At 51.5% G+C, this 57671-nt stretch carries 50 protein-coding genes (2 of these 50 cut by a window edge); 2 read left to right on the forward strand and 48 right to left on the reverse strand.

Annotated elements, in window-relative coordinates; genetic code table 11:
• Together ACJO5Y_RS14865 and ACJO5Y_RS14870 are read left to right on the forward strand one after the other, a co-directional pair.
• Positions 1 to 573, forward strand: partial view of a flagellin gene (locus tag ACJO5Y_RS14865; protein WP_406988264.1) — the final stretch only. The gene continues 594 nt to the left of window position 1, outside the view; only the last 573 of its 1167 coding nucleotides appear in the window; its start codon lies beyond the left edge, outside the window; its stop codon occupies positions 571 to 573.
• 112 nt (positions 574 to 685) lie between these two features.
• Positions 686 to 2686 carry a tetratricopeptide repeat protein gene (locus tag ACJO5Y_RS14870; protein ID WP_406988266.1) on the forward strand — a complete coding sequence of 667 codons (2001 nt, stop codon included), beginning with the start codon at positions 686 to 688 and terminating at the stop codon, positions 2684 to 2686.
• 184 nt (positions 2687 to 2870) lie between these two features.
• Here ACJO5Y_RS14870 and ACJO5Y_RS14875 read toward each other — a convergent pair whose 3' ends face one another.
• From ACJO5Y_RS14875 to ACJO5Y_RS15110, 48 genes are all read right to left on the reverse strand, one after another.
• Complete coding sequence (locus ACJO5Y_RS14875) at positions 2871 to 3215, reverse strand: type II toxin-antitoxin system PemK/MazF family toxin (protein WP_406988268.1); 345 nt, start codon at positions 3213 to 3215, stop codon at positions 2871 to 2873.
• On the reverse strand, positions 3188 to 3445 hold the full coding sequence (locus tag ACJO5Y_RS14880; protein WP_406988270.1) for a hypothetical protein: 258 nt from the start codon (positions 3443 to 3445) through the stop codon (positions 3188 to 3190). Before ACJO5Y_RS14880 ends, ACJO5Y_RS14875 begins: the two co-directional genes overlap by 28 nt.
• Before the next feature lie 6 nt (positions 3446 to 3451).
• Positions 3452 to 3805: an endonuclease domain-containing protein gene (locus ACJO5Y_RS14885; protein ID WP_406988272.1), complete on the reverse strand. Its 354-nt coding sequence runs from the start codon at positions 3803 to 3805 to the stop codon at positions 3452 to 3454.
• A gap of 206 nt (positions 3806 to 4011) precedes the next feature.
• The gene (gene sbcB, locus ACJO5Y_RS14890) at positions 4012 to 5460 is read right to left on the reverse strand and encodes an exodeoxyribonuclease I (protein WP_406988273.1); all 1449 of its coding nucleotides are present in this window, start codon (positions 5458 to 5460) and stop codon (positions 4012 to 4014) included.
• Positions 5461 to 5517: 57 nt separating this feature from the next.
• A complete protein-coding gene (locus ACJO5Y_RS14895) occupies positions 5518 to 6387 on the reverse strand; it encodes a hypothetical protein (protein WP_406988275.1) in 870 nt (289 codons plus the stop codon).
• Between the two features lie 372 nt (positions 6388 to 6759).
• On the reverse strand, positions 6760 to 7128 hold the full coding sequence (locus ACJO5Y_RS14900) for a histone-like nucleoid-structuring protein, MvaT/MvaU family (RefSeq protein ID WP_406988276.1): 369 nt from the start codon (positions 7126 to 7128) through the stop codon (positions 6760 to 6762).
• 145 nt (positions 7129 to 7273) lie between these two features.
• Positions 7274 to 8536 carry a Vi polysaccharide biosynthesis UDP-N-acetylglucosamine C-6 dehydrogenase TviB gene (gene tviB / locus ACJO5Y_RS14905; RefSeq protein WP_406988446.1) on the reverse strand — a complete coding sequence of 421 codons (1263 nt, stop codon included), beginning with the start codon at positions 8534 to 8536 and terminating at the stop codon, positions 7274 to 7276.
• A 37-nt stretch (positions 8537 to 8573) separates the two neighbouring features.
• Positions 8574 to 10022 carry an MBL fold metallo-hydrolase RNA specificity domain-containing protein gene (locus tag ACJO5Y_RS14910; protein WP_406988277.1) on the reverse strand — a complete coding sequence of 483 codons (1449 nt, stop codon included), beginning with the start codon at positions 10020 to 10022 and terminating at the stop codon, positions 8574 to 8576.
• 129 nt (positions 10023 to 10151) lie between these two features.
• On the reverse strand, positions 10152 to 12089 hold the full coding sequence (locus ACJO5Y_RS14915) for a polysaccharide biosynthesis protein (protein WP_406988279.1): 1938 nt from the start codon (positions 12087 to 12089) through the stop codon (positions 10152 to 10154).
• Positions 12090 to 12091: 2 nt separating this feature from the next.
• The gene (locus ACJO5Y_RS14920; RefSeq protein ID WP_406988281.1) at positions 12092 to 13264 is read right to left on the reverse strand and encodes a DegT/DnrJ/EryC1/StrS family aminotransferase; all 1173 of its coding nucleotides are present in this window, start codon (positions 13262 to 13264) and stop codon (positions 12092 to 12094) included.
• A gap of 52 nt (positions 13265 to 13316) precedes the next feature.
• Entirely contained in the window at positions 13317 to 13940 is a 624-nt protein-coding gene (locus ACJO5Y_RS14925) for an acetyltransferase (RefSeq protein WP_406988283.1), read from the reverse strand.
• The gene (locus ACJO5Y_RS14930) at positions 13940 to 14533 is read right to left on the reverse strand and encodes a sugar transferase (protein ID WP_406988284.1); all 594 of its coding nucleotides are present in this window, start codon (positions 14531 to 14533) and stop codon (positions 13940 to 13942) included. The genes ACJO5Y_RS14925 and ACJO5Y_RS14930 overlap by 1 nt, the downstream gene beginning before the upstream one ends.
• A gap of 14 nt (positions 14534 to 14547) precedes the next feature.
• Positions 14548 to 15783 (reverse strand): glycosyltransferase family 4 protein, encoded by a 1236-nt coding sequence (locus ACJO5Y_RS14935; RefSeq protein WP_406988285.1) that lies wholly within the window; start codon positions 15781 to 15783, stop codon positions 14548 to 14550.
• A 45-nt stretch (positions 15784 to 15828) separates the two neighbouring features.
• Positions 15829 to 16962, reverse strand: a complete 1134-nt coding sequence (locus ACJO5Y_RS14940; RefSeq protein WP_406988286.1) for a glycosyltransferase family 4 protein — start codon at positions 16960 to 16962, stop codon at positions 15829 to 15831.
• Positions 16940 to 18061 (reverse strand): glycosyltransferase, encoded by a 1122-nt coding sequence (locus tag ACJO5Y_RS14945; RefSeq protein WP_406988287.1) that lies wholly within the window; start codon positions 18059 to 18061, stop codon positions 16940 to 16942. Before ACJO5Y_RS14945 ends, ACJO5Y_RS14940 begins: the two co-directional genes overlap by 23 nt.
• Complete coding sequence (asnB, locus tag ACJO5Y_RS14950; protein ID WP_406988288.1) at positions 18058 to 19941, reverse strand: asparagine synthase (glutamine-hydrolyzing); 1884 nt, start codon at positions 19939 to 19941, stop codon at positions 18058 to 18060. Before asnB ends, ACJO5Y_RS14945 begins: the two co-directional genes overlap by 4 nt.
• A gap of 159 nt (positions 19942 to 20100) precedes the next feature.
• Entirely contained in the window at positions 20101 to 21417 is a 1317-nt protein-coding gene (locus ACJO5Y_RS14955) for an O-antigen polymerase (RefSeq protein WP_406988290.1), read from the reverse strand.
• Between the two features lie 6 nt (positions 21418 to 21423).
• Complete coding sequence (locus tag ACJO5Y_RS14960) at positions 21424 to 22776, reverse strand: polysaccharide deacetylase family protein (protein WP_406988292.1); 1353 nt, start codon at positions 22774 to 22776, stop codon at positions 21424 to 21426.
• A 3-nt stretch (positions 22777 to 22779) separates the two neighbouring features.
• Entirely contained in the window at positions 22780 to 23730 is a 951-nt protein-coding gene (locus ACJO5Y_RS14965; RefSeq protein WP_406988294.1) for a GNAT family N-acetyltransferase, read from the reverse strand.
• Positions 23727 to 24683, reverse strand: coding sequence for a sulfotransferase (locus tag ACJO5Y_RS14970; RefSeq protein WP_406988295.1), 957 nt, complete (start codon positions 24681 to 24683; stop codon positions 23727 to 23729). Before ACJO5Y_RS14970 ends, ACJO5Y_RS14965 begins: the two co-directional genes overlap by 4 nt.
• Complete coding sequence (locus ACJO5Y_RS14975) at positions 24683 to 25684, reverse strand: sulfotransferase family protein (RefSeq protein WP_406988296.1); 1002 nt, start codon at positions 25682 to 25684, stop codon at positions 24683 to 24685. The genes ACJO5Y_RS14970 and ACJO5Y_RS14975 overlap by 1 nt, the downstream gene beginning before the upstream one ends.
• 1 nt (position 25685) lies before the next feature.
• Positions 25686 to 27149: a lipopolysaccharide biosynthesis protein gene (locus ACJO5Y_RS14980; protein ID WP_406988298.1), complete on the reverse strand. Its 1464-nt coding sequence runs from the start codon at positions 27147 to 27149 to the stop codon at positions 25686 to 25688.
• Positions 27150 to 27151: 2 nt separating this feature from the next.
• Complete coding sequence (locus tag ACJO5Y_RS14985) at positions 27152 to 28072, reverse strand: SGNH hydrolase domain-containing protein (protein ID WP_406988300.1); 921 nt, start codon at positions 28070 to 28072, stop codon at positions 27152 to 27154.
• Complete coding sequence (locus tag ACJO5Y_RS14990; RefSeq protein WP_406988302.1) at positions 28069 to 29148, reverse strand: DegT/DnrJ/EryC1/StrS family aminotransferase; 1080 nt, start codon at positions 29146 to 29148, stop codon at positions 28069 to 28071. The genes ACJO5Y_RS14985 and ACJO5Y_RS14990 overlap by 4 nt, the downstream gene beginning before the upstream one ends.
• Before the next feature lie 50 nt (positions 29149 to 29198).
• Complete coding sequence (gene wbpD / locus ACJO5Y_RS14995) at positions 29199 to 29774, reverse strand: UDP-2-acetamido-3-amino-2,3-dideoxy-D-glucuronate N-acetyltransferase (RefSeq protein WP_406988304.1); 576 nt, start codon at positions 29772 to 29774, stop codon at positions 29199 to 29201.
• A gap of 82 nt (positions 29775 to 29856) precedes the next feature.
• Complete coding sequence (locus ACJO5Y_RS15000) at positions 29857 to 30807, reverse strand: Gfo/Idh/MocA family protein (RefSeq protein WP_406988305.1); 951 nt, start codon at positions 30805 to 30807, stop codon at positions 29857 to 29859.
• A 57-nt stretch (positions 30808 to 30864) separates the two neighbouring features.
• Complete coding sequence (locus ACJO5Y_RS15005) at positions 30865 to 31641, reverse strand: hypothetical protein (RefSeq protein WP_406988307.1); 777 nt, start codon at positions 31639 to 31641, stop codon at positions 30865 to 30867.
• A gap of 298 nt (positions 31642 to 31939) precedes the next feature.
• Positions 31940 to 33007, reverse strand: a complete 1068-nt coding sequence (gene wecA, locus ACJO5Y_RS15010; protein ID WP_406988308.1) for a UDP-N-acetylglucosamine--undecaprenyl-phosphate N-acetylglucosaminephosphotransferase — start codon at positions 33005 to 33007, stop codon at positions 31940 to 31942.
• A 74-nt stretch (positions 33008 to 33081) separates the two neighbouring features.
• Positions 33082 to 34848, reverse strand: a complete 1767-nt coding sequence (locus ACJO5Y_RS15015) for an SLC13 family permease (protein ID WP_406988309.1) — start codon at positions 34846 to 34848, stop codon at positions 33082 to 33084.
• Between the two features lie 44 nt (positions 34849 to 34892).
• The gene (gene cysC / locus ACJO5Y_RS15020) at positions 34893 to 35498 is read right to left on the reverse strand and encodes an adenylyl-sulfate kinase (protein ID WP_406988310.1); all 606 of its coding nucleotides are present in this window, start codon (positions 35496 to 35498) and stop codon (positions 34893 to 34895) included.
• A 123-nt stretch (positions 35499 to 35621) separates the two neighbouring features.
• The gene (cysN, locus tag ACJO5Y_RS15025) at positions 35622 to 37034 is read right to left on the reverse strand and encodes a sulfate adenylyltransferase subunit CysN (RefSeq protein WP_406988312.1); all 1413 of its coding nucleotides are present in this window, start codon (positions 37032 to 37034) and stop codon (positions 35622 to 35624) included.
• A gap of 131 nt (positions 37035 to 37165) precedes the next feature.
• A complete protein-coding gene (cysD, locus tag ACJO5Y_RS15030) occupies positions 37166 to 38080 on the reverse strand; it encodes a sulfate adenylyltransferase subunit CysD (protein WP_406988314.1) in 915 nt (304 codons plus the stop codon).
• Between the two features lie 205 nt (positions 38081 to 38285).
• Positions 38286 to 39248 (reverse strand): DHH family phosphoesterase, encoded by a 963-nt coding sequence (locus tag ACJO5Y_RS15035; RefSeq protein ID WP_406988316.1) that lies wholly within the window; start codon positions 39246 to 39248, stop codon positions 38286 to 38288.
• A gap of 238 nt (positions 39249 to 39486) precedes the next feature.
• The gene (locus tag ACJO5Y_RS15040; RefSeq protein WP_406988317.1) at positions 39487 to 41454 is read right to left on the reverse strand and encodes a capsule polysaccharide biogenesis protein; all 1968 of its coding nucleotides are present in this window, start codon (positions 41452 to 41454) and stop codon (positions 39487 to 39489) included.
• Positions 41430 to 42386 carry a glycosyltransferase gene (locus tag ACJO5Y_RS15045; protein ID WP_406988319.1) on the reverse strand — a complete coding sequence of 319 codons (957 nt, stop codon included), beginning with the start codon at positions 42384 to 42386 and terminating at the stop codon, positions 41430 to 41432. The genes ACJO5Y_RS15040 and ACJO5Y_RS15045 overlap by 25 nt, the downstream gene beginning before the upstream one ends.
• A gap of 20 nt (positions 42387 to 42406) precedes the next feature.
• A complete protein-coding gene (rfbC, locus tag ACJO5Y_RS15050) occupies positions 42407 to 42952 on the reverse strand; it encodes a dTDP-4-dehydrorhamnose 3,5-epimerase (RefSeq protein ID WP_406988321.1) in 546 nt (181 codons plus the stop codon).
• A gap of 51 nt (positions 42953 to 43003) precedes the next feature.
• A complete protein-coding gene (locus tag ACJO5Y_RS15055; RefSeq protein ID WP_406988322.1) occupies positions 43004 to 45271 on the reverse strand; it encodes a glycosyltransferase family 2 protein in 2268 nt (755 codons plus the stop codon).
• 23 nt (positions 45272 to 45294) lie between these two features.
• A complete protein-coding gene (locus tag ACJO5Y_RS15060) occupies positions 45295 to 46608 on the reverse strand; it encodes a tetratricopeptide repeat protein (protein ID WP_406988324.1) in 1314 nt (437 codons plus the stop codon).
• A gap of 304 nt (positions 46609 to 46912) precedes the next feature.
• Positions 46913 to 47704: an AAA family ATPase gene (locus tag ACJO5Y_RS15065; RefSeq protein WP_406988326.1), complete on the reverse strand. Its 792-nt coding sequence runs from the start codon at positions 47702 to 47704 to the stop codon at positions 46913 to 46915.
• Between the two features lie 245 nt (positions 47705 to 47949).
• Positions 47950 to 49683, reverse strand: coding sequence for a hypothetical protein (locus ACJO5Y_RS15070; RefSeq protein ID WP_406988328.1), 1734 nt, complete (start codon positions 49681 to 49683; stop codon positions 47950 to 47952).
• Positions 49684 to 50072: 389 nt separating this feature from the next.
• Positions 50073 to 50375: a helix-turn-helix domain-containing protein gene (locus ACJO5Y_RS15075; protein WP_406988329.1), complete on the reverse strand. Its 303-nt coding sequence runs from the start codon at positions 50373 to 50375 to the stop codon at positions 50073 to 50075.
• Between the two features lie 10 nt (positions 50376 to 50385).
• The gene (locus tag ACJO5Y_RS15080) at positions 50386 to 50727 is read right to left on the reverse strand and encodes a type II toxin-antitoxin system RelE/ParE family toxin (RefSeq protein ID WP_406988330.1); all 342 of its coding nucleotides are present in this window, start codon (positions 50725 to 50727) and stop codon (positions 50386 to 50388) included.
• Positions 50728 to 50783: 56 nt separating this feature from the next.
• Positions 50784 to 51041: a hypothetical protein gene (locus ACJO5Y_RS15085; protein WP_406988332.1), complete on the reverse strand. Its 258-nt coding sequence runs from the start codon at positions 51039 to 51041 to the stop codon at positions 50784 to 50786.
• 108 nt (positions 51042 to 51149) lie between these two features.
• Positions 51150 to 52553: a mannose-1-phosphate guanylyltransferase/mannose-6-phosphate isomerase gene (locus ACJO5Y_RS15090; RefSeq protein WP_406988333.1), complete on the reverse strand. Its 1404-nt coding sequence runs from the start codon at positions 52551 to 52553 to the stop codon at positions 51150 to 51152.
• Positions 52554 to 52582: 29 nt separating this feature from the next.
• On the reverse strand, positions 52583 to 54100 hold the full coding sequence (locus tag ACJO5Y_RS15095; RefSeq protein WP_406988335.1) for a tetratricopeptide repeat protein: 1518 nt from the start codon (positions 54098 to 54100) through the stop codon (positions 52583 to 52585).
• An 88-nt stretch (positions 54101 to 54188) separates the two neighbouring features.
• Complete coding sequence (gene rffA, locus ACJO5Y_RS15100; RefSeq protein WP_406988337.1) at positions 54189 to 55319, reverse strand: dTDP-4-amino-4,6-dideoxygalactose transaminase; 1131 nt, start codon at positions 55317 to 55319, stop codon at positions 54189 to 54191.
• A complete protein-coding gene (locus tag ACJO5Y_RS15105) occupies positions 55312 to 57597 on the reverse strand; it encodes a hypothetical protein (RefSeq protein ID WP_406988338.1) in 2286 nt (761 codons plus the stop codon). The genes rffA and ACJO5Y_RS15105 overlap by 8 nt, the downstream gene beginning before the upstream one ends.
• A protein-coding gene (locus ACJO5Y_RS15110; protein WP_406988339.1) for a sulfotransferase family protein crosses the window boundary here: on the reverse strand, positions 57590 to 57671 show its final stretch. It continues 629 nt past the right edge of the window; the window shows 82 of its 711 coding nt (coding positions 630-711); the start codon falls outside the window, past its right edge; the stop codon is at positions 57590 to 57592. Before ACJO5Y_RS15110 ends, ACJO5Y_RS15105 begins: the two co-directional genes overlap by 8 nt.

Here is a 57671-nt window from a genome sequence, read left to right on the forward strand (position 1 = left end):
ACTGCAGACTTCACCGTGACGCTGACCGACGCGGATGGCAATGATACCCCCGTGAACATTACCGAAGCACGCTCATTGCAGGATGTACTGGGTCAGATCAACGCCCAGACCCCAACCACTGGTATCTCCGTCAACATGAACCGCACCAATGACGAGCTGATATTTTCGTCACAGTTTGGCGTGGATTACGCGGTTGATTTCGCCGTCGACGGTGGCGACAACCAGTTGATTGATCCAGACCCCGCAGCAGATACGGTCACACTCAACGATACCGACATCTCTACACAAGATGGTGCGGATATGGCCATGGTGCTGACTGACTATGCCATCGACAGTATCAACGGTATTCGCGCCGAACTGGGCGCCGTACAAAACCGGTTCGAGTCGACCATCGCCAACCTGAGTACGACTTCAGAAAACCTGTCAGCCTCCAACAGCCGGATCCGTGATGCCGATTTCGCAGCGGAATCCGCCGAACTGGCCCGCACCCAGGTACTGCAACAGGCCGGCCTCTCGGTTCTGTCCCAGGCCAACGCACGGCCGCAGCAGGTATTGCAGTTGCTGCAGGGCTAACGGGGTAGCAACACGGTTGTCGGATTACGCCTTTGGCTAATCCGACCTACGGCCAATCGAGCCCACGATAGATATAGAAACGACTGCCGCGGCAGGTTTTACGAGGTGTCCCATGCACGCACAGCATCACATTCAGGTTTCCGATTCCCGCCAGGCGCAGGTTGCCCGGCTGGTGTTACAGGCAAACCTTGCCTACGGTGAATCCAACAGCGCGGCAGGATCGTTTGTTCAGCGCCTGAAAGCGCGCCAGGAATGCCGGGAATACCTGGCGGAGGCGCTTGATCTGGAGCCTGAGAATGCCGGGGCACTGGGCCTGCTGGGACGGGTAGAACTGGACGATGGCCAGCTCGAAAAAGCCCACGCCCTGTTCAACGCCAGCCTGAACCACCAACCGGAGCAGGCGCAGCAGTACACCAACCTGGGCTACTGGGCCATGAAGAGTGAACGCCCGGCCCTGGCGGAGCAGTATTTCCTGCAAGCTCTGGACATTGACCGGCAATCCGCCGCCGCTTTCTGTGGCGTTGCCCATGCCAAACGGCTGCAGGGCCAGTTTGATGTGGCCTACCTGCATTACCGCAAACTGCTGGAAACCGGCGCCCGGTGGGATTCGGTCTACAGCGGCATGCTCACCTGCGCAGAACACCTGGACGTACAGAAGGCAGACACCGCCCTGGCGCAGGACGCCATCGCCCTGCTCAGCAAGGACGGCCTGCCCCACCAGGAAATCGGCCGCTTTGTCAGCGCCATCATCCACCAGCAATACGACCTGGATAACCCCCAGGCAGAGATATTCCTAGATGCCGCCAGCGAAGACGAACTGCTGATCCTGGCCCTGGAAAAAACCCTGATGCCGAATCCTGCGGTGGAAGAGCTGGTTACCCTGCTCCGCCGCGCGATCACCGCCGAAGTGGCGCAAACCGTACAACTGCGGGACGAACTTCAGCCTCTTACCCTGGCCATTGCCCGCTACGTGGACCGCACCGGCTACGCACTGACCGCCGAAGAGGACGAAGAACGCCTGATCAGCGCCATCAACGACAGCATCAACGCCCAACTGGTCATGGGCGAACCCCAGGACGCCATGACGGCCTCACTGATGCTCAGCGCCATGTACGGCGCGCTGTTCCACCAGGACTTTGCCGTGCACCTGGGCCAGTGGAACCTGGTGGACTGGCCGCTGGCAGTGCAGCCGGTTCTGGCCGCCAGCTACTACGACCGCGCCACGGAAGAAGCCATCAAGCAGAACTTCGAGGAAAAAGCCGAAGAGCTGTGCCTGGCCAAAGCCGACGCACCCCAGGCGTGGCCGAGCTGGTCCACACTGGCCTACCGCTCCGAAAGCAGCCTGAAAGCGCTGATGGCGGAAGACCTGAAACTGCCGGTGGAGCATTTGCCCGCCACCATGCGCATCATGGTCTGCGGCGCCCAGTCCGGCCAGCGCGCCATGGAACTGGCCCATTACCTGGATGATGTGGAAGTCATCGCCGTGGACGAATCCCTGGCCAACATCGCCAAGGCCACCCGCATGGCCGACGACATGGGCATCAACAACATCGTCTTCTGGCCCTGGTCCATCGCCCAGCGCTTTGTGGCAGACGGTCACAAAGTCCACTGGCTGGAAGTCGGCCGCCTGCCCTCCTCCGCACTGACCGTGGTCTCACTGGCGGCTCTGGTCAGCTCCGCGACAGAGAATGGCGCGGTGGTACACATGCACACCGCCGTGGAAGAACACAGCGAAGGCGATCACCACATTCGCAGCCTGATCAGCCACCACAAACTGGCGCCCACCCGCACCACCCTGCGCCAGCTCCGCCGCATGGTACTGACCAACAAGCAGGATGCCATCTGGCAGTCACTGCTGAAGGAAGACGACTTCTACTCCCTCGGCGGCTGCCGCGACCGCTGGTTCCAGCCACAGGACGTACACCAGCTCAAAGAACTCATGGGCATGGTCAGCAATGAGGTGGAGTGGAAACTGGTGAAGGCCAGGGACACCGACGGGCACAGCCTTGCCACTGGTCCGGTACAGCAGCAGATCCAGGCCGAGGCGCTGGGGAGTGAAGTGCAGAGTTTGATGGGGCAGGGTTTGAGTGTTTATTTTGTGAGGCGGCGGTGAGTTTTGGGGTGCCGTGGGCGATTATTCTGCCCCCTCTCCCCTGGCCCCTCTCCCCAGGCCCCTCTCCCGCAAGGGGAGAGGGGAATGTACGTCGACGCAGTTGGTGTGTCACTCGCATAACTTAACCCATAAGCTCCCCTCTCCCCTAGCGGGAGAGGGGCCGGGGGAGAGGGGGAAGTCAGCCTCACCGATGCGCCGGTCCGCCCCGAACAATCTCAACAATCCTCGCAACCAAGCTATCGACTGCTCGCGGTTCCAATTGCCCCACCTCTTTAAGCAAAATGGAATCATTGGCAGTAAACAACTTCCCTGGTCTCGCATAACTAATCCGTTGCAAAGATCCGGCCTCAAACTCCTTCTCTGTTAATTCAATAGACTCTGCATCGTAAGGCTTGCTGGTGACCTGGCACAGTATATGATCTCCCCGCCCCACATTCGCGACAATCACCGCGGGGCGAAGCTTGCGACTGGTCAGGTCTGAAAATGGAAACCGGATAAGTACTACACTTCCTTTTTTAAATGATCCCACGCCTCATCTTCCTCTTCCTTGAGCCAATCTTCTGCCAGAGCAGATTCCGCAGCTTCCAGAATCTCTTCCTGAGATTCATCATCCTCCAGCAGAGTAATAAGAACCCGCCGCGATCCTTTCAAAGATACTTTTTCAAGCCAGTGTATATGGCCGGACTCATCGATAACTGCTTCTATTGTCTGCAACACCATCGGCACCCGTTTTTGCTGACGTTTATTTGATTCTCGCACTCCACTCTATCCCGGGCAAACACTTACCTCACGTTCTTTCACAGCGTCGTATATCACTGACAAGACCACCTCTGTCTGCTGCAAAATCTCGTGATTCCAAAATCTAAGAACCTTGTATCCCTGCGAATGCAGCCAGTCGTCACGTTTTCTGTCACCGTCTGAACCATTGTGCTGCCCACCATCAGCTTCCACGACTACCCGCGAACCGAAGTGCACGAAATCAGCGATATAGGGCCCAAGAGGCTGCTGGCGCCTAAAACGCTTTCCATTTAACCGGTAGGCTCTGAGGTGGTACCAGAGGTGATTTTCCGCATGCGTCATGTTGCGGCGGAGGTGTTTGGCGAACGTCCTTTGTTCCATGAGTCTTCCTTGGTTTGTAGAGGGCTTCTTGCCCTTCCTCCCGTCTTTCCCCCTCTTCCCAACCCCTCTCCCGCCAGGGGAGAGGGGCTTTAACGGTGCTACCCGCTTATTCCTGACCCATAAGCTCCCCTCCCCCCTGGCGGGGGAGGGGCCGGGGGAGAGGGGGCATGTTAAAAGCGGCAGCTACGCCAGAGCTGCCACCCTTATCAAACATAAGGAATCAACGACTCCCCATACAAATGCAAATCCTCCAGAATCTGCTGCTTCTGCGGCGTTAACCCGGGATCCGCCGCCAAACGCTGTAATTCATTCCCATAAGCCTCCAATGACCGCCAGCCCTTCTTGGGCTGCATCAGCCGCTGGCTGCGAAACACTTCCCAGCGCTCCATTTCTTCCCCGATCAGAGTGCTGGGGTAGTTCCTGGCGCGGTAGCGGAACAGCATTTCCTGGAGCCGTTCGTCCTCAAAGCGAACATCCAGTTCCTCCAGATTCTCCACCGGTTGCTCCAGCACCCAGTTCAGTTTTTCGCGGTCGGTTTTGCTGATAAAGCCGCCGGCGTAGAGCTGTTCGTCCGGGTCGGTCAGGTCGCTGCCTTCGAAATCCCGGTCAAAGGCTTCAGCAATGCGGGCGGGCAGGTCCGGGGCCTGGCGCAGCAGGGCCAGGTTGGCGCGCAGCTGCTCGCCATCCAGCGCCAGTTCTTCCAACCTCTCCGGCGAGAGCGTCGACAGCATATTGGCCGGCGCCAGCACCGGGCACTTGTTCAGCTGCACCCCTTTGAGCGCAAACCGGCTTACCCCCTCCCCCAGTTCCGACTGGGAAGTAAATACCCGCTCACGAATCTGGTCAGCGGTGGCGTTGATGAGTTCGCTGGGATCTTCCCGCAGGTCGTAGACAATCACCAGGTTCTTGTTGGTGGGGTGATCCGCCACCGGGGCCACCATGGCGCAGCAGCCCCGTGACGCCGGATACTTCGCGGAAATGTGAAACACCGGCTTTATGGAAGCGGTATCCAGCATGGCGCGGGCGGAATGCTTGTCCTTGTTGTTCAACACGAAATCGAACAGCTTGGGCTGCTTTTCCTTGACCAGCTTCGCCACCGCAATGGTCGCTTCCACATCGGACATGGCATCGTGAGCCGCTTCGTGGGCAATGCCGTTCGCAGCCGTCAGCTCCTCCAGCCGGAAACTGGGGCTGCCGTCTTCCTTGCGGGGCCAGTTGATGCCTTCCGGGCGCAAGGCGTAGGTCAGCCGCACCATGTCGATGATGTCCCAGCGGGAATTACCGTTCTGCCATTCCCGGGCGTAGGGATCGCGCAGGTTGCGGTACAGGGTGTGGCGGGTGACCTCATCGTCAAAACGCAGGCTGTTATAGCCCACCACGCAGGTACCCGGCTGGCTGAAGGCTTCATTGATCTGCGCAATGAACTCCGCTTCCGGGAAACCGTCCTGCAGGGCTTTCTGGGGCGTAATTCCGGTGATCAGACAGGCTTCCGGCGAAGGCAGGTAATCGTCCGTCGGCTTGCAGTAAATCACCAACGGGTCTTCGATGATGTTCAAATCCGCATCCGTGCGCACACCGGCAAACTGCGATGGCCGGTCATGAACCGGGTCCACACCGAAGGTTTCATAATCGTGCCAGTAGAAAGAACGGATCACCGAAAGGACTCCTGCGTCAGGTTAATAGACCAAGCGCAGTGTAGTGTAATCCGACAATCAAAACATCCCGGTACCGCGATCAATATAATGCGTCTGCTCCCGGGGCACGCCATTCTCAAACACCTGCTGATCCAGCGTCATACTGGTGGGCAGATTAAGAAACACCCCCTTGGCCGCTTCAATCACATTCCCCCCATCGGGACTTTGCCAATTCACCCCCTCGCGCTGAAATGACAGGAAGAAATCATTGGTAAAGCCGGGAGCCTCCTCACCGTTATCCGTACCAATATCCATGGAACGCAGGTAACTTAACGGCGCACACTGCACACCCGCGCTGCAGTCGGTGGAATCACCGGCAATACCAAAATGGCTGGCTCGGTATTGGGTGGCATTGGTATTGGCATCAAACAAAGTCGCGGCGGTGGGGTTGCCGTCGGCATCTTCAATCTGAAGGCCGATGTTGCCGCTGAAGGATTCCATATCCGCCGAAATCGTGCCCCGGGCCTGTTTGAAGCCCATGCGGAAACCGGCCAACTGGTCATCCACCTCCGCCAGTTCGATATACGGCTTCAGACCCTCAAACGGAACCGTGTCGCCAGCGGCATAGGTTTTACCATTCACCCGCTGAACGCCATCCTCACGGGCGATATGACCCAGCGCCACATTCGTGGCCTGGAAATCGGCGCCACCATCAATGCCGCCCAGCGTCACGCTGTCTGCGTTCACACGGGTCTCCGCATCAATCGTCAGCGACATGCGGGTAAACTGGTGAGCTCCGTCATCCAGGTTCTCGATTGTCATCAAGCCCTGCCCCTGCACCTCACTCATTTCCTGATCGGAAATGGGCTCAAGCTCCGCCTGGGCAACGGGCGCAATACCCAGGCAAACCAGTGCGAGGACAGCGTATCCGTACGCATCCTGTTTCATTGTTGTGTCTCTGATTAGTGTCTATGAGCCTGCTACTGCAATTTCGACGCCCAGCTCACCACTGCCCGCGGTGTTATTGGAATGTTCCCCGCTTTGGACAGACGGCACTTTCTAATGCTTCGTATTTGTAATGTTATGTATCTTATTGGCCGTGAAAGCACTATAGCCCAGGCGTTCAGGCCAATAGAGTGAGCGGGTTCACATTGGGGGATGACGGAAGGTTAAAGAGGGAGGAGTTTGATGTGGGTCACAGATCCCCTCTCCCCAACCCCTCTCCCTCGAGGGGAGAGGGGCTAAGGCACTTACGCTACTTCGGCGTACATTCCCCTCTCCCCTCGCGGGAGAGGGGTCAGGGGAGAGGGGGCAAGTACGTCAGTCCTGCTGCCAGCTCTGCACAGCTTCCTTACCATGCTTCTCACGCCACTCGTTCAGAGTCTTGTGATTGCCGCCACGGGTCTTGACCACTTCACCGGTGTGCGGGTTCTTGTAGGTCTTCATCGGACGCTTGGGACGGGAACCGCCAGCCGTGTCTGCCTTGGCGCCGGCAACGGACGGGTCAATCGCGCCCAGAATCTGCAGAACGTCTTTCGGGGACTTGTCATAAGACTTCATCAGATCACGAACCTTGTTTTCAAACTCCAGTTCGCGCTTCAGAGCCTGATCCTGCTCCAGCTGAGCAAGTTCAGCGGAGAGCTTTTCCATAAGCTGTTTTTTCTGGTAGTAATCGTTAATCTTTGCCATGAATAAAAACCCTTATGTTTAATGACGAAAAGTCACCGCAAATAATAATTTAATTATTCATTCAAGGCAAAGTTATTTATTTACCAGTCATTAATAAAAAACCAGCCGAATGGCTGGTTTCAAATCACACTGATCCAAACATGACTTAAAGCCGTAGATCCGCCTCACCCAATGGCAACACCCCTTTCAGGTCAAACAGAACGCCATTATCTTTCAGGTAAGCACGAAGTTCCGAAGATGAAAGCGATGCATATTCACGGTGAGGAACTGCCAGCAATACCGCATCATAATCGCCGGCATTGGGTTTATCGACCAGCGAAATACCGTATTCATGGCGGGCTTCATCGTTGTCAGCCCAGCAATCGGTAATATCCACGTTACAACCGAACTCTCGCAACTCTTTTACCACATCAATAACGCGGGTATTGCGCAAGTCCGGGCAGTTTTCCTTGAAAGTGAAACCCATTACCAGTACCCGCGCATGAGCAATCGTATGGCCTGCCTTGATCATGGCTTTGACCAGCTCAGATGCGGCATAGGGGCCCATATTATCGTTCACACGGCGGCCCGCTAGAATGATTTCCGGGTGATAGCCAATAGCCTCAGCTTTGTGGGTCAGGTAGTACGGATCCACACCAATGCAGTGGCCGCCTACCAAACCGGGTTTAAAGGGCAGGAAGTTCCATTTGGTTCCCGCTGCAGCCAACACTTCATGGGTATCAATCTTCAGGCGGGAGAAAATCATCGAAAGCTCATTCATCAACGCGATATTCAAATCACGCTGGGTGTTTTCAATCACCTTGGCAGCTTCCGCTACTTTGATTGAGCTCGCCTTATGGGTCCCGGCGGTAATAATACTCGCATAAAGGGCATCTACTTCATCGGCAATTTCAGGCGTAGAACCGGAAGTAACCTTCATAATAGTGGTTACACGGTGCTCTTTATCGCCAGGGTTAATTCGTTCAGGGCTGTAGCCGGCGTAAAAGTCCTGGTTAAACTTCAAACCGGAGACTTTCTCCAGAACCGGAACACAGACCTCTTCTGTCGCCCCCGGGTACACCGTCGACTCATAAATAACAATATCGCCCTGCTTAAGCACCTTGCCCACACTTTCACTGGCTTTAACCAGTGGCGTCAAATCAGGCGATTTATATTCATCAATGGGCGTTGGAACGGTCACAACATAAACCTGACAATCGCGGATTTCATCCACAGAATCGGTGAATGACAAACCACTGGAAGCGGCCAACTCATCAGAAGACACCTCCCGGGTAAAATCCACGCCGTCTTTCAGTTCTGCGATGCGCCTTGCGTTGATATCAAAACCAACCACTTCGCGCTTTTCTCCAAACGCAGCAGCCAGCGGCAAACCGACGTATCCCAAGCCAACAACGGCGATCTTCTTCATCATTAAATGAATCCTGTTAAAACGAAATCTTTCGAGCCTATTGGGGGATCATTATCCCTGTTACGCCCAAACCTTGAAACCTGTTTTTCAACGCCACCTTCGCGCCCCTGTCTCCATGCACAATCCGAATCTCCGCAGGCGGTTGCGGAATACCCTCAACAAACCGAACCAGATCCGATTGCCCCGCATGGGCCGAATAACCGCCCACCTGATGCACACGAGCGCGGATATCATAACGTTCCCCATCCAGCGCCACCCAGCCACCACGGGGCCCGTAGGTCAGAATATCCCGACCTGGCGTGCCCGCAGCCTGATATCCCACAAACAACACATCGTTGCGCTCATCCCCCAGCAACGCCTTCAGGTAATTCACCACCCTACCCCCGGCACACATCCCGGAGCCCGCCAGCACCACACAGGGGCGGTGGGTACTGGCGAGGTATTCCACGGCCTCCAGGTGATCCTTGTGGTCGTTGATGACCGTCAGTTGCTCGAAGGACAGCGGATGGCGGCCCTGTTGAACCAGTTCCGAAGCTTCCGCATCCCAGAAGGGTTTCAGTTGGTCGTAAATGCGGGTGAATTCTGCGGCCAAGGGGGAGTCGACGACGATTTCGAGGTTGTTCCAGGTTAGCTGGTTTGTCGGATTACGGCTGCGCCTATTCCGACCTACGGGGGCGTGCTCCGACACCCCGGCGTTGATCGGAGCCTCCCCAAATTCGGCAATCAAACTCTCAATTTCATACAACAACTCTTGCGTCCGCCCGATACTGAACGCAGGCACCAACACCGTACCGCCATCTTCAAGGGCATGTTCCAACACCGCCTTCAGCCGATAACGCCGCGTTTCCCGATCTTCGTGGTCCTTGTCGCCGTAGGTACTCTCAATCACCAACCGGTCGGCACGCTCCGGCGAAGCTGGCTCCGGCAACAACGGCGCATGGGGTGCGCCCAGATCACCGCTGAATACAATGCGCTCCTGCACATCACCGTCACGGGTATCGCACTCCACATAGGCCGAACCCAGAATATGCCCGGCCCGCTGCAACCTCACCTTCAGGGCATACTCTCCCTCATCAAACACCGAATGCCACTGGCCATAAGGCACCGCCACAATCCGCGAACGAATCAGGCCCAGCACTCGTTCGATCAGTGCCCGGTCCCGGGTGAAGCCAATCTTCAGGGCATCTTCCAGAATTTTCGGCAGCATGATGGCCGAAGGCTCCGAGCAAATAATCGGCCCTTCAAAACCGGCAGCAAGCAAATAGGGAATGCGACCAACATGGTCGATATGGACGTGGGTAACAATCAGCGCACGAATGTGGTCAATGGAGAAATCAATGGCGAGACTTGTGGCATTCGCGCCCTTGCTCGCTTCTTCGCCCTGGAACAAGCCGCAGTCAATCAGGACGCCGGCAGGGCCAATGTCGAGTTCGTGGCAGGAGCCGGTGACGCCAGTGGTGGCGCCGTGGTGTTGAATATCGATCATCTAAACATCCTTGTTTAAACATTTGGTGGCCGCTTGGCGGTTTTGTTGGATTACGGCTTCGCCTAATCCGACCTACGGTGTGGGGCGTTGAATCGTAGGTCGGATTAGCGAAGCGTAATCCGACACAAATCAAACAGGCAACCGCCGAACATTCCCTTCGGCCGAAATGTCCTCCACAACTTCGAAGCCACTACACCAAACCAAATCCGCCACATCACTATTAGGCGCATACCCGGTCGGCGCAGTGCGAAGAACCTCAACCATACCTTCGCAATCAAAACTCTGGCTGGCGCGCATCAGCTTATCCAGCGTCGCTTCCATGTCCTCCCAGGACATGGACACTTCCCGGGCCATCATAATCCGGGGGTTGGCAGTTCCCTGCGGATCGTCCCCGATCAGCAGCTCTTCATACAGCTTCTCACCCGGGCGAAGACCAGAGAACACCACCTCAATATCCCCATCGGGGTTATCCTCGGTTTTCTCATCAAGCCCCATCAGGTGAATCATCTTCCTGGCGAGATCGGCAATCTTGACGGGCTCCCCCATATCCAGAACGAACACCTCACCACCCTGGCCCATACTACCGGCCTGAAGCACCAGTTGGCTGGCCTCTGGGATGGTCATGAAATAACGGATAATATCCGGGTGCGTTACCGTGACAGGCCCACCATCGCGGATCTGATCCCGGAACAACGGCACCACAGAACCGGACGACCCCAGCACGTTCCCAAAACGCACCATGGAAAACACTGTATCATTCTGCCGCTGCGCCAACCCCTGCAGCACCAGTTCAGCCAAGCGCTTGCTGGCCCCCATGACATTGGTTGGTCGCACCGCCTTATCCGTGGAAATCAAAACGAATCGCTCAACCCCCGTGGCAATCGCTGCCTCGGCTGCATGCCAGGTGCCGAACACATTGTTCTGAACGCCCTCAATCACATTATGCTCAACCAGCGGCACATGCTTATAAGCCGCTGCGTGGTACACCGTCTGGATACCGAACGCCCTCATGATCACGTCACAGCGGCGACGGTGGGTCACACTGCCCAACAGCGGGTGGAGTTCAACATTCAGCCCTTCAACCCGGTTGATGGATTGTAGTTCGCGCTCAATTGCGTAAAGGGAAAACTCGGACTGCTCAAACAACACCAGCACCCGGGGCTTATGCCGAAGAATCTGGCGGCACAATTCGGAGCCAATAGAACCGCCTGCTCCAGTTACCATTACAGCCTTCTGATAGAGACTGTCCGCCACCAGAGCGGTGTCTGGTCGCACGGGATCACGCCCCAGAAGATCTTCGATTTCCAGGTCCCGGATATCATTAATCCGGGCCTGACCGGCCACCAATTCGGACATGGAGGGTACGGTCTGAACAGGTATGGTCAACGGTTCCAGACGCTTGAGCAAATCCTTACGATTTACCTTCGAATCCGCATCCAGCGCCAGCAAAATTCGGCGCACGCCGTGCTTTTGGGCGTGCTTGGCAATATGCTCAATACTCACCACTGGCAGGCCGTTAATCATGGCCTTGTGGTTTGCACGCTGGAACGACACGAACATTACCGGGCGATATTCTGTGCCTTGGCTCAATGCAGATGCGAGCTGCATGCCGGTTTCACCGGCACCGACAATGGCGACGGCCTCTTTATCACGCTGACGGGGATGATTCACGATCATGCGAACGCCCAAACGTGTACCGCTAACAAACAAAAACGCCAGCGCACCGTAAATTATCGGCACAGATCGGGGAATGAAAACCTGGAGCAGATACCCCAGAACAATGAGTGAAAGACTAGAGAGAACAACCCCATAGATGATCGTGAGGAATGCCTTGTCTCCGAGGAAACGAATAACAGCCCTGTAAAGGCCCAAGCGGATAAATACGCCGATGGTGAAAACGACAGTTATGGCCGCAACGATGGCCTGATCCCAATTTGGCACCCACAAATGCTGCTCCAGGCGCAGCGCAAAGGCCGCCCAGATGGCAAAAAATAAAACAACCATATCAGACGCAACCGATATGATCCGTTTTTGAAAGCGTGGCAAATTCAGAAACGCTTTGACCATTCTCAATCCTTTAAATGATCACGCTCGTTATCAAGCATCACTTGCGTTAACACTTCACAGGTTTTATCGATCTCTGCCTGCGTGAGCGTAGGATGAACCAGGAACATCAAGCTAGTCTCGCCCAACTCCCGGGCTACGGCCAGACGTTTCTCTGGTCGCCAGCCGGTACCGTCAAAGGCCTTCTCAAGATACACTTCAGAGCATGAGCCAGAAAAGCAAGGCACGCCCTGTTCATTAAGTGCCTTCATTACAGCGTCTCGGTTTCCGGTCTCGACGAACACATAACACTTATAAGCGGCGTGCTCGATGCTCTCAGGAATATCAGGAACCCGCAAACCCGGTAGTTGCCTCGCGGTATTCCAGATCTGCCGAGCATTCCTATTCCGTGCTTTATGCCATTCGGGCATTCTCTTAAGCTGGATACGACCGATCGCGGCCTGTATTTCCATCATTCGCCAGTTCGTACCGAAAGAATCATGCAGCCATCGGAACCCCGGCGGGTGTTCGCGCTCGTAAACGGCCTCCCAACTCTTGCCATGATCTTTAAATGACCACATTCTGGACCAAAGCGCACGATCATTAGTAGTTACCATTCCACCTTCACCCCCGGTGGTCATGATTTTGTCCTGGCAGAAAGACCAGCAGCCCACGTCACCGAGTGTCCCAACCGACTGCCCTTTGTACTTCGCCCCGTGGGCCTGCGCACAGTCCTCAATCAGGTACAACCCAAATTCGTCTGCCAGCGCCCGGAAGCCATCCATATCACAGGGCCAACCTGCCAGGTGAACACACACAATCGCCTTGGAACGCGGAGTGAGAACTTCGCGAACGGTCTCAGGTGTGATGTTCTGTGAATCTCGGTCTACCTCAGCAAACACTGGCGTTGCACCCGCCGTAACAATACTCGACACAGACGCAAGAAAAGTGCGGGGAGTCACAATCACTTCGTCCTCTTCACCGATCCCCAATCCCTTTAACGCCAGGTCGAGTGCAACAGTTCCATTTGCTACCGCAATGGCGAACGCAGAATCGGCAAACGCTGCGAACTCACGCTCAAAGTCCCGACCTTCCTGCCCAGTCCAATAGTTGACCTTGTTGGAGAGGAGAACATCACGCGCGGCATTGGCTTCCTCATCAGTAAAGGAGGGCCAAGGAGAAAACGGTCCATTTAACATTTTTTACTCAGTGGTTCGAGAAATTCAAAAAAACATAGATTACAGATATTGATCAGCGAGCAGTGAATACTTTTGCAGGATTACCAGCCACGGTTAATCCGGGTGGCACAGCTTTGGTAACCACAGCTCCCATACCAACCACGGCGGCCTCACCCACCTCAATCAACTGCCTGACAGAAGAACTCGCACCAACCCAAGCAAGTTTTCCAAGCGTTACTCCACCAGCCAATACCGCGTTCGGGCTAACGTGGGCAAAGTCACCAATCACACAATCATGTTCAATGACCGCACCAGTATTCACAATACAGCCATCACCAACCACAGCGCAGGCATTCACTACCGCATGTGCAAACACCACGGTGCCGTCTCCGATGTTTGCATGGGGACTTACAACCGCAGAAGGATGAACAATCGAAGCAAATGACGCTCCTGCAGCCAAAAGCTCCCGCTGCTTTGCCAGACGAATCCGGTTATTTCCAATCGCGACTACCACGCCATCAAACAAGGTGAGGTCATCCAGCAACCCCTTGGTATCACCCCCAACAGCCCAAGGACCATTCTGCTTAAGACCTGGCCAAGCGTCATCAAAGAATACAACCTCTCGCCAGCCAGCCAACTCAGCAGCATCTGCCACAACCTTGCCGTGCCCACTGGCCCCAATAATGGCCAATCGCATTAATCTTTGCTCCCGGTAAATTTGGACATAGTCGCCTCACCCTGACCACTGATTCCATCCCGAAACAGTACCTTCTTCACTGTCAGAAAAAGAATTTTCAGATCAAGCCAGAACGAACGGTTGTCCACATACCAGACATCCAGCCGAAACTTATCTCCCCAGGAAATGGCATTACGACCATTCACCTGCGCCCAACCAGTGATACCCGGCTGAACTTCATGGCGACGGTACTGCTCTTTGGTGTACAAGGGCAGATATTCCATCAACAGCGGGCGAGGGCCTACCAGGCTCATATCGCCCTTTAAAACGTTCCATAGCTCTGGGAGTTCGTCCAGGCTGGTAGATCGGAGAAAGCTCCCAAAAGACGTCATTCGTTGGTTATCCGGCAGCGCGTTTCCGTGCTTGTCGACAGCATCCAGCATGGTTCGAAATTTAACCATCTGAAAAGGCGCTCCATCTTTACCCGGGCGAGTCTGTCGAAAAAATACCGGGGAACCGAGCTTTAACCGAATCAGCAATGCGACGACAAGAATCACCGGTAACAAGAAACCTAACGCAAAAAAAGAAAGAAAAAGGTCAAACATTCGTTTCATAAAAAACAACTCTCTCAACTAACATCCTCTGGGCCAAACAACAAACATTCGAGGCGTTTTGCAAGCAGAGAGTAATCGTAATGTTCCCGCGCCGCTCTCTTTCCATTGCCCCCCATTTTAGCCAGCTCCTCAGGAGTTTTTTGATGAAGGTTCATTATGGCTTCTGCCAACGCTTCTGGATTTTCTGCAGGCACAGTTACGCCAGCACCAAATTTCTCTACAGGATCTTCGCCACCCGAGAAAGCATGAATTACCGGCTTTCCCGAGTAGAAGTACTCCGGAACCTTATTAGCCCCAATTCCAAAACGATACAGCGACTCATCTTTCCACCCGATAAAGCATACATCAAACTCCTCTAATACAGACGGAACCTGAGCCTTCGGAACCGCTGGCAAAAACCGAACGTTAGCCAGACGTTCTCGCGCAACTCGTTCCAGCAGTCGTTCTTTTTCTTTACCGTTACCTACAAGAACAAAAATAATTTCGGTTTTATTGCTAAGCAACGCCGCCGCCGACAGCAAGCAGTCCAGGGCATTCGCAACGCCGATCGTACCCGCATACCCCACTACAAACTTGTTATCGGGAATCTCGACAGCCACTTCCGGGTCAAGTTTCTCGCATGATTCGATTTCGCTGAGTGAGACACCGTTTGGAATCCATGCAAACTTCTCAGGCGCCATTCCTCTTTCGACCATATGATTAACAGCCCCAGGAAGATTGGAAATAACACAATCAGAGACCCTGTAAGCCCTGTCTTCGACCCACTGAAGGAAACGGACGAAGGGGTGTCGTTGCGATACACCACCAATCTCAGTCAAGGTTAAAGGCCAGATATCCCGAACTTCAAAGGTGAGAGGCACTTGGTAGTAGCGTGATAGCCGTTCAGCACTTAATATCCCGACCAATGAAAGCGACGAGTATAAAATCGCATCCGGTTTCTGCTGGATAAATCTTTTAAGTCCCAGCAGCCTGTAGGCAAATATTGACCAATTAAGGATTCGACGGCTATTGTGCGCATCGTTGTATACGGGCACTTTGATCCGAATTACATTGAGGTTGCCTGCCGTGGACATCGTGTATGTCGATTCGGGTTGGACTGGTGAGTGAAGTAAATGGTGAAAACTCGCCATTATCAGGTACACGTTTACGCCATTAGCGGCCAGTTCTTTTGCCAATAGGTAGTGTCGTCCGCCCATACCGGTTTCAGGCGTTGAGGCATATTGGTTTATTATCCAGACGGTCTTCGTCATAATTTTTTACTAGAGGTGGATACTTGTCGGACAACACTCAACGATTTACTGTCCAGCGATTAGCTCGTACCAATCAAAAAGTTTCTTCTCTTCAATCAGCCAATTGTATTTTTGCTCAACCGCAGCCTTACCATTCTTCCCCATGAACTCGGCTTCTTCCGGATGGGTAATGAGATAGTCAATCGCCTGAGCAATGGCTTTCGGGTCAAGCGGATCTACGCATAAACCGCATTGATTACTTTCAATAATCTGCCTCCAGAGCGGAAAATCAGAGGCAATTACCGGCAAACCTGCCGCCATGTACTCAAACATTTTTACCGGCAACGCATCCAGGTAATTGATAATGGGGTGCAACGTTACCAGACCCGCGACGGAGTCGCTCAGCGTCTTCTTCACCCCCTCCCGGTCGAGCCAACCTACAAAATCGACCTTTCGCCAGCCTGCCTCCGCACGTATTTGCTGTTCGAAATCGGCACTTCGAAAATTACCTGCGAGCGCAAACCTGACATCTCCCTGTGTTAAGCCTATTGCCTGAACCATCTCCTGAATTCCGCGGACCGGATCAAGCCCGCCCAAGTAACAGACCTGAGCTTTTTTCTGCGACCAATCGGAGCCGTTGTTGGACAACTCACCAAGCAGCGGATAATTGTTTATATCCACTGACCTTATTCCCATTTCAAGAAACTTGTCGCGAATGTATGGCGTGGCGGCAATCACTCCGTCCAGCTTCCGACAGGCCAGGCGCTCATACAAAGCGAACGCTTTCGAAAGCAGCCATCGAGTAGGCTTATTCAGATATGGTTTACCAAGCAACTGCTTAGGGACATCCTCATGGGCGTCGAAAATGACCTTTTTCCCACGTTTTTTTAGCTGCAAGCCAATCGGGATTAACTCTGGATCGTGCAGGTGATAGATCTGCGCATCGAGCTCCAGAGCTTTTCGCAGAACGCGCTTCGGAGCATGGCGGATGCGATCCACACGGCCTTTGGATGCGCCAACATCGTAGATTGCGACACCGTTTATTTTCTCATTACCCTGGCCATCGGCGACGACCAGGGAAACGGCATACCTTTGGTTGGCAAGGGAGGTGCATTCCTTAAGGAATATGCGGGTGTCAGTGCGCGGATGGGCGGACGTCAGATGGGCAATAGATAGGTTAGAGGGCACCATAAACCTCATTCAAAACTTTCTCCTGCACTTCCCAACAGTACTTTTTACGACACACAAAAACATTTTTCTGGGTAGCAGCATAATCTTGGGCCAAAGAGTCAGAGACCGCCATACGGAAACCTTCCACCGTATTGTCCTCGGCAACGATGCCAACACCTTCAACCTCGACCAACCGCTTCATCTCGTAGAGGTTAGAAGTAAGCACGGGTAGCCCCGCCATTAAGTACTCGAACATCTTGTTCGGCAAGCAATATCGATAGCTCAAACAAGAGTCTTCGATGAAAGAAATGCCATAGTCCGCCGAGCTAGTGTAATTCAAAAGCACGTCCGGAGTGACAGCAGAGTGGAAATAGATCGAACTATTGCGCTCGGCTGTTTGTCGGATCAATTGTTCAAGTGGGCCATAGCCCATACACACCAATACGTTCTGATCTGATTCAAGGCCGGAGAATGCCTCTAACAGTAACTCTATGCCGCGCCCCTTGCTCAGCCCCCCTTGGTAAAGAAAAATGGTTTGATCAGTGCGAATACCCAAATTCTCGCGAAACAGGTTGCCCGAGCGTTGTTCCTTGTAGATAGGGCAATTTAGTAAAAGGTGGGGCTTTTTAATTTTATATAAACGAGCATATTCATTGGCAATGGAATCGCTCACTGTGATGACTTGATTCGCATATCGAATAAGAAACCTTTCTAGCCAATATTTAACTTTAATTGTTGACGACGGCTGGTAGGGAACATCATTAATCGCATATTCATGAGAGTCATATACAATATTGACCGATGGCCGAGTTGCCTTACAAAGGCAACCGACCAGCAAAGCATTCAAATCATTACAGTGCAAGACATCCACTTTTCTATACTTGAGCGTAAAGCGAACTATAAACTCAATTAGCTTAACGACCTGTACCAGCTTGCGCTTTGACCAATTCCGCGTGGTCAGCGGAATTCGATGAACCTTAACAGTATCCAATTCTTCGTGAACGGGGAGATCAGCTTCATGCAGCGCAACGACTTTCACATCATGACCAAGGCGAACCAACGACCTGGAGGTTTTCAGTACACGGCTATCATTGAGAAAATTGTTCAAAACAAGGTTTACAATTTTCATTTTATACCCATCAGGCTGCACCAGCGCAAGTAGTTAACCCAACGCCAAACTCGGCCGTCAAAAGATCTCTTTCCTTGCATTACTTCATCAAACTCCTGCAAAAGCGACTCTTTATTCAAAAAGGCAATATCCGGGGCCTGATCTATCCAACCTTTGAGAACATCCGACATGCTACGCAGCCAGGTAGATTCCGGGGTTGCAAAACCAATTTTATCTTTTCTATCCAAATGGCTATCCGGCACAATACCCCTCATGGCTTCTCTGAACACATGCTTGGTGACGCCATCCTCAGAAATCAGATAATGCTCAGGCAGAGACAGCAAGAACTCTGCCAAGGGAAGAGTCAGGAAAGGTACACGGCTTTCAATGGAAAAAGCCATGGAATTACGGTCGCCGTGGCGCAATAATGACGGCAAACCACGCTGCATCAGCGAGTTCACCAAGGCTTCCTTGACTCTCTGCCCACGATTTTGATCACTCATTGGAGCACGGGCCTCCGCAAAGCGAACTCCGTTTTTCGCCAGATACTCAGCATTCAGCCAAGGCGGCCGAAAATCACGACCCATTTTTTTTCGAACTAGAGCGTAGAGGCGATCTGGCAACTTAATTCGGCCCAGATACTGCCAGGCCAATAAATAACTTCGGCCCGGCGATTGCGCCCAACGCTTTGCATATTGATGCGCTGCTAACCAACCCTTAGACTCGACCAAGCTTAACAGGCGGTGGCCCGGATAGCCGGAATAGCCTGCTAGAAGCTCATCGGCCCCTTGCCCATCGAGTGTAACCGTAACACCGCAATCCTTGGCTAACTTGAAAACACGATATTGCGCATAAATGCTGGTACTGCCAAATGGCTCACCCTGTTTGAGCAGCATTTCATCCAGGTCGGCTTGCATTTCACGCTCATTGGCAATGACCTTATGGCCGTCAGCTCGCATTTCATCATTCAGAAGATCAACCCACTTTTCTTCTGATATCAAATCATCACTGGCAATATAACTGAATGTATTGAGTGGCATATCAGGCTCAATATACCGAACAGCAGACACTACCGCTGACGAATCGATACCACCAGACAAAGCAACACCCAAAGGCACATCACTGCGCAGGTGCAGCTTTACGCTGTCCAGAAACAGCCCCCTCAACTTTCCCACTGCCTGCTCAAAGGTTAATGATGATGTTCTGGTCAGATCGGGCTGCCACCAGCGCGTAGGCTTCGAAGCCACACCTGTCTCAAGGTCAAACGTGAAGTAATTCGCTGGCGGTAGGTGCTTCACACCTGCTACAAAGCTGTTTTCTGACGAATCGTAGTCACCATGAACCAGGTAGTCATAAGCGCGCTGCAAATTGGGTTTTGGGTTTTCTTGTCGAAGGTGTAATAAAGGACGGAGCTCTGACGCAAAGTACAAATCATTGCCATTTAGTTCATAAAAAAACGGTTTTATTCCAAAAGCATCACGAGCCAAGGTTAGTTTTCGTTCAGAACGATCTAGCATAACAAAAGAAAACATGCCGATAAGTCGGCGTAAAGCTGAGACCCCCCAATGCACTAAAGCATAGAGCAGTACCTCTGTGTCAGACTCTGTTCTGAACGTATATCCAAGTTCCTGCAGTTCGTTTTTTAGCTCTTTATAGTTATAGATCTCACCATTGAAAACGAGAGAATATCGATGACAAGAGGATTCAAAAGGCTGAGATGCCTGTTCACTCAAGTCAATAATCGATAAACGAGTGTGACCAAGATAAATAAAACTTCCATCAATTTTTTCAGCTAAAAATGACAAGTGGTCAGGACCACGATGCATGATCATGCTCAGAGCAGAATTAATCAGGCTTTCATTTTTTTCTTCTTTAACGGCACAACCCAAAAAACCACACATTAATAAAACTCACAAATAAAAAGGTCATAAAACAAAGCTAAACGAAACCCAGAGCTCAGCCAAAGAATGCCTGCCACAATATTTTCAAAGCCGGACTTTAAAAATAAATATTAAAGGGAGAGGGGAACCGTAAAATCAGGAAAGCCCTCACAACTAACTCTAACCCTTTCTAAGCCTGAAATGTCCACGAACGGCAAGAACAACCACAACAATAATCGCCAAAGAAATAATATATACATTGTAAAAATATGCACTAAACCCTGAAACTGAGAGCTCTCTAAATTTAAGGATTAACCAAATTGTAAATCCAATAGAAATAGGGTTTATTTCGAATTTTGAAATTATATAGCTAACGATTGCAATTATACTTCCCATTATAAAAGCAACGAAGGGAATACCAACTGGTCCAAAATTAGCGTAAGCTTCTCCCCAGAACGCGGTTGGAGCGGTTCCCACGACACCAGATTCAGCAAGCGAAGGAAACAACCAATTCATAACTTCAATAGTATAAAGATAGGGCTCATAAGGCATCAAGCCACCAGGATTAGGAAACGTTCGCCCCAGTAAATAATCTTGATGAGCCGGGAAAAATTCTAGATAAAAATATGCAGGTGAAATACTTCCGGTGAACGCGCGTGAAAAAACAGACCAAAGTGCAGATCCTATACTGTCTGACCCCATGAAAAACACATAAGAAATCATAAGCAAGCCGACAATAAAGGCAACAAATGGAATCAACTTTTTTAATGGGATCAGACCATTATTTCTTACCAAAAAGTAGGTCATAAACAGGCCGATTAACAACCACGCAAGAGGAGATTTTTGAGTTGCCATGACAGCCACAAATGCCGAGTAGCTAAAGGTCACAACGAAGGTTATAAATGTAATGAATGTTTTTCGGTTAAGCCAAATCACGAAAGCGACAAATGTCAACAAGCTACCGATGTCACGCATTACTAGCTTATACCAATGATATTTTCCTTCAAACGAATTCCCCATATCACTTCGATATTCTTTGGCAGAAGAGACTGACTCAGTCAAGGCGACTATAATCGCAACCTTATCTATCTTTTGTAAATAAGCGAATAAAACAAAGCCACAAATAAAAAATATTGCTACGAGTAATGTCTTTTGAAGAGTGTTAAGAGGGGTTATCTCATGATAATTAAAATTTACCGGCCGGAAACCTAGCACCTTACGCACAAAAATAACGCCACATAAAAAGACAACAATATTTATACCGGAATAAAGCAGAACTTTTAAAATCAAGAGCTGGTCTTGAATTCCAGAATTGTACCGATAGTCATCTAGAAAATAGAATAGAGGCAGTGTTCCGATGAAAGAAAACATAAAAAGCGAGACCACCGTCACATTTACCAAACTTACTTGGTAAATATATTCGCCAGCAACCCTTAACTGCATAAAGGCAACAATTGGAACAATTGTGAACAAGCACCAAAATAAAATATCTAACAATTTAATTTACCGCTCTATAATACTCTCGTAAATTGATTTGCAAGCCGTATCATCAAAATAGGAATTATGCCACAACAGCCCAAAAGTCCCCTTAACCGATCGAGATCGCTCTTTCAATAGTCTGATCCTTTGGTCCGCTGCCTCACTAACGCCCAGCCCTAAATACATCTGGTCGATTACAGTACACTCCATAACCACCAACGGCCTTATCCTCAAGTTCAACCGCTCCTGCCCCACTGGATCAAAGGCTGGGTATTCATGGCAGGTACCACAACGAAAGCCTGGCCTATCCGCATAACCCAGAGTGGAGTCGTAGCTCAGGCCCGCAGCGTCCCATGCACGCATTGTCGTGGACTGCGCCCAGCGCAAATAATGCATTCGCCCCCCCCACTCAGTTTGCTTGATTCCCTCCTTTGCACAAATGTTCTTTAAGCGGTCAGCTTCCCGTTTAATCAAGTCAGGTTTCTGGAAAGTGTCATAGCTAGGGTGCAGGCCTATTTCATGACCGCGTTCATGGATACGACGCATCAGGTTTCGGATGGCGGGGTGTTCCGGCTCATAGTCGGCATCACGTGCTGGGTCGGTGCGCCCGCAGATGAAATAAAAAGCACTTTGCAGGCCATTCGCTTCGGAAACATCCATCAGCCAGTCAAAGGTGTTAAACGGGTCAGCAGGGTTGAGCTGACTACGGGTACTTAGCTTTATGTAAGGTGCCATTAGACAAGCGCGGAAATCCCGACGTTTAAGCAGGTGCCCGACCATCATCCGACCAATGCTAGTCCAGCGTTTAAAACCGTATAGACTAGGAGTGTCTACATCATGGGACACCTTGATACTGAATTGATGCGGTTTTAACTTAACCTGGGGCCAAACACGCAGAATCACCTGCCCCAGAATAATCAACCACTCATCCACGATCGGGCGCTCAAGGTAGTTACATTTATACGCGTGAGATGACGTGGCGGGAAAACGCTGGTGGCCATCCAGATCCTCTCGGTTAACTTCTTCAAGTCGAGAAAGCATCCAGTAGGTCAGCCCCAGAATATCGTAATGGACGAATACGCTCTGCTTATCTACTTCGATTAATGGGCTAGGCAGCTGGCTTTCCGAAGGAGCGGGAATTTCGTCTTCAATTGGCGCTACATACCCCTCCAACGATGCCTGCCACTGCTTGCAAGGAAAACTGGAGCGGGACTGATGGAAGGCCGACTGCAAGTGATCAAACTTGATTTCACCTTTTTGGCCCGACAACCTGAGAACCAGCATATTGGGCTGCTCCAGCAAATCGAACCTCTTGCCAAACCTTTCCTCAAGAATGGTTTCCAGCCAACGACGGGCGTTATTTGTAAACAGAGTCAAGGACTATTCCCAGCTACGAATCGAACGAAGGGTATCAAGCAGTCGCAGTAGTTTCGATCGATAGCGCGATACATGAAAGTATGGTGTCTGCACAGCCCCAAATGCCCTGAAAAAGCGCTCGATTGGTTCGATCATCGAGCCCTCAAAATCGAATATCTCTATCGTGCCTGGCTGGCGACAGATGGCTTCCCAGAGTACGAGGCTTGTTGCTCCACTGTTACGCAACTCGGGGTCACCCCCACCCATGAGATAGTACGCGGTATTACCGCTGCGCAGGATATAGGCACCCGCATGCAATCGGCCCTCTCCATCTACCGCAACGAGGCAGTCACGGGCGCTACGCGAGGATGCGGCGCTATCAATGCGTGCGACAAATTCGTTGGTATAAGGAACTATACGACCCTGTCGCTCAAAGGTCAGTCTATTCAAGGCAAGAAATTCATCCAGCCCACCGGCACGCACACTAACGTCAAATCTATCCCTAGCCTTTCTGATTTCCCTGCGAGTGTTTTCTTGCAAACCTTTCCAAACTTGATCCTGACCTTCATGCAATGGCAGGCGATAAGTATAGCGAGTAGTTTGTACACAACCACGCCAGAAAAATGGCAGCCAATTCGTGCGTTCGCAATGCCAGTTCTGAGCGTAGTAATCATGGGCAGGTAGTTGGTCGGCCAATTCCCCGAGCACATCTTTCTCGTAAGCAAGAAATTTCGGGTACGATTTTTGTGAGGGGCGAACCCAAGGACCAAGCGCTTGAGTCAATGCTGGCTGTGTCAGTAGTGAAAACCCCCACCGCTTGCGAATTACATAAGGAAGTGCACCAACAACCTGCTTTCCCTTGGTTGCCAGCACGACATTCCAGGCATCGCCCGCAACTGCGTCTAGCCACCAAGCTTGGGAAAAAAGCGGTATAGAAAGCTCGTTTTCACAGAGTTCGCGGTATACGTCTTTCAAACGAACAGTTCCTTTTTGAAGGGGTATTTCTCGACAAGTGTCGCCAACTCTGCCTGCTCTTGGGGCGTCAACTGGTCTACGTCGTCGTGCTGAAACTCAGGAAGCACGCCACCTGCCCTGCGTGAAACACCAATCCAGTTGCCCAAATCGTGTATCAAATTTTCATCGAAAGTTTGATAATGCACTTGGCGAACATTCTCCTGTGGAAACAGCACTAAATCTTCTTCAATTTGGCTTTCTAGGTAATACACCTGTCCCGAACACATTTCGCTTTCATCAAGCTCTAATAGATCAGAAACATTTGGCGGCATAATGCTCCACCACTGCCCCTTCCCCGCACCAACCTTGTCACGCGCTTTGAGAATCGAGCGTGTCACAAACCTCGGATCGCGGCGCACGAAGATAATCTTGGCATCGGGGAAGACCTTGTGAATCAGTCGCAACCGTTGCCCGGCATTCAGATTTTTGAACAGCAAAGGTTCCTGCAAATAAGCAGACGCTCCGAGCACTTCTTGCCGGAGGCCAGTCACCATTTTCGTGGTGATTTCATGGTGATCAATAAAATGACGATCTTTGGGCAGCCATCGATACCAGAACTGACCACATTCACTTGGTGCGTGCCCGCCAAACTTATGAGTATTGCCGTGATCAGATTGGAAGTTATTGTGTGGCCTGCTCCCGTACTTTTTCCTACTTAGCCATAGACCGAATCGCAAATTACGATGCCAAGTGCAGGTGGAATTGTCTATGTAGGCCAGTTGATAGGCGTTCGTTAGAGCCTGATAGAGGATAGTTGAGCCTGTCCGCGGAGCACCAATTATGAAAATAGGAGGGGCAACGTCGGTTCGCTTCGTATTGAACTGAACGCTTTCCAATAGCCGCACGATCGGCGCTAGCAAAATTAGCAATCGATTAACACAAATTTTCCGATATTTGGTTATTACGCAAATCATCAGCGCCACTTAGCTTGAAGCGAGTTTGTGTACTTTGCCCGATCCATTTGTTCCTCGGTTGTGCCTGACTTTTTAAGCCGCGAGGTTAATATCTTAATTACTATTCCGAAAAACACATCAATCTTTAATTTTTTATAAGAAACATACTCTCTTCTACTTGAAACAGGTTGATACCCAAGCCAGACCATTTGATGCCAGCATATACCTTCAATCTTTTTCAATTTTGACCTTGAGAGCGATTCTAAAAATTTCCCACTGTTACCTTTAATGGTGGGCTTGTTGAGGTTTTCCCACTCTTGAATTTGGATATTTTCATTAACTGAAAAATTTTCTTTCGTTTCAAGTTTCTCTACATTCAGGAAATCGCAAAGCCTTTTAACATGCAACAACTCGTCTTGAATAAGGTCTTCGTAGGAAATCATCATCACATCGTTAGAACTTTCCAAGAACTTCGCATGTCGAATACACCGCACCTGCTCATTGCGCCAAAGATCAGCTAAGAAAGAAACGCTTTTGTTTTGAAGCGGACGTTTCATTTGACTTACCACTACGTCTCTCGGATCTCGATACAAATATACAAATTTGGACTCTGGAATCAAAAGTTTAATATCGCTTACAAAATCAAAAATATTATTGTCTTTGCAAAAATAGCTTGAGTAACCTTTCCGCCAGGCATAAATGGAGTATATGACATGCATCACACCTACAGATGAACGTTGACCCTGGAAAATCGAATCATATTCTGACTGTACTTGGTCGACCGATATTTCCTCATCCCACGGTGAGAAATGATGATATGCTAAACCAAGCGCGTCTCTTATGAATTCCCTGAAGTTTCCTTCACAAGCCAGGTCACCATAATAAGGTTCTGCCCAATACAGATGCTTAAGCAAGTGCAAGGGTGCCGGCCCAAAGTATTCTTTTTGATATTCGGTTAGCCTCCGTCTTAATAGGTTAGTTCCTGAGCGCTCAGAGGCGAGTAAAAAAACGGGGGGTTTCATATTACGACAAAACCTTTTTAGAGTTGAAAACACCAAGAACAAGTAACAACACACACGAAGTAGAAACCAGGAATAGACTAACTAGACCAGAATTAAAAATATTATCGTAAAAAATCATCAATACAATAATCGGAAAACTACCTAATAAAGCTGAAGGGAAGGCTTTTAGTAATGCGTAAAAAGCACGTCTTCTCTTAAGGCCCACTAGCTCAAAAGTGGAAGCTGACCGCCAAATATAGACAAACGAGTTAATAGTCGAAATGAGAGCCACAGTAGTAACCAAGTTATTGAATACCCATCCACCAACTAAGACAGAAAACACAGTTGAGCACAGAAAACTCAATTGAAATTTTAGTGCAACACCATGTAATCCCAGAATTGGGTATATCCTTGTTGAGGGGGTTACTACAAGCTGAAAGAAAAGCCAAGGAATCATCCAGCGCCCTACCTCTCCAGCCTCGCTCCAGTTGTCACCGAATACAAAGACAAAAATATCAGGAATCAACAAAAATGCGGCTAAGGCTGGAGGCAAAGCCAGCATCGCCAAGCTCGAATACACGCGTTCGACCGTCCGTCCTAGAGTACCATCTCTATTAGACTCTGCTGCTTGACGATAAAAGACATCACCTACTGCCGCCCCGATGATAGCCATAGGCTGTGATAGTACCCGATGAGCCAATGAATATATGCCTGCAGGGCCAACTCCAAGAGATGCTGCTATTAAGAGTGGAGGAAGGTTTGAACCACCTGAACTAGCTAAACCTGTCCAAATTGAAACCATTGGAAAGTGTTTATATTCGCTGGCTCTGGATTTTACGCTCGTAAAAGTCGTTTCCAAAAATTCCTTGGAAAAGGTTTTAAAGGCTGATCGAGTGAGCGCCAGCACGCCAGCACCCTGCCCGACTACCCGCCCAAGCAAAAGCGCTATCGGTCCGAGTGAATAACCTGCGACTTGCGTGATAACCATCCCGAGTGATTGAGTGAAGCGGGTTCGGGCAATGTTGGAGAATTCTTTTGTCCTTATTGCCCAAAACTGGAAAACTTGGTAAGCGCCTACTAGAAACAAACCTAGGGGCACCAACCATAAATAAGGCCCCAAACCGGGTGTATTCAACGAGCCTATTATATGGTCCCCAAAAAAGTAGACAGCAACCGCAGTAAAGAACGTAGTAATCAAAACGACCAAGAGGCTCAACACGGCGATACTAGCCGCTTCTTGGTCACTTTCTGGCAGCGGAATAGCCAACTGGTACCGCAAACTGGCTATTACGCCTAATATTCCGAGAATTCCGGCATATACAGCTAGTAAACCAAAATCCTCAGGAGTGTAGAGCCTGGTCAGTATAGGCGAGGCGGCAATAACAATTAGCTGACCAGCTGCCGTACCACCAGCGAGAACAGAAACATTTCGGACAAAGCGGTTATTAGGTACTAGATTTCTTATGGGTAAAAGAAGTCTGTTCAAAGCTATTTACCGTCTTCTGAAGCAATACTGAAAGAATTAACAGCGGCTTTAACGTATCTTCGAGCACCTACTTCGTTGATGTGGTGCTCGTCGATGTAAATGAGGTTACCTTGGTGAGAAGGTGCCTGATCAAAGACGTTTAAAGAATCCAATGCTTTGAATTCAACATTGGTATGGCTTTTTGCCAATTCAGCCAGTTCTCTGTTAGCCACTTGATAGCTTCGATCACGTTCAATGTGACTGGGCAAGCAGAGCTTTTCAAAGCGTTGAATACGACTTACATCACGATTAAAACGCGGCACCTGCGACAAGATAACAATTCGCTTATCACGGTAGCTGTTAAAAAATTCTTCCAGCGCGAGGTTAAATGGCCTCGCTCTGGTCTGCGAGTTCCAGACACCCGCGATGAAAATCGTCTGCGCCTTTTCGATGTATGGGTGTGCCCTTTCTATCTGATCCAGACAGGGCTGCTGCGCCCATTCAGCGATTCTTTTGTAATCAAACCCCGGAATCGTCACACAACTGATGGCAGTGATGATTCGAGCTTTCAAGTTCAGCTCCTGGCCCAGATAGTCGAAAAAATGGTTCAGCATGGCGGCATGGGAATCACCTAATACCAGTACCTCCTTATCGCTGCCTAAGTCCCCTCTCAAACAGTCGCCAACAATTTTTCCGTGACAGATGGTCTTAGGGTCGACATAGCGCCGGTATTCAATCGGTAACTGGTCAGGTGTAAAGGCCACACTGATCTTTGCCATGCATTGCGAGGTGCCGAGGATAGCAGCTACCAGAACACCCCAGCGCAGGGCTTGCCCCTTAATTGTGTGCCTGCTTCTGAGAACCTGTTTATTCCGTAGTAAGAGATAACCGACATGGATAGCTCTCAGGCCCTGAATATCGGGGCGAAAACTCGTAGCCGTCACGCTTTCAACGACTCCACTACCCTGATTTGGTCTTCAGCGGTCATATAAGGGTGCATCGGTAAACTCATCACCTTCTCCGCCATCTCATCACCCACCGATAGGACTGCCGTTTCATCCGCCACCGCAGGCTGCTTATTAAGCGGTATGGGGTAATGTACAGCAGTTGGAATACCTGCTTCCATCAGTTTGGCCTGAACCGTTTCGCGATTGTTTACTCTGATGGTGTACTGCGCCCAGGCGGATACGTTGTGTTCTTCTACAAACGGTGTGGTTTCGATACCTGCCTCCTCTAGGAGGCAGGTATAGTTTTCTGCCACTTGGTTGCGCAGCTGGATTTCTTCTTCCAGCAGATCCAGTTTGGGTAGCAATATTGCGGCTTGCAGTGTATCTAAGCGGCTGTTTACACCTACGCGAAGATGGTGGTAGCGCCTATCCTGGCCGTGGCGGGCGATCTGGCGCAGTATGGTGGCCAGCTCATCGTCGTTTGTAAAGAGAGCACCGCCGTCGCCGTAACAACCCAGGGGCTTACTGGGGAAAAAGCTGGTGCAGCCGATGGTGGTCAGGTTGCAGGATTTTTTGCCCTTGTAGCTGGCGCCGAAACTTTGTGCGCCGTCTTCAATCACCGGAATACTATGTTTTTCAGCGATGGCATTGATGGTCTCGAAGTCTGCGCACTGGCCGTAAAGGGACACCGGAATAATCGCTTTGGTGCGCGGGGTAATAGCAGCTTCCAGCTGTTCCGGGTTCAGGTTGTAGGTTTTCGGGTCTATGTCTACGTACACGGGTTTGGCGCCCAGCAGGGCGGGGGTCTCAGCAGTGGCGATATAGCTGAAACCGGGCACGATCACTTCATCGCCGGGACCTACGCCAACGGCCATCAGGGCAATTTGCAGAGCGTCTGTGCCATTGGCTACGGTTATGCAGTGTTTTGCGCCGCAGTATGCACTGAGTTTTTCCTCCAGTTCATCCACTTCCGGGCCAAGAATATACTTGCCGTGGGCGAGGACCTTTTGGATATTGGCGTCTATTTTATCTTTGATCCTGGCTTGTTGGGCTGCCAAGTCTACAAACTGCATACGTAATCAACCTTTTGAAGTAACAATCGATATAACCGGAATGGCCAGAATCAAGCTTTAGAAAGTTGGTCATTAATAAGTAGGTACTTGGCACCGGTATGACTGCAAACTGCTTCGCCGTCACCTGTAACTGGCAAGTTCAGTTGCTCGCCAAACTCACTCATCCAGCCAATCTGCCGGGCGGGTACACCCACCATCAATGCGTACGCTGGCACATCTTTATTCACCACTGCACCGGCACCCACAAAGGCAAACTCACTGATAGTCACACCGCAAACAATGGTGCAGTTTGCGCCGAGTGTGGCACCGCGCTTTACTAATGTGTCCCGGTATTCATCCTTTCGCTCAATCAGTGAGCGTGGGTTGTAAACGTTGGTGAATACCATGCTGGGGCCGCAGAATACGCCTTCTTCCAAATGCACATTGTCGTACACGGAAACATTGTTCTGGATTTTGCAGTTGTCACCAATGGTGACCTTGTTCCCGACGAATACGCCCTGCCCCATAGAAACGTTTTTACCGATCCTGGCGCCGCCGCATACGTGCACGAAATGCCAGACTCTGGAGTCTTCGCCTATTTGGGCGCCTTCGTCTACTATGGCACTGGGGTGGATTTTTACGGGCATGGGTGCTCCTCTGTCATTAGGGTAGCGAAAGGTTTCCTCTCTCTCCCGCCCCTCTCTCGCGAGAGGAGAGGGGCTTTGCCGGTTATTCGGTTTTGAGGAAGGGGTGGAAGTTACCTTTCAGGCCGATTGGGTCGGCGTTGCGTATGTTGGCGACGGTTTCAATGGCTACTCGATTGTCTTCAAGGCCGTAGCCGCGGCCCGCCAGAATTTCTTCGTAGCTGCGGGTGTGAAGATCTGCAAAGCCACCGGAGAATTCCAGTTCTTCTCCATCCACAGTGATGGAGCGGTAAGTTCTTTGGCCCTGGGCTTTTGCACTTTCAGGGACAAACTTATAGTCCACTGATAGGAACCACCGAACACGTGCTTTTTCGTATTCCAGGTATCCAGCAGCCATCGTGTCACTGCTATGGTGGACTACGTTTTCCTGAAGCTCACCGAAAATGAAGTGCAGCATGTCGTAGAAATGCACGCCGATATTTGTGGCGATACCACCTGATTTTTTCAAATCCCCTTTCCATGATTGGAGATACCAATGGCCTCGAGAGGTGATATAGGTCAGATCGACTTCATGTTTCGTTTCACGTTTTTCGGACTGAACCTTCTCACGTAAAGCAATGATGGAGGGGTGTACTCTGAGCTGGAGAATAGTATTTACTTTCCGGCCCGTATCTTTTTCAATGTCGAGCAGACCATCTATGTTCCAGGGATTCAGGACGAGCGGCTTTTCGCAGATGGCGTCGGCGCCGGATCGCAACGCAAAGCGCATGTGAGAGTCGTGGAGATAATTCGGCGAACAAATAGAGATGTAGTCAACAGCATGGCCATTGTTTGTACGTTTCAGTTTGTCGATGTGACGATCGAAGCGCTCAAATTCAGTAAAGAAGTCCGCATCCGGGAAGAAGCTATCAATAATGCCAACTGAATCGTTGGTATCCAGGGCGGCAACCAAGTCGTTGTCCGTTTCTTTGATGGCTTTCATGTGACGAGGCGCAATATAACCTGCGGCGCCAATCAGGGCGAACTTTTTACTCATGCGATTAAAACTCCTTTGAGATAACGTTTTCACTAAAACAGATAAAAATGGGCCACACTACTTCACGGGACTCTCAGCCAACTCCTGGCGCACCTTACCGATAAATTCAGCCATGAAAGTGGCAACAATACCCAGCATCAAGCCAAGAAAAACTGCAAGTACCATGATCAGACGCTTTGACGTCCCTTTGTTATCAAGGCTTTCCCTTGCAACTACTAAAGTTTCTGCTGGTTGCAAGGATTCGATTTGCCCCGAAATTTCAATCCGCTCCTGAACAGCTTGAGCCGCAGCTTCACCCATAGACTCCTGACCTGAGAGCCCTTCCAGATATTCATTGACGTATTTTAGGCGCTGCTCTAAAGTTTGTTTCTTCCGCTCCAAAAGCTGTGTTTGCCGCCGGACAATATGGTCCACGAGCTTTTCATGAATGCTCGTTACTGCCTCTGCTTTTACAGGGGAAGCTTTGGACGTCAATTTGATCAGGGAAGTGTTCCTTGGCGCCTCAGCACTTACCTGAAAGGGCATTCTTGAATTCTCAAGTTCAATGTATAGCGCTTGTTGTTCGGGATACCAGCGGTTTTCGATTGTAGCAACTACCGTTGCTGCAGGCTCCAGGGGCTCTCTTTCGCCATCCTCAATCTGTTCACCGAGCTGAACGAGAGTTGTATATTCTTTTACTTCCCCTACCAGAAAAAGCGCGTAGGCCAGCGCCAGCAAAACCACTCCGCCACATACCGCAAAAAAAATGCGACGGCGCCGCACAAATATAGTCGCAAGGTCGACTAGGCTGATTTCATCATCGTACTGCTTCGTGAACTGCTCGTTCTGACTCATCCCTATTCCTACATTTCTCGTTTTTCCACGCTACCGCCCCACCGGCCCGTACTGCAGTGTGCTCTGGCAATAGCTCAAATTGTCAATTATCTCAGGCTAAGGCGCCCATAGAAAATGTGCAGCAATTCTACGTGACCTGACGATAGCAGCAAGGCCGGGCATGCAGATTGGCCGAATTTAAGCGTGTATTTTAGTTAACCTAGGTAGGAATGGGCAGACATTGATCAGGGGAAGCAGTCGAATAGCGCAACTACTTTAAGGAAGGCCACTTTCATTGCTTGCGGCTTACGTTCAACACTTATTTTAGCGCACTCCGCCTTCTGAATAAGACCAACAACCGCCAAGAGTGGCTCATTGCCCAGTCATACCCCGCAAACACACCAACAAACAGCGCAAACATCAGCCACTCGGGAACTCGGAAATACTCCCCACCAAGGCCAATTCCGGCCAAAATAACGGCTACGATGGTAATCACCACCAACGCCTGCCTGTCGGTAAACCCGGCCCGCATGAAAATGTGGTGCAGGTGTTCTCTGTCCGCTTTCAACAGCGACTGCCCCTTACGGGCCCGGCGAATCATGATCGCGACCATATCCATCAGCGGAATCGCAACGAGCCATAAGGCTGTCACCGGCCGCAACGCCTCCGATTCTGACTGAGTTCCCTTCATAAACAGCCACACAAGGGAGAAACCGATAAACATGGCCCCGGCGTCTCCCATGAAGATTCGGTTCCTGAACGGAGGCACTCGAAGGTTGGCCGCCAGGTACGGCAGAAGGGAAACGGCAATACCAAACGCCAGCACCAGTTCCAGGCGATTACCGGGCGCAGCGATCAAAAACAGCAGAGACAAAGACAGCAAAGCGACCAGGCTCAAGCTGCCAGCCAACCCGTCAATGCCATCAATCATGTTGAATGAGTTGGTCGCACCAATCACAGCGGCAATGGTCACCAGCGGCCCCAGCCAACCCAATTCGATCACTCCCAGGCCAAACAGGTCGCCGAAATGTACCAGGGAAACACCAGAACCATAGGTTAGCAGTGCACCCAAAGCCACCTGGGCCCACAAGCGGAACTCTGCAGGCACGTCCCTTGCGTCATCCACGGCGCCAAGCAGAACCAGCATCAAGGACGCGAATAAATAAATCCCATAACCGCCGATCAGGGGCATGGAAATCATCCAGGCACTGAACAGGCCGATAAAAGCGCTCAACCCGCCAGTCAGTGGTACCGCTCCCTTGTGAACCTTTCGATGATTCGGGAGATCCAATAGTAAACGGACACGCACAGCAAAAGGCTTGAGAAGCAACAAGGAAAATAGCGCCAAAAACCCGGAGGCGAGGCCAACAGAACCGACAGTGTCCATATACTTCCTTCTTATTCCATTAAGCAGTGGCGCCGAATAATCGGGGCCAGGTTGCCAATCGCCCCCGCACCGACCTAAAAGTGCCAGACATTGGGTATTAAATAAATAGCCACAGAAGCCACCACAAGGCTCAACGGCAGGCCCACTTTAACGTAATCCGCAAACTGATACCGCCCGGGCCCGAAAACCATCAGGTTTGTCTGGTACCCCAACGGGGTAATAAAAGACGCAGAGGCCGCAAACATCACCGCTACCGCAAAGGGCAGGAAATTCACCCCCAACTGCTCCGACACGGCCAGCGCAATGGGAAACATCAGCACTGCCGCGGCATTGTTGGTGATCATTTCAGTGAATGCTGCTGTCAGCAGATAGATTAGAGCCAACGTCAGCCAGGGAGACAAATCACCAAGCCCCATAAGCCCTCCGGCCACCCACTGTGCAGCGCCGGTTTCTGTCATGGCATTCCCCAGGGCGAAGGATGCCGCAATCACCACCAATACCGGCAAATCCACGCTGCGCCTTGCGCGGCTGGCCGTCAGGCAGCCGGAAACAATCATTCCGCCCGCAGCCAGGAAGGCCGCCTCCATAATACTGAGCAGGCCGGAGGCACTGGCAACCACCATCATCAGCAGAATCGCCAGGGCCCGGGGCGCTTTGTGGAAGTCCGGGGGCGTGGAATCGTTCAAGGCGCTCACCAACAGAAAATCGCGCCGGAATCGATATTGTTCGGCAAACTGATGGCTGGCTTCCAGCAACAAGGTATCGCCCATTTTGAAGGTGATATCGCCAAGCTTGCCCGGCACCCGCTTGCCCTCCCGCGACAGAGACAGAATGACCGCGTTAAAGCCGGTACGAAAACGGCTGTCACGAACGGTCTTGCCCAGAGCGGGAAATTCCGGCCCCAAAACCACTTCCACCAGGCAACGCTGGTGGTTGGCCACATCCAGTTTATGCACACTGCCATTGGCCGGCTTCAGGCCCTGAATGCGGCGAAGCTCACTGGCACACTCCGGCGCCCCCACAAAGTAGAGCTTATCACCAGGCTGTAATGTTCGATCCGGCTCAACCGCGGTGATCAGCCGCCCACCCCGATCAATCTCAGTGAGGTAGCCATAGTTCAGCGCCCGCAATCCCGCCTGTGCGATTGTCCGTCCCACCAGGGGGCCAGGGCTGACAACCTCGACCTCTACACCGTATTCACGCACCTGCTCCAGCTCCTCGGTGACGCCACCGCGATCAGGCAACAGCCGTTCCGAAAACAACACCAGAAATCCGCCACCCACAACCAGCAGCGGTACGCCAACCCACGCGAGTTCAAACAATCCAAGGTGAATACCCACCTGGCTCTGCAACAAACCATCCACTACCAGGTTGGTGCTGGTACCTATCAGGGTGCAGGTTCCACCAAGGATGGCTGAGTAGCTCAAAGGAAGGAGAAGTTTGGAGGCGGAAATGCCAAGGCGCTGGGCCCAGTCCTGAATGGCCGGAATAAACATGGCAACGACGGCCGTGTTATTCATGAACCCGCTCAGAATTCCAGTCGGGGCGATCATTCTGAGCTGCGCACCCCGGCCGGTTTTCGGGTGGCCCAACATACGACGGGCGATCCACTGGACAGCGCCCGTCTCTTTCAGGCCCGCGGCGACCACGTAGAGCGTGGCGATGGTTATGACACCAGGATTACCAAAACCCGCCAACGCCTGAACGGGCTCCAGAATACCGGTGACCAGCAAAAACGCCAGCGCCGACATCAAAACGAGATCGGGTGACACCCGCGTCAGCACCAACGTGCCCAGCACGGCGGCAAGACTCATCAGGGTAAGAGCTGCATCCCAAGCCATGGGCTAGCGTTCCCCGTGCCAGTGTAGGCTCAGCTTTCGATGAATCATCGCGACAGAGTGATCAGTTCACGCTCAAGCATGTAACCAATCAGCGTATCAACACATTGATCAACTGACATGGTAGAGGTGTCCAGTCGCACCTCTGGGTACTCAGGCGCCTCGTAGGGCGAATCAATACCGGTGAAATTTTTGATTTCCCCTGCCCTGGCTTTTTCATAAAGCCCTTTAGGATCCCGCTTCTCGCAAGTATCCAGAGGCGTCTCCATAAATACTTCAATAAATTCGCCAGCCGGAAACAGATTCCTGACCATGCGACGATCACTGGTAAATGGAGAGATGAACGCGCTGAGAACAATCAAGCCAGCATCGGCAAACAGCTTGCTCACCTCGCCAATGCGCCGGATATTCTCCACCCGGTCCTGGTCGGAAAATCCCAGGTCTTTGCACAGGCCATGGCGAACGTTATCACCGTCCATCAAAAACGTATGGTAACCCCGGCTGTGCAGAGCAACGTCCAGGGCGTTTGCGATGGTGGACTTGCCGGACCCACTCAGGCCGGTAAACCACAACAGGCAGGGTTTCTGGTTTTTGTTTACCGAGCGCTCTGCGCGGGTGATTTTGTGATCGTGCCAGACTATGTTTTCAGCCAAGGTCCATTTCCCTCTGGTTCTGGGTTGGTTTGTCGGATTACGCTTCGCTAATCCGACCTACGTGGGTGAGGCGCATAATCGTAGGTCGGATTAGAGGCAACGCCTCGTAATCCGACAAACAAGTTAAACCGCCTTACAGTCCCACTCCGGGTAATTCTCACGAATAAACTTGTTCAGGTTACGCTCCGCTTCGGTGTAATCCCGGGCCACTGCACCGCCGGCATCGTCAAGCTGACGCTCCACCATACCCGCGGCAACAGTCACGTTGGTCATTCGGTCTATCAGGATAAAGCTACCGGTCCCCGGATGGCGTTGATAATCCTCAACAACCACCGGCTCGGAAAGTTCAACATCACACAGGCCAATAGCATTCAGATCCAGGCCACCCTGCGCGTCGGGATGGCGCTTCAGCGTGTTCACATCAATCTCTTCAAGTACTTCGTTAACGTAACAGTTGGTCACGCGGGTTCCGATCTTGATGCCGTACTCACGCCCCGGCTGCAGGGCTTTTTCGTTCATCCACACGATGTGAGCGGCAAAGCGATTCCCCATCTTCGGTCGGCTGTTGGCGTGTACCAGCAGATCCCCACGGGAGATATCCACCTCATCTTCCAGGGTCAGGGTAACGGCGTCCCCCGGCCAGGCCCGGTCGATTTCACCTTCGTAAGTATGGATGCCTTTCACGCGGGAAGACTTGCCGGACGGCAGCACCGCTACTTCGTCACCCTTATGCACCACACCGCTGGCGATGGTGCCGCAATACCCGCGAAAATCCAAATTCGGGCGGTTCACATACTGCACCGGGAAGCGCAGATCGGTCACGTTCTGGTCTTCCAGAACTTCCACCTGCTCCAGGATGTTCATCAGGGTTTCACCGTGGTACCAGGGCGTCTGTTCACTGCGGTTCACCACGTTATCGCCGTTCAGTGCGGAGATGGGCACGTAATACACGTCTTTCAGGCCCAACTGGCTGGCCAGCTTTTCGTATTCTTCGCGGATGTCGTTGAACACATCCTCGGAGAAATCCACCAGGTCCATCTTGTTGATGGCCACCACCACATGCTTCAGGCCCAGCAGGCTGACAATAAAGCTGTGCCGACGAGACTGGGTCAACACGCCTTTGCGGGCGTCGATCATCACCACGGCCAGATCACAGGTGGAGGCACCGGTGGCCATGTTGCGGGTGTACTGCTCGTGGCCCGGGCAGTCGGCAATGATGAACTTGCGCTTGTCGGTGGAGAAATAGCGGTAAGCCACATCAATGGTGATGCCCTGCTCCCGCTCGGAAGCCAGGCCATCCACCAGCAACGCCAGATCCAGCGCTTCGCCGGCATTGCCCTGGCGCTCGCTGTCTTTGTGCAGGGCCGCCAGGTGATCTTCAAAAATCAGCTTGGAATCGAACAACAAGCGGCCAATCAGGGTGGATTTACCGTCATCGACACTGCCGCAGGTCAGGAAACGCAGCAGGTCCTTGTTTTCGTGTTGATCCAGGTACGCCAGGATATCGGATTCAATTAGTTCAGAGGCGTGTGACATAGTAATAATTCCGAAAAAAATTTTATCGAGATCAGGGGTGTCGGATTACGCTTCGCTAATCCGACCTACGAGAAGGTGCGGCTCAAAAAATGTAGGTCGGATTAGACGAAGTCGTAATCCGACAAACCAGCCTAGAAGTACCCTTCCCTCTTCTTCTGCTCCATAGAAGCAGCCGAATCGTGATCTATCACCCGCCCTTGGCGTTCCGATGTCTTGGTCAGCAGCATCTCCTGAATAATCTCCGGCAAAGTGGCCGCCGTGGATTCAACGGCGCCGGTCAGCGGATAACAACCCAGGGTGCGGAAGCGCACCATCTTCTTTTCAGGCGTCTCGCCGGGTTCCAGCGGCATGCGGTCGTCATCCACCATGATCAAGGTACCGTCCCGCTCCACCACCGGGCGTTCGGCGGCATAGTACAGCGGCACAATGTCGATATTTTCCAGATAGATGTACTGCCAGATATCCAGCTCAGTCCAGTTGGACAGCGGGAAAACACGGATACTCTCGCCCTTGTTCACCTTGCCGTTGTACAAGTTCCACAGCTCCGGGCGCTGGTTCTTGGGATCCCAGCGGTGGAACTTGTCCCGGAACGAATACACCCGTTCCTTGGCGCGGGATTTTTCCTCGTCCCGGCGGGCCCCGCCAAAGGCGGCATCAAAACCGTACTTGTCCAGCGCCTGCTTCAGCGCCTGGGTTTTCATCACATCGGTGTGCTTGGCGCTGCCATGGGTGAATGGCCCAACGCCCTGCTCCACCCCTTCCTGATTGGTATGAACAATCAGCTTCAGGCCCAGCTTTTCCGCCATCTTGTCACGGAACTCAATCATTTCCCGGAACTTCCAGGTGGTGTCCACATGCATCAACGGGAACGGCGGCGTGCCTGGTGCAAAGGCCTTCATGGCCAGATGCAGCATGACGGCGGAATCCTTGCCGATGGAATAGAGCATGACCGGGTTATCAAACTCGGCCGCTACTTCGCGAATGATTTGGATGGACTCCGCCTCAAGCTGTTTGAGGTGGGTTTTCTTTGGAGGGGTTAGTGTCATTGCTATTTCCAGTCTTTTTGTTGGATTACGCTTCGCTAATCCAACCTACGAGTTCGATGTTCATTGTGGTGTCGGATTACGCCTACGGCTAATCCGACCTACGGGTAATACGGTGCATAAATTGTAGGTCGGATTAGACGAAGTCGTAATCCGACAGATATTCGTAGGTCGGATTAGCCGCAGGCGTAATCCGACAGCCACTGCTTCAGGCCCAGAAAGCTGCAACCGCTTCCAGAAACTCATCAAGCTGCTCCGCCGGCAGCGCGTTAATCCCGGCTGCCGCCTTGCGGCCGCCGCCGGTCGGGAACTGCCGGGCCAGTTCATCCGCACCGGTGCGGTTATTCAATGGCGCCCGAATACTCACCAGGTAACTGCCATCGGCCTTCGCCGTCACAATGGCACAAGCCTTATCCGGGTTGCGGTTGGCCAATTCATTGCCCAACACGCCGCTGACACGACGAGCCCAGGGCTCATCCGGGAGCTGTACAACCAGGGATGACGAGTTGTTAGCCAAAACCGGCGCCGCCAAGCCGCTGGCCATATCAGCCTCATACCCGTCCCGAAGTTTCTGCCACGCCGGCGGCTGGGATGCGATCAGCTCCAGTGGGTCCTCAAACTTCACAAACTCGCGGTACAGATCCGCCGGGTGGAAGTGCAGATCCTCAACCGTGGCGCCATAGCCGTTGTAGTTAATGCAGACACCCAGGACTTTCAGTGACTCCGCCTGCTCCGCAGACAACCCGGCCTTACCGGCAAGATCCTCCGCCACAGCATTCAGATTATCCCCAAAGGCCGCAGCAATGGCCCAGTTATGAAACTTGCCGCCAAGATGCTGATCGACCAGTAAACTGGTGCAGGTAGTAGGCTGGGTATCAATCAGTGCCGTAAAGCGGTGCTGCTCCGGCAATGAGTCCCCTGGAAAGTGGTGATCCACATAGAACACAGTGCTGCCGGCAGACAACAAGGCGTCTACGGCTGACCGATTCTTGTCCAGGCTGATATCAAGGATATTCACCTGTGCCGGCTCGGTGCCGGGTACCTGCTTCGCCAGCTCTATATCCCGCTTTACGCCGGTAATCAGGGTGCTTTCAACAGGATTGGCCAAGCGCAGCTGAATCAGCGCGCAAACGCCATCGGCATCGCCGTTGAAGACATCAAAGGTACGCATAAATTATTCCATATCTTTCATAAATGCGCGCAGTATACACGTCATGAGCGATCATACCGATCGTCAAACCTGACAATGTCATCGTCATCAAGCTTTTATTGCTCTGGTCAGCGGAGTGTCGGATTACGGCCTTTGGGCCTAATCCGACCTACAATTCTAATCCGACCTACGATTTATGCACCGCGCCCCGTAGGTCGGATTAGCGAAGCGTAATTCGACAGGCCCCAGTAAGGCCGGTTCAATGGACCCAGGCCCTACGCAGTTTGCGCGAAAGCCGGGTCAAAGGGCTCTCGCTCCCAGACCGCAGGCGACGCTGGTATTCCAGCTCTTCTATGACCCGCTCTACGGTCGTGAATTGACCGGTCGCATGGCTCAGGTAGGTGGGGTACAGGATCAGCGCCGCAGCCACCAGCTCTTCCAAGGTGACCCTTCGGGTGCGCCGGTCACATGGGTAGATATCCTGCGTCAGGCCCCAGCCGGCATAAAAGGGTTGCCCATAGCAGGTCACTGGAATCCCCCGGATCAGCGCCTCAAAACCGGAGAGCGAGGTGAGCGTATGCACGCCGTCCACCTGCGCCAGCATGTGGGCCATATCCTGATCCGTGACCACCTCATCGCAATAGCGAAGGCTTTCGCATTCCCCCTCACCTTCCAGGCGTAGGCCTGCAACCACATCCGGATGGGGTTTATAGACAATCCAGGCATTGGGGTTATCCTGGTGAACACGCTCAAGCAAACCGATATTGGATTGAACCACCGGCGAACCAAAACGGATGGATGCATCGGACTCCACCTGCCCCGGAACCAGCAGCACGTGTTCCTGACCATCGGGCCGCCGCCACGTCCTCGCCCCGGTGTTGTATTTGGTAGTGCCGGACACAGCCAGCTTCCTGATCAACTCCGCAGCCCTTTCCAGCAAGGGTTTAGCCAAGCCTCCCCGCTCCAGCAGGTTTTCCAGGCGAGATGGCCGGGTGGAATCGTAATACATTCCCACATCATCCAACACCCAGGACTGGGGCTGAACCAGGTCGCCCCCCAGACCAACGGAACGAATGAAGCCATCTTCCACGCGAACAACCGGTTCAGAGGATTCAGCCAGCCCCCAAACCACGCGAGTTGCCCCCTCCGGGACAGCTGCCTTGCGTTCATCGATCAGCAGGCTGCCAGCCACGAATCGCCCCAGGGCCTTGCGCTTCCATAACGGTACGCGAGGTGTGTACAGAGTTTCCGGGAACCGCTCACGGCATTGGCGTTGCAGCGCCAGCCACTGCAGTACCTCTTCAACCTGGCAACGGCGACCGGTCTCCGGGTTCACATAATTCGGGTAGTCCACCAGGCTGGCGTGCACCAATTGCAGCAAATCCACCGGAGACCGATGTGCCGGTGGCGGCAGTGCATCTTCGGTCAGGCCCCGGCCGGCATAAAACGGCATGCCGAATACGTGTACCGGTTTGCCCCACAACAGCGCTTCAAACCCCATTTGCGAGGTTACGCAAAATACGGCTGATGTCTGGTCCAGCAGGGAAGGCGCGTGAGCATCCTCTGTCATCCAATACACCCTGTCAGACACGGCTTCCGGAAGATCCGTCAAATAGCCCGATTTTCGTCCCGCCACCACATCCGGGTGCGTTTTGATCACCACGGTATGATTCGGGTAGTGCTCCAATGCAGCCCTGAGCATGGATTGAAAGCTGCTGGCGTCGGCCTGGCCAAAACCGACGGAGGCATCTCCAAAGGTCTGGTCCACCACCAATACAAAAGGCCCCGGGTGTGATAAAGGCCGCTCCCGGGCATGGTTATACTTGGACACCCGCCCAACCCGCCAGGCCCGAACCAACGCCCGGGCACGGCTACGCTGATCCAGCGTCAGCGGTTGGTCAATCAGCCGGTCCAGACGGCAGGGCTGACTGGCATCGTAATAAATTCCTTCATCATCCCAAGTTAACGACAATGGCGGATGTTCCGCCCCTGGCTCCACGGAACGAAGAAAGCCATCCTCCAGCCGAACCACAGGCAACCCCAGTTTTTGCGCCGCAGCCTCTGCCTTTGCCGCCGAAGGCTTCCTGCCCCAGGCCAGCATGGCTCTTACGTGCTTTACCGGAAGTCCCCGGCGGTAACGTTTTACCGGAGTTTCGGCGAAGGCTTCAAGGTTCTTGAGCGAGTACAGCGCTGGGGATGTTGTCAGGTAGAAGGTGTTATCTGGCACAAGGTTCTTCTGTTCGTTGGGGAATTAGTGGCAAAAAGCGCCCTTCTCTTGTCCGGTTCTTCAAGCAACTCCAGCACCGCCTCCGCCCAGGCCTCTGGTGATTCCATCGGCAGCAATAGACCGTTCCTGCGATGCTCAACCAACTGCCGGTATACCGGCGTATCAGCATAGATACCCACCGCACCTGCGGCGGTGATGTCATAGAATTTGGTGGGTGCCCGGGCGGCGTTAAAGACGGAATCCAGCAACGGCGCCAGGCCAACGGTTCGCCCCGGGCGCTGGATGAATGCTTTATAGGCCGGCCAACTCATCGGGTGCACCACCTGCACCCCAGGCAGATGTGCGAAGCGGTCTCGCACTTTTCGATCACCAATTACCTCAAAACACACATCTTTTCGGGCAGACAGCACCCGCTCCACGACTGGCGCCAGCCACTTTAACTCCGCGGAGTGCGAAGCGGACCCATGGTAGAACAGCGTTTTCATGGCCGGCTCGGGCGTGCTCTCCGGCATCGCATGGGGATTACAGGGTTCCAGCACCACGGGTTTCCAATCGGAATACTTTTGCGCCAACCAGGGGGACGAAACCCATAGCTCCGCACCCACCGCCCGTAACCATCGCCGATGTCGCCATGCCAGGCTGGCCAGTTTACGCTGGTAGCGCCACGGCATGCCCCGGAATGCCCGCAGATCAAACAGATCATCGTCCATGAAAAACACCACCCGGGCAGCAGGGTGGCGGCTCAACAACGCCTTCCATTGCGGCGGCACATAGCGAATGAACACCACCGTAGCCTGAGCCAAGGTTTCCGGCGCGGGTAACTGCTGAAAGGTGAAGAAGCGGACTTCCCTACCCTCTGCCTGAAGCGCCGGCGCCACAAAGAAATCCGTGGAGGGATTGGGGGTTTGGTGGACTACATAAGTTGGTTGCATTTTTAGTGGCCACAAAGACCTCATTCAAAAAAAGGCGCACGCGCAAAGGCCAAACCAGCGGCATCTTTTTCGGACACCCTTGGCTCGCTACCACTCAGCGGCCAGTCGATGGCCAGATCCGGGTCGTTCCAGAGGATGGAATACTCATCACCCGGGGCGTAATAGTCGGTGCATTTGTACTGGAATTCCGCCTCGTCACTGGTCACGTAGAACGCGTGAGCAAAGCCGGGGGGTACCCATAGCATTTGCTTGTTGTCTTCGCTGAGCGTAACGCCCACCCACTGGCCGAAGGTAGGCGAGCTCTTCCGCATATCCACCGCGACATCAAACACCTCGCCGCGAGTGACCCGCACCAGCTTGCCCTGGGGATTCTCCAGCTGGTAGTGCAATCCCCGAAGGATGCCTTTGGCGGATTTGCTGTGGTTGTCCTGCACGAAGGTGTAATTGCCGCAGTGTTTTTCGAATTCGCTCTGGCGGAAGGTTTCGAGGAAGAAGCCGCGCTCGTCGCCGAAAACTTTCGGAGTTAGCAATACAACTTCCGGAATGCTCAGTGATTGGTAATCCATTGATCGTTAAACCTTGCTAGTTGTGGGCCTGGTCGCAGCCGGCCCTCGTCGTTAACGCGGGCGAAGTGAGAAGTCTTCGTGTATCAGCGTCAAATTCGGATTGTAGGCAGGATCGCTTAACAGCGCTTCTCCCCATCGCTTGCGCATATAGTCAGCTTCCCGATTATGACGATTCCGCTTCTCGGGTGTGTCATCCGCACCACGGGAAACGGACTCATGGTGATAGGCCTCTGCGTAGGGTGTCCAGACGTTCCTGTAGCCAGCTTCACGTACTTTCAGGCAGAAATCTACGTCATTGAAGGCAACTGCCAGATTTTTCTCATCCAGCCCACCAACCTCATCAAACACATGCTTGCGAACCAACAGACAAGCGCCTGTAACAGCAGACACGTTCTGAACCAGGTGCAAACGGGAAAAATAACCATCAGCGTAACGGTCAAAATACTTGTGGGCATGGCCCGCGACGCCACCAATACCCAGAATAACCCCCGCGTGCTGGACCGTATCGTTGGGATAATAAAGCTTGGCACCGACGCAACCTACATCCGCGCGGACGGCATGGCTTACCATCTCACGCAACCAGTCGGAAGTGATGGGCTCAATGTCATTATTCACCAGCCCGATGATGCCTCCAGTGGCATGTTGCGCCCCAAAGTTATTGATGGCCGAATAATTGAAAGGGAAGTTCCACCGCAACACCCGCACCCGGGCGTCTTCCGCCACTTCGTCCATGTACTGCAGTGTTCGCGTACAGGTGGACTGATTATCCAGAATCAAAACCTCGAAGTTGGGATAATCGGTCCGCTGTAGCAACGCCTCCATACAGGGCTTCAGTATGTCTACGCCATCCCTGGTAGGGATCAGCAGGCTAACTTTCGGTGGCGCTTCCGGCAGCGGGTATTTCACGCGATAGGTATTGGGCACGGGGCCATCTTCAACAATCACACCGGGGGAATCTGAAACCACGCCTGCAACAGCTTTCATGCCTGCCGCGGCTGTGTAACTCTTCTCACCGCTGGCCATTGCCGTTGACCCCTCCACAGACCGCCAGTGGTACAGCACCTTTGGAATATGAACAATTTTATGTTCATCCAGCCCCTTCGTGAAGCGCAGCACCAGATCATGGTCCTGGCTGCCATCAAAACCATCCCGAAAACCGCCAATTTCCTTTACCCTGCTCGCCTGGTACACGCCCAGATGGCTGATGTAGTTCTGACTCAATAGCAGCTCAGGATTCCAGGCCGGTTTGAAATGAGGATCAAACCGCTGGCCGAACTCATCCATCTTATCTTCATCGGAATACAGCAACAGCGCCCCCGGGTTGGCATTCAGCGCCTCCACAACATGAAGCAGTGAATCCTGAGCCAGCTCATCGTCGTGATCCAACAGAGCAACGTATTCACCTTGAGCGATCTCCAACGCCGAGTTACTGGCGGCACTGATATGCCCATTCCTCGCCCGGTGGACCACCTGCACACGCTGATCCATCTGCGCGTATTGGTCGAGTACCCGGCCAACCTCAGGATCCGTTGAAGCATCATTCGCAACGCACAGCTGCCAGTTCTGATAGGTCTGTTTCAATACAGACCCAATAGCCGATCTTAAAAACTCAATTCGGGGATTGAAAACCGGCAACAAGATCGAGATCAGCGGTTGATGGCTTGAATTGTCGAGTAAGCGCTGGCGCTCTTCCTCCGACATCTCTTCGCGGGAAGCTAGCCAGCCTGCGTAATCCATATCGGTATTGGTCTTGGCAAACGTCTGCTCGTAATGATGCTCCAACAGTTTTTCCAAGCCGCATGAAGAATTTGCCCTGGCCAACTCAGCCAATCGTGCCGGCACCTGTTCCGGGGGGAGATTCTTATACGCTGGGTGTAAATTGACCAAGCGCTGATAAATACGCTGACCTGCAAATCGCCAAGGCGCCAAGGCAAACCGGAGACGCCCCAACGAAAACTCAGCTGCGCAATCAATAGGGTCAAAGCGAAAGTGCCTTGTGCCTTTGGGAACTTTTACCAGCCGTTTGGTCATCCGCCCCTGCTTCAGCGGGAAAACACAACTCTCGGCTTCGTTGAAACCCTTGCCGGTATCGAAGTACAGTTGTGCAATGCATCCCGATGCATTGGTAGGAATCGACACCTCCACCATGTACCAACCGCTCACCAGTAATCGGTTGCGGGCAACGAACTGAGGGTCTGGTCCCGAGGCCAAAAGGTGATAATCGCTGCCCTCGCCCGCCAACTCCAGTTGAGCATGCGGCTTCAGATCGGCGGCAACATTTCTTACCAGGGGGGAACGATTTAAAGCGGCAATCAACACCCGTCGAATCAGTTGACGAAGACTCAAGAGCCAATCTCCACGCGGGTGGCGATTTCATCATGCAGACGCTTAATGGCCGGCCCCGTTGGGCGCAACTCTAATGCTCTCTTGATCACAGGCAGGGCGTCCTCATACTGGCCCTGTTTGGCCAGTATCTTTGCAATTTCCCGCAGGAAATCCGGCGTGCCTGATTTGTCCTGTAGAAAAACCTTGAGAGCAGCTGGGGGAATACCAAAGTCAGTAGCGGGCTCCCGGTAAGGAATACCCATAATATCCGCCAACCTGAACAGCGCATACGGAGCCCGCTCTTGCTTCACTTTTTCAGCGACATCTACCTCAAGATTTGTTGAAATTTCCGACAACTGCTCCCTCAAATATCGCCAAACACCTACCACTCCCTGTAAGCGCTCACCACCGTCAGGTTCAACCAAATCAGAGAGATAGCCACCGGCAGGACTTGCAAGAAATCCATTCAGGTTCAAATCAAGAACCTCATCAAGCATGATTGCATTGGACTGTTCAAACTGCCCTGCCAAGGTCCGCCAGACGTCACCACTGACAAAAGGAATCGCCTTTTTTGCGCCGGCATTATTCCTTTCATCCGAAAACCGCTGCAATGCCCAATCAATCTCAAAGTTTACCCGCCCATACTCTGGCTTGAGCACATGATTCAGCAAACGTTTTAGCTCCAGAGCTTCTCCCGTGTAACTGGTGTTTACACGCCGGGCCTCAAGCTCGAATGCATTCCAGTGACACCGATGAATTCCCAGGATCGACAAAAACGAGTACTCGATACGCCCCTCAGGAAATGCCTCCGAATGGTAGGGGTATACGTGAACCCGGTCTCGCCCAAAAGCCGATATCCATTTCAGCATAACCAGGCCAGATAGCCCCGCAGCATCTCGCCCTATGTGTGAAGCGAGGTAATCCTGAAGGCTCGTTGTTGCAAAATGACGTTTCACAACCTGGTTGTGGTTTGAGACGACAGACTCCATTGGATCCCGAAAGTACGAGATGATCTCCACATCGTGCCCGGAAAACAGCTCTTTCAACTCAGCGAACTTGCCGTAAAAAGATTCCGCAGAAAGGACAAGGGCACACCCCTCGGAACGAGCAGCTTTAACCCACTGCTCCACTTGGTTCTTTGCCTTGTCCATATCCTTTTCGATCAACGGCACGCCGACTGCGACATGCCCGCCAGAAACATTATTCTGATCAGAACCGTGCTCGGGATAGTAAAACCCCAATCGCTCCAGCAGTTCACGATTCGAGTTCATGAAATACTGAATAGCAGATGTGCCCGTTTTAGGAGCACCAATATGTAAAAAAACTTGCATGGAATAACCTGATATGAAAGGGAGTATTCTAGATTCCACGGATAGCGAACGATTTTTCCTTCTTACCCGACCCGACCAATTTGTTCACAAGCTTCACGCAAGCCGCCCGTTAAAACCGTAGTATTCTCGATGGTAGCGCAGCGCTCCAATGCTTTCTCCCCTGACTTTTTGCCGCTCTCGTTTTTGTATCGGCTTTTGTAGTCTTCACTCTCATCTATCGATCCCCCGGATGCCCAGTGCATCCAGGATTCAATATTCCGTTTCGGGCAAAGAACAAGGACTTTTTCAGTAGGTGCGGGAGGGGTTAGGTCAGCGCCCGCTGGCCTTCAGAAAGCTTTGAGAACAGGAAACTCTGCCGATGCTCGAATACTGCTCGAAACACTCGCGCCTCTCCCCTTTCCGTGGCACTGAGAGAGCGAAAACCCGGGATCCTGTCCTGAAGATCTTCCGTGGCTTCCTGAACGGCTTCAAAGCGGCTTTGCACCAGATACCGGTACCAATCCACCAGATTGCGCATGTCCTTTTCCGGCCTGACAGCCTCTTCACGACTTTCATCCGACATGTTGAACGGATTAAGCCGCACTACCCAAATGCGCTGGATGCGTTCCTTAAAACGGGTCAGGCGTTGGTTATCCTTGCGCGCCATCAGAAACCCGACACCGGACTGATTCCAGTCCATCGGGAAACCTGGGCCCTCTGAATGGTCATCCCGATATAGCTGAGCTTCACCAAGCGTGGACTTGAACAACGGCTTGCCATCAAGCTCCAGGGATTCGTTCTGAACACGCTGTTTCTTTTCAAGCTCCGAGTATTCGATCGTCAGACTGTAGGAATACAGGCCATCATCCGTGGCCAGCTCAAGCTCCAGGTGAATATCGTCACTTTGCTGCGAAGCGGAAAGGCGGCTTTTGTCATCGGCGGGGAACGCCATGTCCAATCTCTCGCCATCCGCCACAAACCGGCGGAGGCTATCCAGCACATCAAAAACCGCCGATTTGCCAGCGCCATTTGGCCCCATCAACAAGGCCAGACTTCCGGGTGACAGTTCAAAATTCACCAGGGAGCGGTAATTGTTTACGTAGAGTTTTTTGATCATTATTGAAGGTTACCTACTCTGGGCTAAACCCGCCATGAATATCTAAAACGTTACACGACAGATCATATCAACTCCGCCCATATCGATCCTCAAACCGAACGATATAGGTATATTTCAGGCCTCAGGCCGGGGGGGGAGCTAATCAGTACGTGGGCGCTCGGCGGCTTCAGAGGTAGTAGTACGGGTGTTGTAATCGCTCATGGTCGTTCCTTGTGAGGTATCGGATGTTGCCGAGACTGATGTTGCTATGAAGCTTGTGGTTTTGGAATCAAGCAGTCCAGTGCTTCGATCGCAGCAATGAGATCTCCCAGTATCTCTGGTGATACAGGTCGGCCGTGCGCCGCATCATTGCGAATTCTCATAATTTTCAGGATCCGGCGGAGATGCTGTTCATTAAGCACAGGATCCAAACCTTGTCGTTTGTATTCCTTTAGCTGCCGGTGAATAGACGGCATTCGAGGTGGGTCTTGGTCCGGCCCCAAGGCAACCTTCTCGATCTCCGCGCGTGCCTCAGCCGACAGTTTCGCCTCATACCGTCGCAAAAACTGGCCCCGAGCATTCTCTTCCATTTCGCCAAGGCGGGGCGTGACCACCTCAGCGATGAAGGCCTCAAAGGCTCCCGCCAAATCCAGCACTGCACGTCGAGTGTTGTAGGCAGAAACGTGAAACTTGGCACTTTCTAAAAGCTCTCGCTCGAAGCTGGGGCATTGCACATCATGAGGTTTAAACCGGACTTCGTCTTTCAGCATGGGAGTACCGGCGCTCATCCGCAAGAACTCGAAGTTCGCTACCGGGATATTCCGAGCAATACGACCAGTAGAATCAAACTGCTTATAGGCAAGCCTATTCAGATCGCCAGGAAGCACCTCTGGAATATCACTGCGACCCGTTTCTGCCCGCAGCCCCACTATAAGCTCATTAAGCCTGAGCACTGCAACGCGCAGTGCTTCTGGATAAACCCAAATGTTCTTGTATTGCACATCGCCTGGCGGTTGGGGGGCATCAATCTCCAGTTTCCCGGGAAGCCAGAGTTCCACAACGCTCTGTGCATACAGCCCTGATGGATTCATCATACTGTCGAGACGCATGCCTTGTGATGCCTTCCACCCGGCACGCGAGTTGATCACCCGGACGTGTTGCACTAACGCGACCACCCCCTCACTTCGATAAAGCCCCTCCAGAACGGGCAGTGCAAAGGGCAGCTGAAACTTCAGCCAACTGCTTGGCAAAGGGCGCAGGGAATCGAACTCTTCACGAATAGCTTGCAAGGCCGGATAGTAACCTAGGCTCCTGTCGTCGTAGACACCCGCCATGTACTGGCTTTGCTGAAGATAGAAGCAATCAGGATCGAAACAAAGAGCCTTAACCAGCTTTGTTGCTGCGGTCGCCTTTCCTGCGGGAGTGCGCAGGTCTTCGGCCAGGATGGCATTAAAGGTGGATTCGGCAGCCCTAGTCTCAACCGGGAGCTTTTGCCGGGCTTTTTCAATCGCCGCTTGAGCCTCGGGGTGTTCGTCCAGAACAAGGCGATGAAGCTGAACGAGACCAAACTGCCTTTGTGCATCCATTGCCCCTGGCGCAAGGTTTAGAATTTTTTCAAGTAGATTATCCGGTGCTCCACAAGTCCACTGCGGTTTTGGTTGCAGTCCCTCCTTGGCGGCCGCAATGGTCTGAAGCTCTGCATTGAGTTCCTGAGCAATTGCCACGTCAGTCTGCGTTCCGGAAGTAACGCGAAGCTCGGGAACACCGTCCAGCGACGATAAAAGGTGTGCAATTCCACGGGCAACTTCTCCCCAGTCTCCACCCTTATCAGCTGGTATATTCAGTTCCGGGTACAGAGTAGGTTTATGCAGCGCGGCTGGCCCACGGGGCCGCTCATCCGCGTATACGTTTATAAAGGGTACATTGTCATCTAACTTCTCTTGTAAACGCTGGAATAGCGGACCAACCTGCCCGTGAATCCAAACCTTGCCGGTCGCCATATCTCTGCCTCCTGCTTGAAGACCTCAAGACATTTATCGCCCAGGAATGATAGAACTCGTCCTGCAAACCTCTATCGAGTGCCTGTCCAACATTCAGTGCTCATAGGTTGGGTTTTAGGTACCACCGGGGGTCAAAACCTGGCTCTGGCGGTGTCAGAGAGACAGACTTTTTCACGGTTGGTTTGCCGAAGAGAGATTTGATGAATGAGAAGGTCAAGAGTTATTGCTTTTTCGAGAGAAGTTTTGGCCACTAAATTCATGAAAAAACAGTAAAAATGTTTCTGGGTCGCGGACTCTCGCGGACGCGCACGAACGGCAACACGCCGGTTGGCTATAAGGCTGCCACAAAGCAGCGATTGGCGGGGCCGCCAATCGCCACCCTGGCTGGATCAGACAGTAAAGCCGTGATGGGTACCGTCGGGTAGTTCAACATCCAGCTTAAGCTTAGCGCCAGTTGCTTCCACATAGCGCTTCAGAGACGACAGCTTGATATCTTTCCCAGCGCGCTCAATGCCGGCAACGGTAGGCTGCTTCACACCAAGGGCGGCAGCGATATCCATTTGAGTCTTGCCCAGCATGGCACGCAACTCAGCCAGATGGATGTCGAGAAGAATTGCGTCAGCTTTGGCGTTCGCCGCCTCAACAACTTCCGGTTTTTCTTCGGCGAGCATCTGATCAAGAGATCGGCCCATTTCAATCACCTCACTTGAGAGTTTTCAGGTGTTCCGTGAACTCTCTATCTGCCACGGGAATCATGCGATCGTAAAAACGCTTATCCCCAGTCTTATCACCCGCACAAAGTAGAATTCCCTTCCTTTGTGGATCAAAAGCAAAAAAGGCTCGTATCGGTTTCCCGCCGCTGCTAATTCGCAGCTCCTTCATGTTGCTGTGTGAGGAGTCATACACGGTGTCCGCGTATGGTCTTGGCAACATAGGCCCTTTCTGCCGTAGAACCTTCATTGCGGCAAGCACATCGGCGCGCTCGCTATCTGTTAACCCCTTGAACCATTCATCGAATGTATCCGTTGATATTACATCCCACATGAAAACAATCCTGTCTATAGGCTGTAGACTATATAGGTCTTAGCCTATAGTCAAGGCTAGACTACACTACGTCCATTACGCCTGTGGGCGCCAGTCACTACCGAACAAATCCCCGTATAGACCTTTCCCCGCACATCCTCAAAATCAGGCGTCAGCCGGTTTGCCAAAATCACATCTGCTTCCTGCTTGTCCAACGTGGCTGTGAGGTTCAGCTCTTTTTCGGACAGGAACTGATTGATTTTCGCATCTTCAATGGGGCTGATCCGATCATTCAGCAGCTGAACCTTTTGGCTATCAATATCCAGAGCGACCACTTCGTGGTGCTGAGCTAAGAGCAAAGCGTTGGATAAGCCAACTTAGCCAGTGCCTGCGATTGCTATTTTTATGAAATAAAAGATCCTTTTTGAATGATTTCAGAAAAGTCAGGCACGCCCATATCGATCCTCAAACCGAACGATATCATCCTCCCCCAGATAAGAGCCGCTTTGCACTTCGATCAGTTCAAGGGGAATACGGCCGGGATTTTCCAGGGCGTGAACCTTGCCAACGGGGATATAGACGGATTCGTTCTCCGTTATCAGTTCCTGCTTTCCATCAATGGTCACTTCCGCCGTGCCAGACACCACAATCCAGTGCTCAGCGCGGTGATGGTGCATCTGTACGGAGAGTTTTTCGCCCGGTTTCACGGTGATGCGTTTTACCTGATAGCGTTGTCCGCTATCGACGGAGTCGTATTTGCCCCAGGGACGATACACCTCACGGTGGAGCTTGTACTCCGACCGCCCTTTTGATTTCAAGGTGTCCACCAGGTGCTTTACCCCCTGAACCTCATCTTTATGGGCGACCAAAACCGCGTCCTTGCTTTGCACAATGACCAGGTTTTCCACTCCCACGGTGGTCACCAGGGCATTTTCGGCCATGACAAGGTTATTCCGGGCATTATGATGAAGCACATCCCCTTTATTGGCGTTGCCATTTTCATCTTTTTCCGCAATCTGCCACAGTGAGGACCAGGATCCCACGTCACTCCAACCTGCTGACAGGGGCACAACAACAGCCTTACAGGTGCGTTCCATGACCGCATAGTCCACGGACTCCGAAGGGCAGGACAGAAATGCTTCATGGTTCACGCGAACAAAGTCCAGGTCCCCGCTCCTGGCTGCATATGCCGCCTCGCAGGCCTGATAAATATCCGGGCGATATTCTTTTAGCTCTTCCAGGTACTTGTCAGCGCGGAACAGGAACATACCGCTGTTCCAGTAGTAGTCTCCGCTTTGTATGTAGGTGTCGGCGGCATCCTGTTCCGGCTTCTCAACAAATTCCGCCACGGTAAAGCCGCTGGCCTGCGCTTCGCCCCTGCGAATGTAGCCGTAGCCGGTTTCCGCATGGGTGGGGACAATACCGAAGGTGACTAGTTCACCCTTTTCTGCAAGTGGTATCGAGGACGTCACCACCTCACGAAATTCTGGCGCGTCCGCAATCGCATGATCCGCCGCCAACACCAACAACAGGGCATCCTGCTTTTTCTGCTGTGCAGTCAACGCCGCCAGGGCAATGGCAGGTGCGGTGTTACGGCCTGCCGGTTCCAGAATGATGTTGTGGTTCAAGTGCCCCATCTGCCGCAACTGCTCTGCCGCCAGAAAACGGTGGTCTTCATTACAGATCAACAGTGACTCCGCCACATCCAGACCGTCCAATCGGGCGATGGTTTCCTGCAGCATGGAGCGTTCACCCGCAAGGGGCAGAAACTGTTTCGGGTACGCTTGGCGAGACATGGGCCAAAGGCGGGTACCATTGCCACCCGCCATGATTACGGGAAAAATCATGAGAACATCCTGTGTCTATTATAAAACGATTATTGCCAGGCCAGTACAACGCGGCGTGCCAGATCCTTTCGTGCGATAGGGTCAGATACTGTGGCCAGAGTTTTTACAACCTGCGCCCTTACCTCCGGACTTTGAGCCCGCTCGCGGGCCCACTGTTGATAGAGCTCCTTGCCGCTGGCGTAATCCAATTTCATCAGAAGAGTCATCCGCTGCTTTTCCAGCAACTCCGGCCGGTCCGGTTGGGCTTCCAGCAGTTCCACGGCTTCTGCGGTTTTGTCTCTTTGGTCTAACACATTGGCCAATGCATGGAACATCAGTGGCTTGTGATTACCTTCCTCGATTCCTTTTCGCAGTAGTGTTTCTGCCTCATCGTAACGAGCAAGCACCAGATAGAGATAAGCCAAGCGCACATGGAATACCGGATTGGCGGGGTTTCGGGCCAAGGCCAGTTGGTAGAAATGCTCGGCCCCCTCGTATTCGAATTCCGCCTCACGGCAGGTGCCAAGCAGCATGTAAATATAAGGCTGACTCTTACCCGCCAACAAAACCCGAACCAGCGCCTTTTCCGCTTTATCTGCATGACCACGGACTTTAAGCGCCATGGCCAGCTTCTCCCATACCTGAGCATCATAAGGTGCTTCCTGCTCTACCCGCTGCGTCAACTCTTCAACGCACAGGGGTTGCAAGGGATTCTCCCGCGCATACACAAGCAGATCATCAAGCGCTTCCGGAACCGGGCCTAGCCCGGGAATCGGTTCTGCCTGGTCAGCGGCGGACAACAGCTCCTGATAGACCGAGAGCGCATCTCCCTTCACGTCAGCGTCCGGAACCCACTGCGGGCTTTCTTCCTCTGCCCGATAATCCGCAAAGGCAAGCAAAGCCTCCCAGAGTTCATCCATTTCACGAAATTTGGATTCGGGTAAACGATCGCGAACCGACTGCTCTATCTGATCGTGAACCAAGGACGTTTTAATGGGGCTGGGTACGCTTTCGTCCAACCCAAGGTCGAAAGCCTGATTGACCAGCACAGGCACATTCAAACCGGACAACACCGCCTGTTGAGTAGCCACTAACCTTTGCTGCTTGGGACAGGACTGTAGAAATTCGAGAATACGGCGGTTGTAGGCAAGCCACATATCTGCTGCCAGCAATGGGTTAAACCAGAAGCCGCCATCTACTTCGTTAGCCCCCTCGGATAGAGATATAGACTCGCTATGGCGGCGGTAAAGGGATTGAATGCTTCCGCTCCAATGCCGCAGCAACACCAAATAGCACCCCCTCTCTCCTAAAATTTTTCGCCATTCCGACAGAAACAGGCAAGTACGCGGATCTTTGGCGCCCCAAAGCCCAGTTTTGGAGGCGCTCCGCCCGTAAATATAGCTCTTTAGTATGTCCAAACGAACACCGGTATCAAACTCGCGCTCATCATGTAAACGCCAGTCGATACCGCTCAAACACAGTAACCGGTCATGCAAACTGACCAGTGGCAAATCCTCATAATGCCCTTCTGGGTTGGAAATTCCTGGGGCCATCAAGTAAAACCCCATATTTAAACCCGAGTGATGGAACCACTTTGAAAGTGAGGACGAAAGGGAGCGGTGAAAGGCCAGTATAAACACACTAATGTCTGAAAACTCACGCAAAAAAGTCGAAGACAGCATCAACTATATACTGGGCTTGAGCTTTTTTAAGCCCATACCACATTGGTAATCGAACCAGCTTTTCACTCTCCACAGTAGTAAATCTATCATCACCAAAAAATCTACCAAACGTCTGCCCTGCGGGCGAAGAATGAAGCGGGATATAATGAAAGACCGCCATGACGCCTTTCTCTTTCAGAAAAGAGATCAGATTCGACCTCACTTCAAGACTATCGACCTTGAGGTAGAACATATGTCCATTAGCCCTACAGCCATCAGGAATCGTTGGCAGTTCAAAAACCCCTCGATCTTCGAGCTTCTTAAACTTAGTGTAATAAAATTCAAAAAGATCAAGTCTGAAATCGTTAATCTCTTCTGCATGCTCCAACTGAGAATAAAGATAAGCGGACTGAATTTCAGAAGGTAAGTAACTACTTCCAACGTCTACCCATGTGTACTTATCTACCTGACCTCTAAAAAACTGACTTCTGTTAGTGCCTTTTTCTCGTATTATTTCAGCCCTTTTTATAAAATCTTTATTATTAATAAGTAACGCACCACCCTCACCCCCGCTCGTGTAATTTTTTGTCTCATGAAAGCTAAATGTAGCTAGATCACCAATACTACCCAAGGCTTTCCCTTTATAGGTTGACATCATAGCCTGAGCAGCATCCTCTATCACATATATTTTATGCCTTTTTGCGATTCCCATTATCTCATCCATTTCGCAAGAAACTCCGGCGTAATGCACAGGAACAATAGCTTTCGTCTTATCCGTTATCGCATCCTCTATTTTCTTTTCATCAATATTCATTGTATCTTTTCGAATATCAACAAAAACAATTCTTGCACCATGCATAACAAAGGCATTAGCCGTACTAACAAATGTATAGCTAGGCATAATAACCTCATCACCGGGCTTTAACCCTATAAGCATACCCGCCATTTCTAACGCCGCTGTACAGGAAGGAGTAACAAGGCACTTCTTAATTAAAAACCTTTCCTCTATCCACTGCTGACATAAATTACCATAGATAGAATCCCCGGAAAGTTTTTTACTCTCTAACGCAGATGCTATATAATCGATCTCACTACCTACAACCGCAGCCTCATTAAATCTAATCATTCACCTCACCCAAAATAACTTTGTCAACAAGATTTTTTTCAAGAACACTACAAAAACCAATAGGATTATAATGATGATCGCTAGGATCTCTTTTTAAGATCTCTGGTTTCAGGCGGCCTTGAGCATTCATTATCAACGGGTCAAGATTAATAAACCTAACATTCTCGATAGAAGCTAAGACATAATCCATCTGTTCATTAAACAGCTTAGTTGCGCCAATACGTTCTTTATAAGAGGCATACACAGACTCCCTTTGGACTCTATTATCGGGCACTGAAAGACTCCGATCTACACCATCTTGAACAGTAGGTAATGGGACACTAAGAACGATCACTTTCTCTACACTCTGGGCCAGTTCAAGCGCGTATTTTTTTATATTCAAAAGAGCCTTACTTAGACGAGAAAAAATATCTTCGCCGTTTAAGCTCCTTTTTTTCCACGCCAAAAACCCAACATCCACCTCACCAAGACATAGTATAACCAATTCAGGGTTAATGTTTGCCAAATTAAACAAAAACTTGTCCCGGGCATTAGTTTTACTTCTCTCATTGTAAAGACCAGATGCCGTAGCACCGTAAACAGTAGAGAAAAAAACTTGGTGGTTTTCAAAAAAATTGGCATAGGAAAAATATTGCGAGTGGGAGTCGCCAAGAATTAGAACCTTCTTATTCTTAAAATTATCTTTAGCTCTAGACAAGGCTACAACAAATTTTTTAAGTAGTTGATCATTATCATTCCCCTCGTAAAACTTCTTGCATTTACTCCTACAAATTTCAAGAGCTTCGTCGTCACTTACTAATTCACGAAGAAATTCAAAAAGGGCGCCCTCACTTTTAAAGATGAAGTCATCATGCAAATAAAGGTTTCCATCATTGTTATCTAATGTTAAAACTGCAACTCCCTGCTCAATAGCGGTTCTAACAGCGCGACCACCGCCTTTGTGGTAAGGCATTATAAAAACATCTGAGCTTCTTATTTTTTTTACGAAATTAGGTTCGTTCTTTATAAACTCAAACTGACTTATATTAACATCACTTAAGACTCCCGCTTTCTTTAGCATCGCTATTCCGCTCTCCTGAGACAAGCCTAGAATAGTATAAGACCATCCATCATTTTCACCAAGAAAGTCAGAGACATGCCTTAAAAAAAGATGCAACCTTTTCTCTTCAACTCGCTTATCTATGTCATATGCTGCAGTAATTAATCGATTACCCTTTACTTCAGGGAAGCCGCGCTCTTGTAACTCAAAATTATCTGAAAGCGGATAACTAATCTGCCTTTCAATTACATGATAATAATTTTTAGGTGCAGCTGTGTTCTTCACACGTTCATCATGGGCCATGACGCATTCAATTGTTGGTTTTACTGCTGGAGACAAACCGACTTGCATGGGAACATAGACAGTAGGAAAAGCTTTTGCCAAAGCTGATATTATGATTGAGGGTCTATAATCAAAGTAAACAATCACACTTGGAGAAAGAGAGCACATCACCCTACCAACCTCCTCCAAATACCCATCACCTTCACTTATTACTTCTGTTAAGTATAAGACATCTACATTTTCACCAATAAGACCGTAATCCTTTCTCAACTTATCTTTTATATCAAATTTATTACACCTAAAGCTATAACCCGAAACACCTGTAACCATGGACAAACTGTTCCCATGTCCTACCACTAGAGTAACTTCATCAATTTCACTACTGGTCGACAGAGAGTGCAAGTAATCTAAAACTAGCTTAGTTCCTGTTTGATTCCTAATCGGTGAAATATCTTCTACGTATACAACTACGTTAGAACAGGTACTTTTTTCAGATGAACCATGCTCAAAGTAACGAGAAACTTTACTAGATATATCGTTGAAAGACTGAACTAAGAAGGGATCTTTCAAAGACCAGAACGACTTATTTGATTTATCAATAAAACCTTGCCTGGGATTTCTTACGATTGAGATCAAATTTCTGATAGAAGTCTCTAACAAATACTCAAGATACAAATCATTTAAAACCTTCTTAGAATCGCGATATAATTTTTCATCCCTCCTCGCGTACAAACATAAAGCAAGAAGATCCGATACAATTATATCTTTACTTTCTTTCAACTCTTTTATGAAATATTCAATAATATCGAGAGTAACTTCAAAACCGCCAGCCAACAAAGCTTTTTTTGACAACGAAAAAAATTCATCAAGGATTCTTTTTTGGTTATAGATATTTTTATTGATTCTTCGTCCGTCGACAATTCTTTTATAAAAATCAATAGGAAAAAAGTCACTCATACCAAATACTCAAATCAATACCTAGAGTTTTTTCCAGCTTTATATTTTCCTTCCAATAGATTTCAAAAAGCTGC

It is taken from the genome of Marinobacter alkalisoli (assembly GCF_045449855.1).
GTDB lineage: Bacteria > Pseudomonadota > Gammaproteobacteria > Pseudomonadales > Oleiphilaceae > Marinobacter.

What these genes read in the sequence shown, in the direction of transcription:
- ACJO5Y_RS15015 (WP_406988309.1), bottom strand. Translation starts at nt 34,848, where the DNA reads ATGGCTTGGGATGCAGCTCTTACCCTGATGAGTCTTGCCGCCGTGCTG.
- ACJO5Y_RS14990 (WP_406988302.1), bottom strand. Translation starts at nt 29,148, where the DNA reads ATGCAGTTTGTAGACTTGGCAGCCCAACAAGCCAGGATCAAAGATAAA.
- ACJO5Y_RS15095 (WP_406988335.1), bottom strand. Translation starts at nt 54,100, where the DNA reads ATGGGGTTTTACTTGATGGCCCCAGGAATTTCCAACCCAGAAGGGCAT.
- ACJO5Y_RS14930 (WP_406988284.1), bottom strand. Translation starts at nt 14,533, where the DNA reads ATGAAACGAATGTTTGACCTTTTTCTTTCTTTTTTTGCGTTAGGTTTC.
- ACJO5Y_RS15060 (WP_406988324.1), bottom strand. Translation starts at nt 46,608, where the DNA reads ATGCAAGTTTTTTTACATATTGGTGCTCCTAAAACGGGCACATCTGCT.
- ACJO5Y_RS14885 (WP_406988272.1), bottom strand. Translation starts at nt 3,805, where the DNA reads ATGGAACAAAGGACGTTCGCCAAACACCTCCGCCGCAACATGACGCAT.
- ACJO5Y_RS14900 (WP_406988276.1), bottom strand. Translation starts at nt 7,128, where the DNA reads ATGGCAAAGATTAACGATTACTACCAGAAAAAACAGCTTATGGAAAAG.
- asnB (WP_406988288.1), bottom strand. Translation starts at nt 19,941, where the DNA reads ATGTGTGGTTTTTTGGGTTGTGCCGTTAAAGAAGAAAAAAATGAAAGC.
- ACJO5Y_RS14910 (WP_406988277.1), bottom strand. Translation starts at nt 10,022, where the DNA reads ATGATCGATATTCAACACCACGGCGCCACCACTGGCGTCACCGGCTCC.
- ACJO5Y_RS14925 (WP_406988283.1), bottom strand. Translation starts at nt 13,940, where the DNA reads ATGCGATTGGCCATTATTGGGGCCAGTGGGCACGGCAAGGTTGTGGCA.
- ACJO5Y_RS15005 (WP_406988307.1), bottom strand. Translation starts at nt 31,641, where the DNA reads ATGAGTCAGAACGAGCAGTTCACGAAGCAGTACGATGATGAAATCAGC.
- ACJO5Y_RS14935 (WP_406988285.1), bottom strand. Translation starts at nt 15,783, where the DNA reads ATGACGAAGACCGTCTGGATAATAAACCAATATGCCTCAACGCCTGAA.
- ACJO5Y_RS14970 (WP_406988295.1), bottom strand. Translation starts at nt 24,683, where the DNA reads ATGATTTGCGTAATAACCAAATATCGGAAAATTTGTGTTAATCGATTG.
- ACJO5Y_RS14870 (WP_406988266.1), top strand. Translation starts at nt 686, where the DNA reads ATGCACGCACAGCATCACATTCAGGTTTCCGATTCCCGCCAGGCGCAG.
- ACJO5Y_RS15000 (WP_406988305.1), bottom strand. Translation starts at nt 30,807, where the DNA reads ATGAGTAAAAAGTTCGCCCTGATTGGCGCCGCAGGTTATATTGCGCCT.
- tviB (WP_406988446.1), bottom strand. Translation starts at nt 8,536, where the DNA reads ATGAAGAAGATCGCCGTTGTTGGCTTGGGATACGTCGGTTTGCCGCTG.
- ACJO5Y_RS15075 (WP_406988329.1), bottom strand. Translation starts at nt 50,375, where the DNA reads ATGGGCCGATCTCTTGATCAGATGCTCGCCGAAGAAAAACCGGAAGTT.
- ACJO5Y_RS14915 (WP_406988279.1), bottom strand. Translation starts at nt 12,089, where the DNA reads ATGGTCAAAGCGTTTCTGAATTTGCCACGCTTTCAAAAACGGATCATA.
- ACJO5Y_RS14895 (WP_406988275.1), bottom strand. Translation starts at nt 6,387, where the DNA reads ATGAAACAGGATGCGTACGGATACGCTGTCCTCGCACTGGTTTGCCTG.
- ACJO5Y_RS15045 (WP_406988319.1), bottom strand. Translation starts at nt 42,386, where the DNA reads ATGCAACCAACTTATGTAGTCCACCAAACCCCCAATCCCTCCACGGAT.
- ACJO5Y_RS14920 (WP_406988281.1), bottom strand. Translation starts at nt 13,264, where the DNA reads ATGTTAAATGGACCGTTTTCTCCTTGGCCCTCCTTTACTGATGAGGAA.
- ACJO5Y_RS14945 (WP_406988287.1), bottom strand. Translation starts at nt 18,061, where the DNA reads ATGAAAATTGTAAACCTTGTTTTGAACAATTTTCTCAATGATAGCCGT.
- ACJO5Y_RS15065 (WP_406988326.1), bottom strand. Translation starts at nt 47,704, where the DNA reads ATGATCAAAAAACTCTACGTAAACAATTACCGCTCCCTGGTGAATTTT.
- cysN (WP_406988312.1), bottom strand. Translation starts at nt 37,034, where the DNA reads ATGTCACACGCCTCTGAACTAATTGAATCCGATATCCTGGCGTACCTG.
- wecA (WP_406988308.1), bottom strand. Translation starts at nt 33,007, where the DNA reads ATGGACACTGTCGGTTCTGTTGGCCTCGCCTCCGGGTTTTTGGCGCTA.
- rfbC (WP_406988321.1), bottom strand. Translation starts at nt 42,952, where the DNA reads ATGGATTACCAATCACTGAGCATTCCGGAAGTTGTATTGCTAACTCCG.
- cysD (WP_406988314.1), bottom strand. Translation starts at nt 38,080, where the DNA reads ATGACACTAACCCCTCCAAAGAAAACCCACCTCAAACAGCTTGAGGCG.
- ACJO5Y_RS15070 (WP_406988328.1), bottom strand. Translation starts at nt 49,683, where the DNA reads ATGGCGACCGGCAAGGTTTGGATTCACGGGCAGGTTGGTCCGCTATTC.
- ACJO5Y_RS15080 (WP_406988330.1), bottom strand. Translation starts at nt 50,727, where the DNA reads ATGTGGGATGTAATATCAACGGATACATTCGATGAATGGTTCAAGGGG.
- wbpD (WP_406988304.1), bottom strand. Translation starts at nt 29,774, where the DNA reads ATGCCCGTAAAAATCCACCCCAGTGCCATAGTAGACGAAGGCGCCCAA.
- ACJO5Y_RS15105 (WP_406988338.1), bottom strand. Translation starts at nt 57,597, where the DNA reads ATGAGTGACTTTTTTCCTATTGATTTTTATAAAAGAATTGTCGACGGA.
- rffA (WP_406988337.1), bottom strand. Translation starts at nt 55,319, where the DNA reads ATGATTAGATTTAATGAGGCTGCGGTTGTAGGTAGTGAGATCGATTAT.
- ACJO5Y_RS14940 (WP_406988286.1), bottom strand. Translation starts at nt 16,962, where the DNA reads ATGAGGTTTATGGTGCCCTCTAACCTATCTATTGCCCATCTGACGTCC.
- ACJO5Y_RS14975 (WP_406988296.1), bottom strand. Translation starts at nt 25,684, where the DNA reads ATGAAACCCCCCGTTTTTTTACTCGCCTCTGAGCGCTCAGGAACTAAC.
- ACJO5Y_RS15035 (WP_406988316.1), bottom strand. Translation starts at nt 39,248, where the DNA reads ATGCGTACCTTTGATGTCTTCAACGGCGATGCCGATGGCGTTTGCGCG.
- ACJO5Y_RS15090 (WP_406988333.1), bottom strand. Translation starts at nt 52,553, where the DNA reads ATGATTTTTCCCGTAATCATGGCGGGTGGCAATGGTACCCGCCTTTGG.